General features: G+C 66.8%; 48 protein-coding genes and 2 pseudogenes (2 of these 50 only partly in view). 28 read left to right on the forward strand and 22 right to left on the reverse strand.

What is annotated here, in order from left to right:
* The 3 genes from NATOC_RS17610 to hemE form a co-directional block, all read left to right on the forward strand.
* Positions 1-371, forward strand: the 3' portion of a protein-coding gene (locus NATOC_RS17610) for a YeeE/YedE family protein (protein WP_015322835.1). The gene continues 187 nt to the left of window position 1, outside the view; 371 of the gene's 558 nt are visible here — the last part of the coding sequence; its start codon lies beyond the left edge, outside the window; its stop codon occupies positions 369-371.
* A gap of 26 nt (positions 372-397) precedes the next feature.
* A complete protein-coding gene (locus NATOC_RS17615; RefSeq protein WP_049888967.1) occupies positions 398-832 on the forward strand; it encodes a YeeE/YedE family protein in 435 nt (144 codons plus the stop codon).
* A 125-nt stretch (positions 833-957) separates the two neighbouring features.
* Complete coding sequence (hemE, locus tag NATOC_RS17620; RefSeq protein ID WP_015322837.1) at positions 958-1971, forward strand: uroporphyrinogen decarboxylase; 1014 nt, start codon at positions 958-960, stop codon at positions 1969-1971.
* A gap of 25 nt (positions 1972-1996) precedes the next feature.
* Here hemE and hemH read toward each other — a convergent pair whose 3' ends face one another.
* From hemH to NATOC_RS17635, 3 genes are all read right to left on the reverse strand, one after another.
* A complete protein-coding gene (hemH, locus tag NATOC_RS17625; protein WP_015322838.1) occupies positions 1997-3058 on the reverse strand; it encodes a ferrochelatase in 1062 nt (353 codons plus the stop codon).
* Between the two features lie 89 nt (positions 3059-3147).
* On the reverse strand, positions 3148-4428 hold the full coding sequence (hemG, locus tag NATOC_RS17630; RefSeq protein ID WP_015322839.1) for a protoporphyrinogen oxidase: 1281 nt from the start codon (positions 4426-4428) through the stop codon (positions 3148-3150).
* A complete protein-coding gene (locus NATOC_RS17635) occupies positions 4425-4910 on the reverse strand; it encodes a thioredoxin family protein (RefSeq protein WP_015322840.1) in 486 nt (161 codons plus the stop codon). The genes hemG and NATOC_RS17635 overlap by 4 nt, the downstream gene beginning before the upstream one ends.
* 457 nt (positions 4911-5367) lie before the next feature.
* Between NATOC_RS17635 and NATOC_RS17640 the strand changes: the two genes are divergently transcribed.
* Entirely contained in the window at positions 5368-7383 is a 2016-nt protein-coding gene (locus NATOC_RS17640; RefSeq protein ID WP_015322842.1) for a heavy metal translocating P-type ATPase, read from the forward strand.
* A 129-nt stretch (positions 7384-7512) separates the two neighbouring features.
* Entirely contained in the window at positions 7513-8667 is a 1155-nt protein-coding gene (locus NATOC_RS17645) for an MBL fold metallo-hydrolase (RefSeq protein WP_015322843.1), read from the forward strand.
* A gap of 18 nt (positions 8668-8685) precedes the next feature.
* On the opposite strand, the gene NATOC_RS17650 is transcribed toward NATOC_RS17645, so the two are convergent.
* A complete protein-coding gene (locus NATOC_RS17650) occupies positions 8686-9111 on the reverse strand; it encodes an OsmC family protein (RefSeq protein WP_049888838.1) in 426 nt (141 codons plus the stop codon).
* 370 nt (positions 9112-9481) lie between these two features.
* On the opposite strand from NATOC_RS17650, the gene NATOC_RS17655 reads away from it, so the two are divergent.
* Positions 9482-9895 carry a helix-turn-helix domain-containing protein gene (locus NATOC_RS17655; protein ID WP_049888839.1) on the forward strand — a complete coding sequence of 138 codons (414 nt, stop codon included), beginning with the start codon at positions 9482-9484 and terminating at the stop codon, positions 9893-9895.
* Between the two features lie 3 nt (positions 9896-9898).
* Here NATOC_RS17655 and NATOC_RS17660 read toward each other — a convergent pair whose 3' ends face one another.
* A complete protein-coding gene (locus NATOC_RS17660; RefSeq protein ID WP_015322846.1) occupies positions 9899-10495 on the reverse strand; it encodes a GNAT family N-acetyltransferase in 597 nt (198 codons plus the stop codon).
* A gap of 243 nt (positions 10496-10738) precedes the next feature.
* On the opposite strand from NATOC_RS17660, the gene NATOC_RS17665 reads away from it, so the two are divergent.
* The 3 genes from NATOC_RS17665 (at position 10739) to NATOC_RS17675 (ending at position 12966) form a co-directional block, all read left to right on the forward strand.
* On the forward strand, positions 10739-11620 hold the full coding sequence (locus NATOC_RS17665; protein ID WP_015322847.1) for a ParA family protein: 882 nt from the start codon (positions 10739-10741) through the stop codon (positions 11618-11620).
* Positions 11617-12018, forward strand: coding sequence for a hypothetical protein (locus NATOC_RS17670; protein WP_015322848.1), 402 nt, complete (start codon positions 11617-11619; stop codon positions 12016-12018). Before NATOC_RS17665 ends, NATOC_RS17670 begins: the two co-directional genes overlap by 4 nt.
* Positions 12019-12171: 153 nt before the next feature.
* Positions 12172-12966 (forward strand): YihY/virulence factor BrkB family protein, encoded by a 795-nt coding sequence (locus tag NATOC_RS17675; RefSeq protein ID WP_015322849.1) that lies wholly within the window; start codon positions 12172-12174, stop codon positions 12964-12966.
* A 74-nt stretch (positions 12967-13040) separates the two neighbouring features.
* On the opposite strand, the gene NATOC_RS17680 is transcribed toward NATOC_RS17675, so the two are convergent.
* Entirely contained in the window at positions 13041-14792 is a 1752-nt protein-coding gene (locus NATOC_RS17680) for a C69 family dipeptidase (protein ID WP_049888840.1), read from the reverse strand.
* 277 nt (positions 14793-15069) lie between these two features.
* On the opposite strand from NATOC_RS17680, the gene NATOC_RS17685 reads away from it, so the two are divergent.
* Positions 15070-16497 carry a sodium-dependent transporter gene (locus NATOC_RS17685; protein WP_015322851.1) on the forward strand — a complete coding sequence of 476 codons (1428 nt, stop codon included), beginning with the start codon at positions 15070-15072 and terminating at the stop codon, positions 16495-16497.
* 3 nt (positions 16498-16500) lie between these two features.
* Here NATOC_RS17685 and NATOC_RS17690 read toward each other — a convergent pair whose 3' ends face one another.
* Positions 16501-17835: a metallophosphoesterase gene (locus tag NATOC_RS17690; RefSeq protein ID WP_015322852.1), complete on the reverse strand. Its 1335-nt coding sequence runs from the start codon at positions 17833-17835 to the stop codon at positions 16501-16503.
* 183 nt (positions 17836-18018) lie between these two features.
* Between NATOC_RS17690 and NATOC_RS17695 the strand changes: the two genes are divergently transcribed.
* The 6 genes from NATOC_RS17695 to NATOC_RS17715 all read left to right on the forward strand — a co-directional run bounded on the left by NATOC_RS17695 (position 18019) and on the right by NATOC_RS17715 (position 27975).
* Positions 18019-19563 (forward strand): LVIVD repeat-containing protein, encoded by a 1545-nt coding sequence (locus NATOC_RS17695; protein ID WP_015322853.1) that lies wholly within the window; start codon positions 18019-18021, stop codon positions 19561-19563.
* Between the two features lie 211 nt (positions 19564-19774).
* On the forward strand, positions 19775-19921 hold the full coding sequence (locus tag NATOC_RS22510; protein ID WP_015322854.1) for a hypothetical protein: 147 nt from the start codon (positions 19775-19777) through the stop codon (positions 19919-19921).
* A gap of 207 nt (positions 19922-20128) precedes the next feature.
* Positions 20129-25543, forward strand: a complete 5415-nt coding sequence (locus NATOC_RS17700) for an AMP-binding protein (protein ID WP_015322855.1) — start codon at positions 20129-20131, stop codon at positions 25541-25543.
* A gap of 573 nt (positions 25544-26116) precedes the next feature.
* Positions 26117-26296, forward strand: a complete 180-nt coding sequence (locus tag NATOC_RS17705; protein ID WP_015322856.1) for a hypothetical protein — start codon at positions 26117-26119, stop codon at positions 26294-26296.
* A gap of 284 nt (positions 26297-26580) precedes the next feature.
* Positions 26581-26871: a PadR family transcriptional regulator gene (locus tag NATOC_RS17710; protein ID WP_015322857.1), complete on the forward strand. Its 291-nt coding sequence runs from the start codon at positions 26581-26583 to the stop codon at positions 26869-26871.
* Positions 26872-27033: 162 nt separating this feature from the next.
* On the forward strand, positions 27034-27975 hold the full coding sequence (locus NATOC_RS17715) for a formyltransferase family protein (protein WP_015322858.1): 942 nt from the start codon (positions 27034-27036) through the stop codon (positions 27973-27975).
* Here NATOC_RS17715 and NATOC_RS17720 read toward each other — a convergent pair.
* A complete protein-coding gene (locus tag NATOC_RS17720) occupies positions 27972-28226 on the reverse strand; it encodes a hypothetical protein (protein ID WP_015322859.1) in 255 nt (84 codons plus the stop codon). The genes NATOC_RS17715 and NATOC_RS17720 overlap by 4 nt on opposite strands.
* Positions 28227-28312: 86 nt before the next feature.
* On the opposite strand from NATOC_RS17720, the gene NATOC_RS17725 reads away from it, so the two are divergent.
* The gene (locus NATOC_RS17725) at positions 28313-29413 is read left to right on the forward strand and encodes an alpha/beta fold hydrolase (RefSeq protein WP_245549663.1); all 1101 of its coding nucleotides are present in this window, start codon (positions 28313-28315) and stop codon (positions 29411-29413) included.
* 195 nt (positions 29414-29608) lie between these two features.
* On the opposite strand, the gene NATOC_RS17730 is transcribed toward NATOC_RS17725, so the two are convergent.
* From NATOC_RS17730 to dnaK, 6 genes are all read right to left on the reverse strand, one after another.
* Positions 29609-30118, reverse strand: a complete 510-nt coding sequence (locus NATOC_RS17730) for a YciE/YciF ferroxidase family protein (protein WP_015322861.1) — start codon at positions 30116-30118, stop codon at positions 29609-29611.
* 53 nt (positions 30119-30171) lie between these two features.
* On the reverse strand, positions 30172-30744 hold the full coding sequence (locus NATOC_RS17735) for an NAD(P)/FAD-dependent oxidoreductase (protein ID WP_015322862.1): 573 nt from the start codon (positions 30742-30744) through the stop codon (positions 30172-30174).
* A 60-nt stretch (positions 30745-30804) separates the two neighbouring features.
* Positions 30805-31539, reverse strand: coding sequence for an acyl-CoA synthetase family protein (locus NATOC_RS17740; RefSeq protein ID WP_015322863.1), 735 nt, complete (start codon positions 31537-31539; stop codon positions 30805-30807).
* A gap of 48 nt (positions 31540-31587) precedes the next feature.
* A complete protein-coding gene (locus NATOC_RS17745; RefSeq protein WP_015322864.1) occupies positions 31588-32175 on the reverse strand; it encodes a DJ-1/PfpI family protein in 588 nt (195 codons plus the stop codon).
* A gap of 92 nt (positions 32176-32267) precedes the next feature.
* Positions 32268-33425, reverse strand: a complete 1158-nt coding sequence (gene dnaJ / locus NATOC_RS17750) for a molecular chaperone DnaJ (RefSeq protein WP_015322865.1) — start codon at positions 33423-33425, stop codon at positions 32268-32270.
* A gap of 309 nt (positions 33426-33734) precedes the next feature.
* Positions 33735-35660 carry a molecular chaperone DnaK gene (gene dnaK / locus NATOC_RS17755; protein WP_015322866.1) on the reverse strand — a complete coding sequence of 642 codons (1926 nt, stop codon included), beginning with the start codon at positions 35658-35660 and terminating at the stop codon, positions 33735-33737.
* 478 nt (positions 35661-36138) lie between these two features.
* On the opposite strand from dnaK, the gene NATOC_RS17760 reads away from it, so the two are divergent.
* On the forward strand, positions 36139-36333 hold the full coding sequence (locus tag NATOC_RS17760; protein ID WP_015322867.1) for a hypothetical protein: 195 nt from the start codon (positions 36139-36141) through the stop codon (positions 36331-36333).
* Positions 36334-36425: 92 nt separating this feature from the next.
* On the opposite strand, the gene NATOC_RS17765 is transcribed toward NATOC_RS17760, so the two are convergent.
* Together NATOC_RS17765 and NATOC_RS17770 are read right to left on the reverse strand one after the other, a co-directional pair.
* Complete coding sequence (locus NATOC_RS17765) at positions 36426-38858, reverse strand: MEDS domain-containing protein (RefSeq protein ID WP_015322868.1); 2433 nt, start codon at positions 38856-38858, stop codon at positions 36426-36428.
* A 293-nt stretch (positions 38859-39151) separates the two neighbouring features.
* Positions 39152-39784 (reverse strand): annotated as a pseudogene (locus NATOC_RS17770) (nucleotide exchange factor GrpE); the annotation flags it as partial.
* Between the two features lie 94 nt (positions 39785-39878).
* Here NATOC_RS17770 and NATOC_RS17775 point away from each other — a divergent pair.
* Both NATOC_RS17775 and NATOC_RS17780 read left to right on the forward strand, forming a co-directional pair.
* Positions 39879-41339 (forward strand): DEAD/DEAH box helicase, encoded by a 1461-nt coding sequence (locus tag NATOC_RS17775; protein WP_015322870.1) that lies wholly within the window; start codon positions 39879-39881, stop codon positions 41337-41339.
* Positions 41340-41425: 86 nt separating this feature from the next.
* A complete protein-coding gene (locus NATOC_RS17780) occupies positions 41426-42334 on the forward strand; it encodes an AEC family transporter (RefSeq protein WP_015322871.1) in 909 nt (302 codons plus the stop codon).
* A gap of 61 nt (positions 42335-42395) precedes the next feature.
* On the opposite strand, the gene NATOC_RS17785 is transcribed toward NATOC_RS17780, so the two are convergent.
* The 4 genes from NATOC_RS17785 to NATOC_RS17800 form a co-directional block, all read right to left on the reverse strand.
* The gene (locus NATOC_RS17785) at positions 42396-43886 is read right to left on the reverse strand and encodes an LVIVD repeat-containing protein (RefSeq protein WP_015322872.1); all 1491 of its coding nucleotides are present in this window, start codon (positions 43884-43886) and stop codon (positions 42396-42398) included.
* Between the two features lie 305 nt (positions 43887-44191).
* Positions 44192-44581 (reverse strand): sensory rhodopsin transducer, encoded by a 390-nt coding sequence (locus tag NATOC_RS17790; protein ID WP_015322873.1) that lies wholly within the window; start codon positions 44579-44581, stop codon positions 44192-44194.
* Entirely contained in the window at positions 44578-45882 is a 1305-nt protein-coding gene (locus NATOC_RS17795; RefSeq protein ID WP_015322874.1) for a D-arabinono-1,4-lactone oxidase, read from the reverse strand. The genes NATOC_RS17790 and NATOC_RS17795 overlap by 4 nt, the downstream gene beginning before the upstream one ends.
* Before the next feature lie 2 nt (positions 45883-45884).
* Positions 45885-46253, reverse strand: a complete 369-nt coding sequence (locus NATOC_RS17800; RefSeq protein WP_015322875.1) for a sensory rhodopsin transducer — start codon at positions 46251-46253, stop codon at positions 45885-45887.
* 160 nt (positions 46254-46413) lie between these two features.
* On the opposite strand from NATOC_RS17800, the gene NATOC_RS23110 reads away from it, so the two are divergent.
* The 7 genes from NATOC_RS23110 to NATOC_RS17830 all read left to right on the forward strand — a co-directional run bounded on the left by NATOC_RS23110 (position 46414) and on the right by NATOC_RS17830 (position 55620).
* Entirely contained in the window at positions 46414-46548 is a 135-nt protein-coding gene (locus NATOC_RS23110) for a hypothetical protein (protein ID WP_015322876.1), read from the forward strand.
* A gap of 1 nt (position 46549) precedes the next feature.
* Positions 46550-48025, forward strand: coding sequence for a sodium/proline symporter (locus NATOC_RS17805; RefSeq protein WP_015322877.1), 1476 nt, complete (start codon positions 46550-46552; stop codon positions 48023-48025).
* 136 nt (positions 48026-48161) lie between these two features.
* Positions 48162-49727, forward strand: coding sequence for a DUF790 family protein (locus NATOC_RS17810; protein WP_015322878.1), 1566 nt, complete (start codon positions 48162-48164; stop codon positions 49725-49727).
* Positions 49728-50065: 338 nt separating this feature from the next.
* On the forward strand, positions 50066-51613 hold the full coding sequence (locus tag NATOC_RS17815) for an ABC transporter substrate-binding protein (protein WP_015322879.1): 1548 nt from the start codon (positions 50066-50068) through the stop codon (positions 51611-51613).
* 3 nt (positions 51614-51616) lie between these two features.
* The gene (nikB, locus tag NATOC_RS17820) at positions 51617-52561 is read left to right on the forward strand and encodes a nickel ABC transporter permease (protein WP_015322880.1); all 945 of its coding nucleotides are present in this window, start codon (positions 51617-51619) and stop codon (positions 52559-52561) included.
* Positions 52558-53484, forward strand: coding sequence for a nickel transporter permease (gene nikC / locus NATOC_RS17825; protein ID WP_015322881.1), 927 nt, complete (start codon positions 52558-52560; stop codon positions 53482-53484). Before nikB ends, nikC begins: the two co-directional genes overlap by 4 nt.
* A gap of 6 nt (positions 53485-53490) precedes the next feature.
* Positions 53491-55620 carry an ABC transporter ATP-binding protein gene (locus tag NATOC_RS17830; RefSeq protein ID WP_015322882.1) on the forward strand — a complete coding sequence of 710 codons (2130 nt, stop codon included), beginning with the start codon at positions 53491-53493 and terminating at the stop codon, positions 55618-55620.
* A 245-nt stretch (positions 55621-55865) separates the two neighbouring features.
* On the opposite strand, the gene NATOC_RS17835 is transcribed toward NATOC_RS17830, so the two are convergent.
* Positions 55866-56414 (reverse strand): DUF7122 family protein, encoded by a 549-nt coding sequence (locus NATOC_RS17835; protein WP_015322883.1) that lies wholly within the window; start codon positions 56412-56414, stop codon positions 55866-55868.
* A complete protein-coding gene (locus NATOC_RS17840; RefSeq protein ID WP_015322884.1) occupies positions 56414-57322 on the reverse strand; it encodes an RsmB/NOP family class I SAM-dependent RNA methyltransferase in 909 nt (302 codons plus the stop codon). Before NATOC_RS17840 ends, NATOC_RS17835 begins: the two co-directional genes overlap by 1 nt.
* 84 nt (positions 57323-57406) lie before the next feature.
* Between NATOC_RS17840 and NATOC_RS17845 the strand changes: the two are divergent.
* Positions 57407-57671 (forward strand): annotated as a pseudogene (locus tag NATOC_RS17845) (proteasome assembly chaperone family protein) (it continues 475 nt past the right edge of the window).

Here is a 57671-nt window from a genome sequence, read left to right on the forward strand (position 1 = left end):
TCCAGCGCTACGTCGGCTCGCGGGACTGGCGAGTCGTGTTCACGCTCGGGATCGTCGGCGGTGCGGTGATCTACGCGCTTGCCTTCCAGTCGGGACTCGTCTCGAGCGGCCTCTACGAATCGGGAACGACCGGCCAGCTGTACGACGTCGGCGGGCTGACGCTGTGGCTGACCGGCGTCCAGCCCTGGCGGCTGTTCCTCGGGGGCGTCCTCGTCGGGATCGGCACGCGGATCGGCAAGGGCTGTACCTCGGGCCACGGCGTCTGTGGTGTCGGCTCGGCATCGAAGACCTCGATCGTGGGCGTGATCACGTTCCTCGCGGTCGCGATCGGGACAGCTCAGGTCGTGATGGCATTGGGGGTGAGTCCATAACCATGGCGGACCGACACCCGCTGTTCATGCCGCTGATCTTCGTCGGCGGGCTGCTCTTCGGGTTCGGGCTCGGGTTCAGCCACATGGCCCGTCCGGAGGTCGTCCTGAACTTCCTGCAGTTCGAGGACTTCGGACTGCTCTTTGTCATGGGCGGCGCGGCGGTCGTCACCGGTCTGGCGTTCGCGCTCGTGCCGCGGCTCCGCGAGCGGGCGCCGCTGACCGGCGACACGTACGGTCGACGGCTGAAGTCGTTCGACCGCAACGTTTTGATCGGCGGGGCGATCTTCGGCGTCGGCTGGGGGCTGTCGGGGATCTGTCCCGGCGCGGCCTACGCCAGCCTCGGCGTCGGCAACGTCACGATCCTGTGGGCGCTAGCGGGGATGTTCGTCGGCGCCTACGTCCAGGGGTACTGGCGCAGCCAGCGTACCGCGTCCGAAACCTCGCCCGCTGGCGCCGACTGATCGGTTCGGTCGTTTCGTCCGTGGGTCCCGTACCGATACTATTGTTCGGCGTCGTCTCGGTTCCCGAACGCGTTCGTTCGGAGGGTTTCGCAACTATTAGGCACTCGAGCGACCAACCGAGGGCTATGGAAGATCGATTTCTCCGGGCGGCCCGTGGCGAACGGACCGACCGGCCACCGGTATGGATGATGCGACAGGCGGGCCGGTACCTCCCGGAGTATCGCGAGCTGCGCGAGGACTACTCCTTTCTCGAGGCGATCTCGACCCCGGAGATCGCCACCGAGATCACCCTCCAGCCCTGGGAACGGTTCCGACCCGACGGGGTCGTCATGTACTCCGATATTCTCACCGTCCTCGAGCCGCTCGGCTTTTCCTACCACCTCGAGTCCGGCGTCGGCCCGGTCGTCGAGAACCCCGTCGCGTCCCCTGCGGACACCCATCGGGAGCGTGGCGACGTCGAGGACGAGCTCCAGTACGTCGGCGAGCTGCTCGAGCGACTGACCGACGAGCTCGGCAAGCAGGCGGCCGTCCTCGGCTTTACGGGTGGCCCGTTCACGCTCGCGGCCTACGTCTGCGAGGGAACCCCCTCGCGGACGTTCATGGACGTCCGTCGGCTCCGTGCGGAGCACCCGGAGGCGTTCGAGCGGCTGCTGCGGGCGTTTACCGACGTGATCGTCGACTACGTCCGCTACCAGGTCGAGTCGGGGGCGGACGCGATCCAGCTGTTCGACACCTACGCTGGGCTGCTCTCGCCCGCCGACTACCGGCGCTTCCTCCTGCCCCTCCACCGGGAGATCGTCGACGCCGTCGACGTCCCGACGATCGTCTTCGTCCGCAACGTCAGCGGCAACCTCGATCTGCTCGCCGACACCGGAGCCGAAGTCATCGGCCTGGACTGGACGATCGAGCTCGAGGACGCCCGCGAGGAACTGGGCGACGCGGCGATCCAGGGGAACCTCGATCCCGCCCTGCTGTACGGCGATCCCGAGACCGTCAAGGAGCGAACCCGAGACGTTATCGCGGCAGCGGGCGAGTCGGGCCACATCCTCAACCTGGGCCACGGCGTCGACCGGAACGTTCCCGTCGAGAACGTCGAGGCGTTCTTCGAGGCGGCGAAATCGGTCTCGCGAGGGAAGTGAGAAGAGTCGCGACGCGTCGACCGCCCTACTGGGGCGGCAGTCCCGCGTTGTAACAGTACGTGCCCGGCTCGGACCGACACTCACACTGCCGGAGCTGGTAGTACGACGGCTCGAACCCCGAAAGGAACGGCTCGACGGTGTCGGCAAGTAGCGTCGCGAACCGCGGATCGTCGTGGGGGACCGGGACCCGGTGGAGCTCGAGGCCGGCCTCGGCGGCGTCCTCCTGCAGGTCGACGTCGAGTTCGACCAGCGTCTCGGACTGCTCGTGCATGAAGCTCATCGGCTCGACGACGACCCGTTCCGCCTCGCCCGCGAGGCCCTCGACGACGTCCTCGGTGTCGGGCTCGGTCCACTCGATCCCGCGGTTGGCGTGGTTCTGGTAGCCGATCTCGTAGTCGTCGATCCCGATCATGTCGGCGATCGCCGAGGCGTGTTCCTCGACGTACTGGTCGTACCGGCTCCCTTCCTCGAGATACTTCTTCGGGGTTCCGTGGGCCGAAAAGACGAACGCGGTGTCGGGATCGTCGAGGTCGACGCCCTCCTCGTCGACGAACTCGCGGATCCCCTCGGCTCTGAGCCGGTTGTACGCCGGCACCCGGTGCCAGCCCGTGATCGCCGTGAACTCGGGGTCATACCCCTCACGGTCCTCGATCGCGTCCTCGAGCGAGTCGATCGCGGCGACCGTCGTCGAGGGGCCACACAGCGGGTAGATCGGCACGGCGATCACCGAGTCGATCCCGTCCTCGGCCAGCGTCGCCGGGAGGTCGGTGATCAGCGGCTCCATGAACTGCATTGCGTGGTAGACCGACACCTCGTGGCCCCGCTCGGTCAGGGCGTCCTCGAGGGCGTCGGCCTGGGCCGTCGCCTGCTCCTGGAGCGGCGAGCCGCCGATCTCCTCGTACTCCTCCATCAGGCTCGGCAGCCGTCGCTCGGCGAGCTCGCGGGAGCGCTCCCAGGCCGCGTCCTCGGAGTCGGCCTCCTCCAGATCGGCGTTGTCGAAGAAGATCCGGGTGAGGTAGTCACGGACCGTCTCGCGGTCGGGTTCGGCCGGTTCACCGAAGTTCAACAGCACGACGGCGGTTTCCATGCGCGGCCGTTAGGACGGGGGTGGTATATGTACTTCGGAGCCGGAAGTCGGTCCAGCCGCGTTCGACGCTTGCGCGCCCGAACCACCCACTATTCGGCGGGTGTCGGCTCGCCAGCTAGCTCGTCGGCGAGGCGATTGGCGCTCCGGATCCGCCCCGGAATCCCGGGGCGGTCGACGAAGTTCGTACAGAGGTGGACCCCGTCGGGAAGCGCGAGGTCGTCGGTGGCCCGCCAGGAGCGGTCGTACGCCGGCATCCCCGGCTCCCAGCGGTGGACGTGGATCGGCGTCGCCGGCGCGCCGGTGATGCGCTCGAACTCGGCGGCCCCGACCTTCCCCAGCTCCTCGTCCGTGGCCTCGGTCAGCGCCGGGTAGCCCAGCTGGTCGACGTAGCAGGTGAAGATCCCGTCCCGATCGAGGAAGCTCGCGTTCCAGGTGAGGCCGCTGATCTGTGCGTCCGATCCAGGTGGGATCAGCGTACCGATCCCGGTGCCGTCGAACGAGGACTCGAGGAACACCATCCCGATCGGGTTGTAGTTAAACCGCCGCAGCGTCGCCTCGAGGTCGGCGTCGATCGGCGCGAGCAGGTCCGCACACGTCGGCGCCGGGGTCGTCAGGACGACGTCGTCGACGTACTCGCTCCCGTCGGCCGTCCGCAGCTCGTACCCGTCCTCGCGCTCGCGGATCGCCTCGACGGGCGTCCCGAGGCTGATCGCGTCCGCGTGGGCCTCGTAGAGCCCGTCGGTCAGCTCGCCGAGGCCGTCCTCGAAGGTACACATCGGCGGCGACTCCCGTCCCTCGCGGAGTTTTCGAGCGACCCACAGGAGAACGCTCCCGTCGATTCCGGCCTTCTCGAGGACGCGACCCAGCGAGTACTCGACGAGCATGTCTCGGGGATCGGTTCCGTACAGTCCGCTGTACAGCGGGCCGAGGTAGCGACGGGCCGCCTGCTGGCCGAACTTTCGAACGAGGAAGTCGTCGACGGTCTCGTCCGGTTGCTGCGGGTCGGTGAGCGGCTCGAGGAGGATCCGGAGCTTGCCCAGCGGACCGAGCAGGTCGGTCGTCACCGCCTCCCGGACCGACAGCGGCGCCACCTTCAGCTCGCCGTCGTGGTAGACGTAGATCGGCTGGTCGTCGTCGCCGAACTCGAGTCGGTTGCCGAGCCCGAGATCGTCGACGATCGACTCGAGCCCCGGGGTCAGTCGAAGCCGCTGGGGGCCGAGTTCGAGGACGTGCTCGCCGACCCGTCGGCTCTGTACCACTCCGCCGGGGGTCTCGCGCGCCTCGAACGCCGTCACGTCGACGTCCCGCTTCGCGAGCGCGTGGACGAGCGAGAGCCCCGAAATCCCTGCTCCGACGACACCGACTTTCATCGGTGGTCCTTTCGAGCGGAGCCTTTTCGGTGTATCGTCACGCGATCGGCGGTGGTACTCGGTCGCTCGATCAGCGATTCGAGGGTCGCCCGGTCCTGGGCCCCGAGCAGCCGCTCGACCGGGTCGCCGTCCGCGTACAGCACGAGCGTGGGGACGCTCCGAGCGCCGAGTTGCTGGGCCAGCCGCTGGTGGGCGTCGACGTCGACTTTCGCGACGGCAGCGTCGGTTTCGGCGGCCAGCGCCTCGATCGTCGGCTCGAGCATCTTGCAGGGGCCACACCAGTCGGCGTAACAGTCGACCAGCACGACGTCGTGGCTGTCGACGACGTCCCGGAGGTGTCCCTGCCCCTCGATCGCGATCGGCTCGGCCGACGTCGCGGCTCCGTCCTCGCTCGGGTCGCCGCCGTCCTCGAGGCACCGTTGCAGTTCCCGTTTCTTCCGTTCGCGGATCCGCGCTCGCTCGTCGGCAGCAGTGTCGCGCATCGTCGAACGACGGTACGCGCTCGTCAGGAATAACGGCTGTGTGGGAACCAGACAATACGGAAGGCTCGTAACCGACGTTCGATCGGCGATCGGTTCTCGGCTCGTCGGCAGCAGCCCCCTTCGGGATATTTCCTTCGACGGTTCCGGTTCGGAGGGAGCTCGTGGCCGTGCTTATCGTCTACAACACCGTACGTTCGAGCGTGATCGACCGATGACGACCGCACGCGAGATGACGACCGCACGCGACCGAACGGGGACCGCGAACCGGGCGCTCGAGGAACTCCGCGAACGCTACGCCCGCGGCGACATCGCCACGGAAGAGTTCGAGTGACGACGACGGACGCTCCGGAGGGACGGAGAGTGAGAGCGCTCGAAACCGACGCTGTCCCATCCCGAGGACGTCGCCGTGCGTCGTCCACTGACGAATACTTATTCGATCGACGGTACGAGTAGTAGTATGGAGACGTCCTCGAGCGCGGTTTCGGCCGCGTCAGACCGGTCGGCGGAACCGGCGGAGCGACCGGTCGTCAGACGGCAGGCGGCGTTCGTCGTTCTCACCTTTTTCGGGATGGTGAGCGGGCTGCTCGGCGGGTGGATCGGCGCTCCGGCGTCGTTCGTGTGGGGTAGCTACGCGGTCGCGTACGTCTTCGGCGGCTGGTACGGGCTCAAAGAGAGCGTCACGGCGATCCGGGAGCCCGCAGTGGAGATCGACCTCCTGATGATCCTCGCGGCGCTCGGCGCGCTGTTTATCGGCGCTCCGTTCGAGGGCGCGATGTTGCTGTTTCTGTTCTCGCTGTCGGGCGTCCTGGAGGAGTACGCCATCGGCCGCTCGCGAACCGCGATCAGGTCGCTGATCGAGATGCGTCCGGAGGCGGCCCGCGTCCTCCGTGACGGCACGGAAACGACGACCCCGATCGACGACGTCGAGGTCGGCGACGTGTTCGTCGTTCGTCCCGGCGATCGACTCCCACTCGACGGCGTCGTCGAGTCCGGCGAGAGCACGGTCGATCAGTCCTCGCTCACCGGCGAGTCGGTACCGGTTTCGAAAGCACCCGGCGACGAGGTGTTCAGCGGGACGATCAACGAGACGGGGAGTCTCGAGGTGCGGGTCACCCGCGAGGCCCAGGAGTCGGCGATTGCTCGACTCATCAACATGGTCGAGCAGGCCCAGGAGAAGCGGGCACCGACCCAGCAGCTCATCGATCGCTTCGAGCAGCCCTACGTGATGAGCGTCCTGGCGCTGACCGCACTCGCGATCGTGCTCCCGACCGCACTGCTGGATCACCCGTTCGACTCGACGTTCTACCGCGCGATGACGCTCATGGTCGCGGCTTCGCCCTGTGCTGTCATCATCTCGACGCCGGCGGCGGTGCTCTCGGCGATCTCCGCCGGCGGCCGACAGGGCGTCCTGTTCAAAGGCGGCGAACACATCGAGACGGCGGGTAACGTCGACGCCGTCGCCTTCGACAAGACCGGGACCCTGACGGAGGGCAACACCCGGCTGACCGACGTGGACGCTCGCGAAGGCGCGGCCACCGACGGCGGCTCGGGCGACGTTGTAACGGCCGCGAGCGGGTTCGACGCGGGCTCCGAGGACGGACTGCTGGCGCTTGCGGCCGCCGTCCAGTCGCGGTCCGAACACCACCTGGCCGAGGCGACCGTCGATGCCGCCGAACAGCGGGGTCTCGAGATCCCCGCCGCGACCGGGTTCGAAGCGGTCGTTGGCAAGGGCGTCCGCGCGACCGTCGAGGAGCGCACGCTCCACATCGGGAACCCCCGGTACGTCCGGACCGAGCTGGAGGGACGATCGATCGCGGGTCTCGAGGACGGCCTCGACGCCGTCCGCGAGCTGGAAGCCGACGGGAAGACGAGCGTCCTCGTCGTCGAGGAAGCCGACGAGCAGCTCCGCGTCCTCGGCTGGCTCGGCTTTAGCGATACGATCCGGGCCGACGCGGCCGAGACCATCGAACGGCTCCGCGAGCGCGGCGTCGAGCAGATCGTCATGCTCACGGGCGACAACGAACGGGTCGCCCACTACATCGCCGAGGAGCTCGGGATCGACGAGGTGTACGCGGAGCTGCTCCCCGAGGAGAAAGTCGACCACATCGAGGCGCTCCAGCAGCGCCACGAGGCCGTCGCGATGGTCGGCGACGGCGTCAACGACGCGCCCGCGCTCGCGACGGCGGACATCAGCGTCGGGATGGGTGGCGCGGGAACCGATGTGGCCCTCGAGACGGCCGACATCGTGCTCATGTCGGACAGGCTCGATCGGCTGCCCTACGCGTTCGCGCTCAGCAAGGAGACGCGACGAACGCTGTATATCAACTTCGCCATCGCGTTCGGTGCGATCGCGATCATGGTGACCGCGATCCTCACGGCCGGGATCCCGCTGCCACTCGCCGTGGTCGGCCACGAGGGCTCGACCGTGCTGGTCAGCCTGATCGGGCTCCGGCTGCTCCGGTTCGATGGATGACCGGCGATCCTGACGACCGGTGAGGACGCAAGCGGACCGTCCACGGCGCGAGCCGACCGTCGCCGGAACGGCCGTGCAGGGATGAAAGCTATCCGCCCGCCCGTCGGACGGTAGTGTGAGGCGATTCCAATGGTGACCCAAATGTCCCCGAACGAGCTCGCCGACCTGCTCGACTCCGGCGAGTCGTTCACGCTCATCGACACACGTCCCGAGGACAGTTACGAGGGGTGGCGTATCCACGGCGCCGAGAACGTTCCGTTCGGTCCCGGCGACTCGCTCACGGACGATCAGCTCGAGCGCATCGGCGACGGTGACGGCGACTCGCTCGTCGCGATCTGTGGCAAGGGGCTGACGTCGACGCCGTTCGCGTTCGAGCTGCAACAGGCGGGCTACGACGACGTCTCCGTCGTCAAGGGTGGGATGGAAGACTGGAGCAAGGTATACGAGGTCGTTCCGATGGAGACCGGGAGCGACGACCTCGTCGTGGTCCAGCTACAGCGACGGTCGAAGGGCTGTCTCAGCTACGTCGTCGGCTCGAAATCCTCGGGATCGGCCGCCGTCGTCGACCCGACCCGCCAGACCGACCAGTTCAAGATCGTCGCCGAGGAGGCGAACCTCACCATCGAGCGCGTCCTTGATACGCACGTCCACGCCGATCACATCTCCGGCGGCCGCCAGCTGGCCGACGAGCTCGACGTCCCCTACCACCTCGGCGAACACGCCGCCGATCGCGACGTCGCCGACGAGTTCGAACCGCTCGCGGACGGCGAGACGATCGACGTCGGCGACGTCGAACTCGAGACGCTGTACGCGCCGGGACACACGTCCGATATGGTGAACGTCCTCGTCGAGGACGAGGCGTTGCTGACTGGCGATACACTGTTCGTCGAGTCGGTGGGCCGAACGGAGCTCCAGTTCGGCGACGACGAGACGGAAGGCGCCTCGAGGGGCGCCGAACTGCTCTACGAGACGCTCCACGACACCGTCCTCGAGCTCCCCGACGAGACGCTGATCTGTCCAGGCCACGTCTCGGTCTCGGCGGACAACCGCTACGAGGTCCGTTCGCCCGGCGAGCCGATAGCCGAACGGCTCGGAACGCTGCACGACGAACTCGAACTCCTCGGGCTGAGCAAAGACGAGTTCGTGGAGCGGCTGACCGAGAACGCGCCCGACAAGCCCCCGAACTACGAGCGAGTCATCGAGATCAACACGGGCAGAGACCCCGTCGACGACGAGTCGGAGGCGACGGAGCTCGAACTCGGGCCGAACAACTGCGCGGCCTAGCGGTCGTTCGGAACCGCGTCAGATCGACTCGACGGCGATCTCGAGTGGCGTCTCGTTTTCCACATTGTCGGTGACCGGACAGCGGTCCTCGACGGCTTCGAGCCAGGATTCGAGTGTCTCGTCGTCTGCGTCCGCCTCCACCGCAATCGTGACCGTGAGCTCCTGAAGTCCGGAACGAGCGTCGGTGGGCTCGCCGCGGTAGCTGGCGTAGTCGACGTCGCCCTCGACCCGAAGCTCCATCTCGTCGATAGACAGCCCCATATCCCGGGCGACCATCGTCGCAGTCGAGTTCAGACAGCCCAGGACCGCGCCCAGGAAGTACTCGACGGGGTTGACGTCCTTGCCGACGACGAACTCGGCGTCGCCGGTGTCGATCCGCGTGCGTCCCGGGCTGAGCCGTTCGCCAGTCAGTTCGTACGTCGTCGGTTCGTTCGATGGTGTCATGAGTAAGAGACGGTTCGCCCTGCCGCCCAGTAAGTATTGTCTAGGTTCCACAATCCCGGAGACCGACTGCTCGAGACCGTCCCGGACGGGCTCGGCGCATCGCTGGGCGTCGGCGTGCTGGACGCTTCGCGCTCGGATGGGAACTGTCTCCGGCTTGCCCATCGCGACGACTGCTCTCGATGAACGGGAACGCCAGTCGCGCTCGAGACCCGTTCGGTCCCTCTCGTGGGCCGAAATCAGTCGATAACAATCAAACGTCCCGGCGCCTGCCGCCGAACTCCGACGGCAGACAGCGCGCCGGGCGGCGCATCGTTTTTGTACAATATTCGCACAACCCTTATACCGGCTCGGCTCCTACCCCAAACCAGTAATGGCAAACTCGATGGCAGAGCAACTCCAGCAGGACATGCAGTGCGAGGGCCTGCTCGAGTGTATCCACGGTCTCAAGCAGCTCGACAAGGACTGTTTCCGGGTACTGGTCGAAAGCGAGGACCCGCTGACGATCGACGAGGTCGCCGAGCAGGTCGACCGCGAGCGCTCGACGGCCTACCGGTCGATCCAGCGGCTGCTCCAGAGCGGGTTCATCCAGAAAGAACAGGTCAACTACGACCAGGGCGGCTACTACCACGTCTACTACCCGACCGATCCGTCCCAGATCGCAAACGACATGCAGCGGATGTTAAACGACTGGTACGCGAAGATGGGCCAGCTCATCCAGGAGTTCGAGGACAAGTACGAGGGCGTCGAGGACGGGACGCCGACGGTCGAGAACACGCGAGCCTAACTCTCACCGACCCGTGTTGTACTTGTAGGTCGCCGTCTCCGGATCGATGCCGAAGTCTTCGGCGCTCTCGTCGTCACCGTCGTCCTCGGGCTGTTCGGTCGCTTGCTTGAACGCCTCCCGGAGCCGCTCGGGCATCCGGAACCGATCGATCTCGATCGCCAGCGGCACCGCGTCGGGGTCGGTTCGCTCGCGTTTCTCGGCGTGGCGCTTCTCGAGCGGAGCGGGCAGCTGTTCGGCGTCGGTCCGACGGAAGCCGAACTGTGCGAGGTAGGCGCTCTCCCCGGTGAGCGCATAGACTGTGTCGAACCCCTCGTCGCCGGCGTACTCGAGAAGACGTTCGACGACGTGTGCGCCGACGCCCTGGCCGCGCCACCCCTCGAGGACGCCGATGCTGGTCAGTTCACAGACCGCGTCGGGACCGTCTTCCTCGGCGTCGGTCCGATGGATCCGAATCCGTCCGAACCCCGCCTTCTCGCCGGAGACCTCGTCGACCGCGACCACGTAGTCTCGGGAGCGAAACGCCGTGTCGTCGAGCCCCATCGACTCGATGTGGTCGAGCAGCCAGACTTCCTCCCTGTTTTTGGCGTCTCGGACGTACATGTACGGACCTAGGCCAGCAGTTCCCAAAAGGGTTTGCGAGTCCTCGGATCGACTCCCCGGAGCCGGCTCGAGCTCCGCGATCCGGACACAATAGGTAGCTGAGCTACTACACCTATTGCAGCTATGTGAGCTATTGTATCGAAGTCGGCAGCGTTATGTGGGTCTCGTCGGCTGTCTCCAGTATCCGCTGAGAGTGACGTTCACACAAGAATAGGGACCTACCGTTCAGTGGATGGAGACACTATGACAGACGAGCCACGCGCTGTAAGCGTCGTAATTCTGAAAGGCGGTGTCGGAAAGTCGACGACTTCGATCAACCTCGCGCGCCAGCTGGCCGAGCGCGGATCGACACTCTTCGTCGATCTGGATCCCAACGGTCACGCGACGAACGGCCTCGGGTTCGAGGACGCCTACCACGCCGAGACTGACCTCGGCGACGTCATCCTCGAGGGAACGGCTACGCCCGGGGACATCATCCGCGAGACGGAGTCGGGGTTCGACCTGCTGCCGTCCTCGGACGCCCTCGAGGACGTCGAGACCGAGCTGGCGGGCGCGATGCAGGGATCGGCCCGCGTCAAATCAAAGATCGTCGACCCCCTGCTGGGCGAGGTCTACGACTATGTCATCTTCGACTGTCCGGCCTACCCAGGGATGCTCAACAACAACGCCCTGGTCGCGACGGGCAACGTCGTGACCCCGATCGAGCCCGGCTCGAGCGCCATCGGCGGCTACAAGCGGACGATGGAGCGGCTGATCGAGCCCGCTCGCGAGTACATCGACGTCGACGTCCTCGCGATCGTCCCGAACAAACTCGAGGACCGAATCGACCAGCGCACCGAGGACCGGGAGCTGCTCGAGAGCCTGAACACGGCCGAACACGAGGTCAACCCCGGCCAGCCGCTGCCGGAGGTCGTCCCCGAGTTCGCCCGGATCACCGAGGCGGAGTTCGACCGGATCGACGCCGGCGAGCTCGAGCCCCCGAAGCCGGGCATTCGCCACCGGGCGGCGCTGTCCCGATCGCTGAGCCACGAACAGCCCCTGCAGGACTACGCGCCCGACTCGGATCAGATCGCCCCCTACGAGGAACTCGCCGAGATCGTCGCGAGCGGAGGTGTCCAGCGGTGAGCAACCCGTTCGACGACCTCGAGGCCGAGACTGCCGAGTCGCCGAACACTGAGGACGGCGCGGGCGAAGACGGAGCGGCGTCCGTCGACGAGGAGGCGACCGGATCCGCGGCCCCCGAGGACGCGGGCGCGGGTTCGATCGAGTCGACGGCGTCCTCGCCCGCCGAGAGCGGTCCCGCCTTCGAGTACGACGCGGTTCGCCAGCGGCCGCTGTACGCCCGCGGCGAGAGCTGGGACGCCTTCGAGAAGAAGCTGCGAACGACGATCGCACCCGAGCTGGCCCGCGAGGACGTCGTCGACGAGGAGACCCGTGAGATCCACGACGCGGTGCTTCGACTGGCGACCGAGGAGCCCGAACGGATCGCCGAACTCGTCCTCGAGGCCCGTCGGGAGGAGTAGCGTCGTATCGGGCCGTCCCGACGGCTGCGGATCCCGTCGGTAGTTTTGAGAGAGGGGGAACGCGGATTTCGAGAGCTGGGAGCAGTCCTCTTCGGCGGTCTGGCTTGCAGCGTCCACGTCCAGCGATTTTTCGACCCCTCCTGTATGCCTTCTATGAGCCGTCTTGACAGTATCCGAACGATCGTCGCGCGAGCGAGCGACGAACACATCACGTTCTACGCCTCCAGCATCGCGTACTACGCGTTCTTTTCGATCATCCCGTTGCTACTGCTAACGCTGGCGATCGGATCGTTCGTCGGCGAGGAAGCGTTCGCCGAGCGAATCATCGCGACGGTCGAAGAGCATCTCTCGGCGTCCGGCCGCGAGATCGTGAGCCAGACGCTCGAAGACCAGTCGGGCCAGGTCGGCGCGTCGGTCGTGGGCGTGCTCGGGTTGGCGTGGTCGGCGGTCAAGGTCGTTCGGGCGATCGATATGGCGTTCGATCAGGTCTACGCGGCAGACGTGGAAACGCCGTTCACGCGGCAAGTTCTCGACGGGCTCGTCGTGTTGGGGCTGGTTGGCGTCAGTGTCACGCTCATGATCGGCGCTGGAACGTTCATCAGTCAGCCGACCATCGTCGATCTCCCGTACGTCGATATCGTCGGCTGGACCGTCCTGGTGGTCGGACTCGCGATCGTGTTTCTCCCGGTCTACTACGTCATGCCGCCACAACAGATGAGTCTCGCCGCAGCGCTGCCGGGGACGGTCGTCGTTTCCCTCGGGTGGCTGGTTCTCCAGGCCGGGTTCCAGCTGTACAGGAGATACGCCGCCGGGTTCGAGGCGTACGGATTCATCGGCGGTGTCTTACTGTTTCTCACGTGGTTGTACTTCGCCAGTACCCTCCTTCTTCTCGGAGCGGTCGTCAATGCGGTCCTCGAACAGGACCTCGAGCGAACGGCTTCGGCCTGAGCCCGGGAGATCCCGGCGTGGCGTACAGCCGTTCCGAGTCGGTGTTCGGAGATCATAGCCGCCCGAGCCGCGAGCTACTCGTCCCGGCGCTCGAGTGTTGGCGCCGGGGTCGAGCGAGCCCCCGGAACGCCGTCGGATTCGTCGGTGTAGATCCCGTGTTCTCGCGGATAGTCGGCGTGGAGGTCCGCGCTGTAGACGTGGACCTTCTCGGTGTCGGGCCCCTCGTCCATCGACTGGCTGGTCGGGGGCGTCGTCTCGCCCGGTTCGGGACGGCCCTCGGGCTTCGGGATCTCGATACGCTCGCGGAGGGCGGCCTCGACGTCCATCGCCAGCGTCGTTCCGAGTCGCAGGCTCTCGAGCAGCCGTCGCGAGGTGTCCTCGGTGAGCAACTCGCAGGCCGCGCCGTCCTCGCCGGCCTCGAACAGCGTCCGGGCCCTCGCCTCGACGGCGTCCCGTTCCGCGAGGACTTCCTGCTCGAAGCCCTCGATGGCACCCACCACGTCGGCGTAGAACGCCGCGGGGTCGGCGGAGGTGAAGTACAGCAGGCGTTTGAACTCCCGGGTCGCGTACCGAGTGGCCTCCTGGAGCTTCCACTCCTCGTCGAGGAAGTTCGCGGCCGAGTTCGTGGTGAGATACCGGTGTTGGCGGAACTCCGGGGGGACCTCCTCGACGCCGACGGGAATCGGAACGTACGGCGTCGTCGCGGCGCTCGTGACGGCGGTCCACAGCGTCTGGAGCTCCTCGCGGGTGTCGGGCCGCAGGTGGGCGACCTGGCCGTAGCCCGCGTGGTCGGTCGCCCAGCGGGGATCCCGCACCAGCGCGAGCATGTCCTCGAGGCTGACCGGGGCCAGCTCCCGGAGTTCCTCCTCGCGGGCGGGCGGATACCGTGCGTCCTGGTAGAACTCCGGCGTGTCGTACTCGTCGGCCTCGGCGGGGAACTCCCCCAGGCCGTAGACTTCGAACAGGTCCAGGGTGTCACCCTCGCCGTCCCACCAGCCCCGTTCTTCCGCGAAGTCGACCAGCCGATCCGAACCGATGAAGTCCGGATCGTCCTCGTGGTCGACGGGGAACTCGCGGATATACCCGAAGTACGACACCCGGACCTCGTCGGCGCCAAGCCGTTCGGCCGCCCAGAGGTCGCCGTCGGGGTGGGCGAAGTTGATGAACACCCACCCCTCGTCCTCGTCGGCGAACAGATGGGAGTTCCCGCCGTAGGTCGAGTAGCCGTGTTCGTCCATCAGCCCGCCGACGACCTCGACGGCCTCCCGGGCGCTCGAGGCCCGCTCCATCGCCGCCTTCGCGAGGTCGGAGTACTGCGGACCCGTCTGGGGGGCCTGCTCCTCGGCCAGCTCGACGAGCTCCGGCCGCGAGGGTGACCAGATATCCCTGGCGGCGACGCCGTGCTCGTTGAGCCCGCCGTTGGTCAGCGGCGGCGGAAACCCCGCCCATTCCGAGTACATCGAGGCGACGTACTTGTTCGTCTCCGAGGCCTGCGGAATCTCGGTCAGCTCGCCGGGGATGTCCGCGTCCTCGGTGACGCCGACGGTCACGGTCGCGTCCTCGGCGTGGTCCTGGCGGGAAACGATCTCGAGCCAGTGGCTCGAGGGCTCGTGGCCGAACCCGCCCAGCAGCGTCGATCCGTCCTCGGTGAGGTCGCTGCCGACGTAGAAGCCGATGCTCTTCCCGTCGAGCGAGTGGGGATCGCTCGGATCCGTGAGGCCCGTGTCAGTGCCGAGCCCGTCGGCTCCCCGCCCAGCGCCGGCGAACAGCGCCGCGCTCACGCCCAGTGCTCCGAAGCCGCGTCTCGAAAGTCGGTTCTTAGCCACGTACTGTCACTCCGTCGGGTACGTTCGGCGAAGCGTTCGATAATAGTTAGCACTGATAGATTAGACAGAACATAACGGTTTCGAACCTGTTGGAATTCCCGAACCCCAGCCCGCTGGGTGGAAAACCATAAAATACCACACACTAATACCGAATTCGTCAAAGTCGCGACGAATCGTCTGCTGGGGCAAATATCGCGGTTTTCGATGAACCATTACGATCATTCATCTCGATTTAACGATAATCCTTATGCGCGCCGAGTCGGTTGACTGAGACAGGATGGCACGTGAGAGCTGGGCGAGCCGCGTCGGATTCATTCTGGCCGCGGTCGGGAGCGCGATCGGACTGGGGAACATCTGGCGGTTCCCGTGGATGACCGCGGAAAACGGCGGGAGCGCCTTTCTCCTCCTGTACCTGCTTATCGTTCTCTTCGTCGGGGTTCCGGGACTGCTGGCCGCGTTCGTGATCGGTCGCCGGTCGAATCGAAACCCCATCGGGGCATTTAAATCGCTCGCCGGATCGCGCGCCTGGACCGCACTCGGCGTGCTCTGTGTCGTTACCGCGATCATGCTCATGTCGTTCTACAGCGTCGTCGGCGGCTGGATCCTCCGATACTTCCTCGAGAGCGCGACGGGCGCGTACTTCGCGGATCCGGACGCTCACTTCGCGGCGATCAGCTACGGACCCGAGGCGTTCGGCTACCAGCTGGCGGTGCTGGCGGCCACTGCGGTGATCGTCACCGCAGGGATCAGACGCGGTATCGAGGCGACGACGAAGGTGATGCTGCCCGGGATCGTCGTCCTCCTCGCCGCGCTTGCGGTCTGGGCAGCCCAGCAGCCCGCAGCCACACAGGGGTACGAGTTCTACCTCGGGTTCGACGGCGCCTACCTCGCGGAGAACTTCCTGTCGGTGCTCGGATCGGCAGCCGGCCAGGCGCTGTTTACCCTCTCGATCGGCGGCGGGACGATGATCACCTACGCCTCTTACGTCGACGACGACCGCTCGCTTCCCCTCGACGCCTCGGCCATCGCCGTGCTCAACCTCGGTGTCGGAATTCTGGCCGGGCTCGTGTTGTTCCCGTTGTTGTTCTCGTTCGCTGCGGGTCCGACGGAGGGCGGCCCCGGCGCCCTGTTCGTCGGGATCGCCGGCGCGTTCGCGAGCCTGCCCGGCGGTCGCGTCCTCGGAGCCATCTTCTTCCTGGTCGTCCTGCTGGCCGCCCTCACGAGCCTGATCAGCATGCTCGAGATCCCGGTTTCCTTCCTGGTCGACGAGTTCGACCTCGAGCGCTCGACCGCGACTCGCGGACTGTTCGCCCTGGTCGCGGTTACCGGCGGTGTAAACGCGTTCAGTCCCGCCGTGTTTACCCTGTTCGCTGACCATCTCGTCGATCTGCTCCTGGTGCTCGGACTAACCGGGTTCATGGTCTACACCGCCTGGGTCCTCGGACCGGAAGCGGTCGAGGAGCTCCGTAACGGTGCGGGACCGATCTCGAGCCCGCTCGTGGTTCCATGGCGGTACGCGATCGGGACCGTCTTCCCGGCGTTTCTGCTCTTTACGTTCTACGCCGACGTCTCGGTCCTGGTCGGGCTCTCCGTGGGGACGGAGCTACTGCTGGTCGCGACGCTGGTGACGATAGTTCCGTTCGTCCTCCTGGCCCGCCGTTCCCACTCCGGAAGCCACAGTCGCCCGACCGAGAGCGCGGACTGACGGTTATTCTGTCGTCTCCGCGACCTGTTTCTGCCGTGGCGGTTCGACGACGTATCGGTCGGGCAGATCCGGTTCGGGTTCCCGGCCGACGGTAAAGAACCGCTCGGTGCGAGTCAGCTCCTCGGAGGCCGGGCTCGGTTTCGTCATCCGTTCGTACTCGACGGCGACGCCCCCTTCCTCGGCCGAGATGCGGACGGCCGGAAGCTGGTAAGAGGGATAAAACACCGGTGGGAGGATCCCGATGATCCCGTCCCGTCGGTGGAGTCGCTTGAGCCAGGTCCCGGTGTTGACCAACAGTCCGCCGTCGACCTCGCGGATCCCCGGACGGTGAGTGTGGCCGTAACAGAAGATCGTCGTCTCCGGCTGTTCGGAGAAGATCTCGCGGGCCGCCTCCTCGTAGGGCTGTTGGGGATCGACAGTGAGTTCGGTCTCGAAGACGCCGAACCGGTCGATGGTCTTCCTGAGATCCCGGCGGATGAAGTACAGCGGGATCCCGACGAGCAGGAGGAGGCCGCCGACGGCGACGATCAGCGCGAGGAAGAACCACGCCGCGGTTCCGGCCGTGCCGAACTGCCCGAGAAACGCCTCGGTGCGATCGACGGGCATCGACCAGATTCCCGCGAGATCCAGCCCCGCGAGCACCGCGAGCAGGAGGCTGATGTTGAACAACAACAGGAACGGGACGATCGAGTACCGCAACAGCGGGTTCATCTCCCGGTAGAAGTACTTCGAGAGGAGCCAGATGGGCATCCGTTCGGTCGGTGTCACCGCCTGGACGTCCTTCATCCAGTTGTACCGCCCCCGATCGGAGAGCTGGCCCGCTCGGCTCGTGACGAGGGTGTTGTAGTAGTAGCCAAGCGGCGTCGCGTGGGGGTTCCCCCAGTCCTCGATCCGGTTGTTGGCGTCGTGCTGGTGCCCGTGCTCGAAGTGGATCGCCTGCTCGCCGATCTCTCTGGAGATCCACTTCTCCTGGGTCAGCTCGACGTTGTACTCGGCGAAGCGCTCGACGTACTCGTCGTAGGCCGCGAGCTCGTGGTCGTGGTTGCCCGGCAGCAGCGTAATCCGAACGTTCTCGCCGGTCGCCCGGAGCTGCTCGAACAGCTCCGGATACGTCCGTTCGAGGACGTCGAACTTCTCGATCCCCTCGACCGTGGTAAACTCCCAGAGGCCGAAGGCGTCGCCGTTGATAATCAGTTCGGCGTCCTCGTCGGTCTCCTCGAGACGCTCGAGGAACTCGAGCAGCTCGTCAAGGAACTCGACGTGCTCGAGCTGTTCGTCGCCGCCGATGTGGAGGTCGCTAATAACGTAGTAGACCCGATCATCGGTGTCGGTGGCCATCGTCCCCACAGTTTTGGGCCACCTCAAAAGGTGTTTTCTTTAGCTGCGACAGCGTCCTCGAGCCTGCGCAGAGCACCCCTCGCTGATTTCCGAGAATCACTCGATAATATAACTTTGTACTCCCATCAACGTTTGAAATCCTTGGATACCGATAACACAGTACGGACCGGTACCCCAACTGCCATGTTCGACAGTTCACGGCGGGATGTCCTGAAGTACAGCGGGATCGCAGCTGCGGCGGCTGGCGTGGGAACCGGCACGGTAAGCGGGGGCGAGACGTCGGACGATGAGGACGGGAAAGCAAAGAAAGTGGGCGAGGGAGTCCCCGGATCGATCGAGCGCCTCGGACACGACTTCCTCGAGAACCCGCCGGGGATCTACACGTACGGTGCGGTACGCGACGACGGGAAGTACGCCGTGATGGGGGGCTACTACGGCGAGGGTGGGAGCTTCCTCGTCGATCTCTCGGACCTGGAGAACCCCGAGCAGGCCCACCGGGTTCCCTCGGCGAACACGAACCGACAGAACGACGTGAAGTTCGATCCCCGCGACGGGCTCTACTATCGGACCCTCGAGCCCAACATCGACGACGCCGAGATGGGCTTTCAGGTGATCGACTACGGCTACGACGTCGGTACCGTCGAAGACCCCGAGATCGTCGCGACCGTCGAGACGCCCCGGACGGGCGTCCACAAGCTCGAGGAACACCCCGACGAGCCGATTCTCTACCCGATCGACAAGGACGGCTCGGAGCCGGGAATCCTGATCTACGACGTCAGCGACCCGACCGCTCCGGAGTATCTCTCGGAGTTCGGTCCCGACGGCTACTGTCACGATCTCGAGGTCGACCCCCACCGCGACCTGATCCACGCGGCGTACATCGGGGGCGATTTCGTCGGCTACGTCATCTTCGACGTCAGCGACCCATACGAGCCCGAGGAGCTCTCGCGGATCGACTACGCGGAGCGGCCCGACTACGAGGAGATCGGCGAGCCGGGCTTCGAGAGCTGCCACCAGGCGAGCTTCGATCCCGAGCGGGATCTGGCCGTCGTCGGCGACGAGATCGGGACCGGGATGCCCGGCGGGAAACACGTCTACGACATCGGCTGGGACGAGGGCTCTCCGGAAAATCCGATCCACATCGGCTTCACCCACTCGCCGAACGCCAGAGAGCAAGGCGAGGACGAGCCGTTCTTCTGGACGACACACTTCCACAACGTCGTCCCCTGTGCGGGCGGGGTCACGCTGCTTGTCGACGGCGGCTACCACGAGGGCGTCTGGGTCGCCGACATCACCGATCCGACCGACCCCACGCCGGCCGAAAGCTACCCGACTCACGAGGACGAGGACCTGATCCCCCAGCTCGGGAGCGGGCCCGTCGTCGACATGCTCGACCCGATCCACCCGCCGTTCGTCTGGTCAGTGGAGTACAACGAGGCCCGGAACTTCGTTTTCGCCAGCGACTCGCTGACGGGGGCGTACACCTTCGAGCTCTCCCCCGAGAAGTTCGAGTTCCGGACGATCGTCGAGGAGATCAAGCGGACCTACGAACCCCGCGACGAGGTCGGCGCCGACGGGCTCGAGCTGGCCTACCACTACTACGAGGAGCACGCGACGGTCCCCAACACCGGCGGAAAGGAGATGACTGAGGACGCCCTCGCCGAGATCGAGGCGATCGCGGAGGAAGAGGGCGTCGAGGTCGAGGAGTTCGAGATGGCCCACCACTGAGACGGGCCGCCGTCCGCTAGCGCCGGCGTCCTCGCGCCCCGTCGCCGAGGCCATCGGGAAGCGGAGACGCGAGATCGGCCGATCGCTCGGGCGAGCGGTCCGAGACACGGATGAGGAGTCCTCGAGTCGGTCGTTCGAGACCGCTGCTACCGCGGCCGAGCGGCGAAATAGCAAGCCCAACGCCTACCCGACGGTGAGTGGTGGATCAGGTATGGTCAGAATCTCGACGATCGTCATCGTGCTCGCGATCGTGCTCGGTATCGGCCTCATCCCGATCCCCGTTATTCCCGGCGTGGGGATTCTCGTCGGTCTCACGGGCATAATCTTGGGAATTATTTTGCGGTTGCTCGGGTACTAGCGGCGGTACCGCGTCCGGGGCAGCTTCCGACCGCGGACGCCGGACGACGGCGCCAGCAGCCGCGGCGTCACCGCCGGCGAGGGCGCGACGCTCGCAACCGGGAGCGCCTCGCCTCGGCGGGATACCGGTTTCGGTCGTTCCGACGTCGGAACGACGGTTTGCGCTCCGCAAAACACTCTTGACGAGGTGCGTTCATGATGGTTTATAATGAGTGAACGCGCCGACGAGGGAGCGTCCAGCACCGACGACGTGCGATCGAACCCGATCCGAACCCGGGACGACTGGGAGCAGTACCGCGAGCGGGCCCGCGAGGACCCCGGTTCGTTCCACGGGTCGATCGCCAAGCGAGAGATCCACTGGTACCACGACGACGAGGACGCGTGGCTGTCCTACGACGGGGAGTGGACCGGGTTCGACGCCGAGACGGGCGCTCGAACGAGCCGCGACTACCCTGAGGGCCACGAGCCCTGGGACGTCGCCTTCGACGACTCCGAGGCGCCGCTGTACGAGTGGTTCGCGGGCGGGCTGACCAACGCCTGTTTCAACGAGGTGGATCGGCACGTCCTCGCGGGCCACGGCGACGAGACCGCGTTTCACTTCGAGGGCGACCGCTGGGATCAGTCGAAAAACGACGGCCGCGGGGGACCGGTCGTCTCCGAGGACGTCTCGCGCCGGGAGCTGCTGGTTCGGGTCGCCGAGGCCGCCCAGGTGCTGCAGAACCTCGGCCTCGAGCGGGGCGATCGCATCGCCCTGAACATGCCAAACATCATGGAGCAGCTCTACTACACCGAGGCCGCCAAGCGGCTTGGGATCGTCTACACGCCGGTGTTCGGCGGCTTTAGCGACAAGACCCTCTCCGATCGGATCGCCCGGCTCGGTGCCGACGTGCTGATCACCAGCGACGGCGGCTACCGCAACGCCGAGATCGTCCCCTACAAGGAGCGGTACGCCGACCCCGCGCTCGAGGACTACCTGCCCGTCGAGACCGTCCTCGAGATCGTCGACGAGACGCTCGCGGAGCTGGAGCTGGACGAGCGCCACGCCGAGACGATCCGCGAGCGGGTCGAGCGGGCGATCGAGGGCGAGGCCACCGTCGATCGGGGCCAGGCGATGCGGGGGGTCGGGAACGCCCTCGAGACGTTCGCCGACCGCTCGGGCGAGGAGCTCGCCGAGATCCGAACCGAGATCGCCCGGGCGCTGGTCGACTCGGAGGACCGGCTCGAACGGGTGGTCGTCGTCGAGCACACGGGCCAGGAGATCCAGACCCACGACCGCGACGACTGGTCGGCCGACCTGATCGCCGACGCCCGGGAGGATATCCTGGCTCAGGCCCGCGACGCGGGGTTCGCCCTCGAGAGCTACGACGACCTGCTCGCGCTCGAGGACCGGGAGCTGGTCCGGGCGATCTGGGCCAGCTCGCGTCCCGTCCCGGTCGACGCGGAGTATCCCCTCTTCGTCATCTTTACGAGCGGGTCGACGGGGAAGCCGAAGGGCGTCGTCCACGTCCACGGCGGCTACACCGCCGGCATCGCGAACACGATGAAGGTTTCCTTCGACGTCGTCCCCGGCGAGGACACGATCTTCGTCATCGCCGATCCGGGCTGGATCACGGGCCAGTCGTATCTCATCAGCGCCTCGCTGACGACCCGGACGACGAGCGTTTTACTCGAGGGTGCGCCCGTCTACCCCGACGCGGGCCGGTTCAGTTCGGTGATCGAGCGCTACGGCGCGACCGTCTTCAAGGCCGGCGTCACCTTCCTGAAGGGGATCATGGAGGACGACGAGAGCGTCGCGGACATGCGCGAGTGGGAGACCGACTCCCTGCGGGTCGCGACGTTCTGTGCCGAGCCCGTGAGCCCGGCCGTCCAGGAGTTCGGGATGGAGGAGATCTGCGAGCGCTACATCAACTCCTACTGGGCGACCGAGCACGGCGGGATCGTCTGGACCCACTTCTTCGGCAACGAGGACTTCGAACTCCGGGCGGACGCCCACACCTACCCGCTGCCGTGGGTGTTCGGCAACGTCTGGGTCGAGGAGGAGGAACACCCTGACGGCACCAGCGAGTGGCGCGAGGCCGACCCCGAGGAGCGCGGCGAGATCATCGTCGAGGAGCCCTACCCGTACCTGATGCGGTACGTCTGGGGCGACCTCGAGGGGTGGGACGGCGCCGACTGGGCGGGCGAGTGGACGGGCAACGCCGAACGTTTCGAGGACGTCTACTGGATCGAGAAGGATGGCGAGTACGCCTACCTCCAGGGCGACGTCGCCAAGCAGTACGACGACGACTCCTTCAGCCTCCACGGTCGCTCGGACGAGGTGATCAACGTCTCAGGTCACCGGATGGGCACCGAGGAGATCGAGGGCGCGATCTTACAGGACAAGCGGATCAACCCCGACTCGCCGGTGGCAAACGCCGTCGTCGTCGGCGCCGACCACCACGAGAAGGGACTGACGCCCGTGGCCTTCGTCCAGACAAAACCCGACGACCGACTCACCAACGAGGTCGAGGCCCGCCTCTCGGGGCTGGTCCGCGATGAGAAAGGCGTCACCGCGGTCCCGGAGACGTTCATCGAGGTCGAGGCGTTCCCCGAGACCCGTTCGGGGAAGTACATGCGCCGGATGCTGACCGCGATGCTCGACCGGGAGCCGATCGGCGACACGAGCACGCTGAAGAATCCCGGCGTCGTCGAGTCGATCCGCCCGAAGTGCGAGCGCTGGCGCCGCCGCCAGGAGCTGGCGGCCGAGCAGGAGCTCCTCGAGCAATACCGCAACGTCACGGTTCAGTACAACGACGTTCGCGGCGCGGACGAACGGATCGCGACGGTCACGATCGACAGCCCGCCCGTCAACGCGCTCACCGAACGCGCCCTCGACGAGCTCAACACCGTCCTCGAACACCTCGATCGCCGCGAGGACGTCGGCGCGGTCGTGCTCACGGGCGCGGGCCCGTCGAACTTCGTCGCCGGCGCGGACGTCGAGCAGTTCTTAGAGGAGGTCCACGAGTACGAGGACGCCGTCGCCTTCCCGAACACGGCCCACGAGGCGTTCCGACGGATCGAGGAGCTTTCGGTCCCCGTGGTTGCCGCGGTCAACGGCACGGCGCTCGGCGGCGGGAACGAGCTCCAGCTCGCGGCCCACTACTCCGTCGCCGAGCAGGCGGCCGAGTTCGGCCAGCCGGAGCTCAACCTCAACCTCATCCCGGGGTACGGCGGCACCCAGCGGCTCCCTCGCGTTCTCGGCGAACGTCGGGGGACCGACGGCGTCCGCGACGCCGTGACGCTGATCACGAACGGTCGAACCGTCGACGCCGAGGACGCCCTCGAGATGGGGCTGGTCGACGAGCTCGAGACCGAGCGGACGGCCCGCATCCGGGCCGCGGCGCTCGCCCGCGAACACGTCACCGACGCGGGCGACACCCTGGCGGACGCGCGCGAACGGCGCCTCGAGAACCGCTCGGCGTGGGCCGACCCCGGCGAGTTCCCCGCGGACGTCCTCGAGGACCCGATCGTCGAGCGCAACCGTCGCCAGTGCGACCACGCCGGCACGGGGCGGGCGAAGGCGTTCGAGCGGGCCGTCGAGGCCATCCGTGTCGGGTTCGAGGAGGGGATCGACGCGGGCCTCGAGCGCGAGGCGACACACTTCGCCGAGGCCGTCGTCGACCCTGAAGGCGGGAAAGCGGGGATCGAGGCGTTCCTCGACCGGGCCAGCGAGCCGTTGCCGACCCGCGAGCGGTTCTCGCCCTCGCCCGAGGAGGAGCAGGCGCTGCTCGAGGACGGCCGACTGCTCCCGCCCGGCGAGCCGTTCTACCCGGGCGTCGACGAGATCCCCGACTACCAGTACGCCCAGCTGGTCCGCAAGGACGACGAGACCGGCGAAGCCGCCCACGGCGACCCCGAGGAGGCGGAGCTCGAGGAGGTCGTCCCCGTCGAGGAGCCCGGCCCGAACGAGGTGCTGGTCTACGTCCTCGCAAGCGAGGTCAACTTCAACGACATCTGGGCGATCACGGGCGTTCCGGTCAGCCAGTTCGAGAACCACGACCAGGACTACCACGTCACCGGCAGCGGCGGGGTCGCGCTGGTGGTCGACGCCGGCGAGGCGGTCGTCCGCGAGGGACGGGTCTCGGTCGGCGATCTGGTGACGATCTACTCCGGCCAGAGCGACCTGCTCTCGCCGCGGATGGGGCTGGACCCGATGTACGCCGACTTCTCGATCCAGGGGTACGAGGGGCCGAACGGCAGCCACCAGCAGTTCATGCTCGCCCAGGGGCCCCAGGTGCTGCCGATCCCCGAGGAGGCGACGATCGAACAGGCCGGGGCCTACGTCCTCGCGACGGGCACCGTCTGGCGGGCGCTGTTTACGACGCTTGACATCGAGCCCGAGACGTCGATGTTCGTCGAGGGCGCCTCGACGGGCACGGGCTGGGAGACGACGAAGCTCGCGACGCGCAACGACGTCGACGTGACGGGGCTCTGCTCGAGCGAGGAACGCGCCGAACGGATCGAGCGCCTCGGCGCGGACGCCCTCGACCGCACCGCCGATCCCTACGACGACATCTGGGGGCGGATCCCCCGCGAGGAAAACGCGTGGGACGACTGGAAGGAGGCGGGACGAGAGTTCGTCGAGGCCTACGAGGCCAACCACGACGGCGAGCGGGCCGACTACGCCGTCAGCCACGCCGGGGAGCTCTCTTTCCCCCGGAGCTTCCAGCTGCTCGAGGAGGGCGGGAAGCTGACCTTCTACGGCGCCTCGACGGGTTACTACCTGACTTTCCTCGGCAAGCCCGGAGCCTCGACCCCCGACGCGATGTTCGAACGGGCCGACGTCCGGGCCGGCGACGGCGTCCTGATCTACTACGGGACCGACACCGGCCCCGACGGGGTCGTCGACGAGACCGGGCTCAGGGCAATCGAGGACGCCCGCGAGGCCGGCACCCGAATCGCGGTCGTCGCCTCCACCGACGAGCAGGCGGAGTTCGTCGAGTCGCTTGGCTTCGGCGACGCCGTCGAGGGTACCGTCAGCATCGAGGGCCTGCAACGGCGCGAGGACGACTTTCGCTGGCCCGAGACGCTGCCGGACCTCCCCGACGCCCAGGCCGATCCAGAGGCGTTCAGGGGGGTCGTCCAGTCGATCACCGACGAGGTGTTCAAGCCCCTCGGGAAGGCGGTCGGCGAACTCCTCGGCACGCCGAAGAACCCGCGGGGGTACCCCGACGTGGTCTTCGAACGGGCCGACCACGACGCCCTCTATGTGAGCACGATGCTGGCGAAACCCCACACCGGACGGGTCGTCTACAGCGAGGACCTCGAGGACCGACGATACTCGATGTACGCCCCGCAGGTGTGGATGCGCCAGCGCGAGGTGTTGATGCCGACTGCGGAGATCCTCGGCACCCATCTGAGCAACGCCTACGAGGTCGAACAGTTGAACGAGGCCGTCGACGCCGGCGAGATCGACCTCACCGATCCGGAAGTCGTCGGCTGGGACGAGCTCCCCGAGGCCCACCAGGCAATGTGGGACAACGAACACGAGGCGAGCAGCTACGTCGCAGCACACGCGCTGCCTGAGGACGGACTGGACTCCAAGGAGGAGCTGTTCCTCGCCTGGGCCGATAGAGAGCGCTGAGCGGATCCGTTCGGAACCGCCGACGTCGATCCGCCGTCATCGGATCACAGAAAGTATTTATTTCGTGAAGGTGGGGTTAGAATAGGCCGCGGACTCCGCCTCTGACACGCATCGCTCGCGAGTTCCCCGGTCTCCTCCCCCCATCGCTGCTCTTTCCACCGAGATACCACCGGAACCCGTCGAGCGGCTCGGCCAACTATGTTTATACATTCGGAATAGCTTCTTATTATAGCTAATCGATAAAAAGATTATTATGACCCGCTTAGGTAGAATTAGGTGGTCGGTGGGGGAGTTATTCGAACTGCCCTAACGGTCAGAGGTCATGCCCTCACTACCGCTCCCACCGACCTCGCACCACGAACTACTACACGAACCACGCGGAGCGAGCTGGAGCGGGACTCCGACTCGCTCGCCTTTTTGGGATGTCGCCGATCGATCGCGGCCCGACACCGCGGCTCGTCGGTCGCGCCGATCGATCGAACGGTGGTCGTTGTTGTCACTTGCGTAGTGACGACCGTGGTACTTCGGTCGCACTCACGGACCGCTTATCCTGCTCGACGGTGACCGAAACGTATGGCGACCGACCCCAAAAGGCGGGCTGCCGGAACGTGCACCCAGTGTGGAAGCGTCTTCGCAGTCCGTCGGTCGGACGACGCAGTCGAGCCGATCGGCGTCCGTCGCTGTTCCTGCGGGAACTCCTCGTTCGACGTCCTCGAGAGCGAGCCGATCGATCCGTACGCGACCGACGGCTGAATCGATTTTCGACGACTCGCCGCAGAGACGACTCCGTCCGTCGACGTCTCGGTTCGTCCTCGGCCGCGAGCACAGCTCCGTCTCGCTCGACGGTTCTGTCGATTCGGACGACTGACCGGTCGCGCAACGAGGACGGACCGATCGACACAGCTGTCCGTGGAGTGACAGAATGTTCTCGACGGGGCGGATCGGTCGACCGCGGCGGCTCGTAGCTGAACGTCGATCGATTCCGTCGTCGCTTCGATTCCGATATCGTATTATATCAATAGCTCAATCGAGGAAACATGTATGATTTAACCGGCTTCCAGCGGGACCTGTTGTACGTCATCCAGGGACGAGACGAGCCACACGGGCTGGCGATCCAGGAGGAACTCGAGGAGTACTACGAGAAAGACATCCACCACGGGCGGCTGTATCCGAACCTCGATACGCTCGTCGACAAGGGGCTCGTCGAGAAGGGGCAGGTCGACCGACGGACGAACTTCTACACCGTCACGCGGCGTGGCAAACGCGAACTCGAGGCGCGCAGGGAGTGGGAACAGCAGTACGTCGACGAGCTGCTCTCGGAGTCGTAGCTGCACTCCTCTCGCGGCCGAGCGACCGCTGTCTCCCACCGCGAGCCCACGCGAGTCGCGGATCGAAACGGCGACTCCTCGGTGCACGGATGGGGGTGTTCGGAGTGCGTAACGCGACACACGGAGACCGTAACTAAGGGGCATACGGCGGACGGACGTACCATGGCAGGCTTCGGACCGAAGCGGATCGGGGTGTTGGCCGATCCCTACCTCAACGGGTGGCAGGTGCGTGCGCTCGAACGGCTGCAGGCCGATCACGACGTAACGATCCCGCTGATCGTCACCAACGAAGAGAAAGCCGACGGCGATCCCGAGGCGTGGAACACACGAACCCGGATCGGGCTCGCGGACGTCCGGCAGTTCTTCGAACTGCTCGACCGGGAACGAGCATGGGCGCTCGTGCTCGCCGAGCGCAACCTCGCCAAGCTGATCGGCGAGGAGCGCCCGCTCTGGCGGCGCCACGCGGTCGAGAACGTCGCTCCCCTCGCCGAGACTGACCACGTTCCGTGCGATCCCGTGCGGGACGGCGCCTGGTACGAGTTCCCCGACGAGGTCGTCGACCGCGTCGCCCGGGACTGTGACGCGCTGGTACTCTTCGGCTTCGGGCTCATCCGAGGTCCGATCCTCGAGGCCCCGGAGTTCGGGGTGTTGAGCTTCCATCCCGCCGACATCCGTTCCTACCGTGGGATGGGGCCGCCGGCGGTGTTTCGCGATGGGCAGGATCGGTGTGGAACGACCCTCCAGCGACTCGACGAGTCGATCGACGGCGGCGAGATCGTCGCATACGACGACGTCCCCATCGGCGACTGCCCCACGCTGTGGGACGTCTTCGACCGCGCCGCGACCCGCCAGATCGCGCTGCTGAGCGAGGGGGTCGCCAACCTGCAAGCGCCCGACTTCGAGCCGGCGACGGTCCCCGAGGACGAGCTCGGCGAGGTGTACTACCGGAAGCGACGCCGCGAGCTCTCCTTTTCCGGCGGGATCCTGCTGCAGAACCTCGTCGGTCGCGCCGAACGGCGCCTGCGCCACGGCAGGCCCGGGGGGTCGACGACCGAACCGTCTGCGCCCGTCTCGGGTCCCGGTCGCCCGCGATCGGGGGATTAGTTCTCCTCATCTTCGTCGTCCTCGAGCCCGCCGTTCGCGTTCTCGTCGTCGACCGTCTCCTCCTCGGTCGGGTCGTCCTCGGGATCGTCGCCCTCGGGCGCGACCGCGTCCTCGTTGTCGGGCTCCTGGTCCTCGTCCTCACCACAGCCCGCCAGCGCGGCGAGCGAGCCGACGGCAGCGAGCCCCAAGAGCTTCATTGTGCGCCGTCGCGTGCGGTTCGTGACGTCGGATTCGTGTTCGCCTATCGACATATATACGTCGACGGTTGGGCGCTCCCGCAGATAGCGGCTGTGCTTGCGACGGACGGACGCAGTATGCAAGGCGGGAGGCAAAGGGCGTGGATCGCCCGAATGCGACCGACTACCGGATGGACCCCCACGAGTTCTCGCGACAGCTCGCCGACCGCGCGGCGAGGACGCCGTCGAAGCTCGGCCAGGCACCGTCCCGAACGCTCCAGCTCGCCGCCGCCAAACCGGGCGAGACGCCCTACGAGATCGTCCACGAGGAACCGCCGGTTCGGCTCCGTCGGTACGAGCCCGAGCGTCCGGCGACCGACGCGACGCCGGTAGTGATCGCCTACGCGTTCATCAACGATCCCTCGATACTCGATTTCGCGCCGAAACGAAGCGTTGTCCGAACGCTCCTCGACCGAGGACTCCCCGTCTACGTCGTCGACTGGGGCGATCCGTCGCCGCTGGATCGTTCGCTCGGCCTCGACGACTACGTTCGGCGCTTTCTGGCCAACTGCGTCGACGCCGTTCGCGAGCGTCACGGGGCCGACGCGGTCCACCTGCTCGGCTACTCGACGTCGGTCCCGCTGGCGGTCGCCTACGCCGCGCTGTTTCCCGACCGCGTCCGAACGCTCGCGTTACAGGGGCCGCCGATCGACTTCCACGCCGGGGACGATATGGAGCTGTTTCGCTCCCTTGCCGCCGAACAGGACCACGAACGGATCGTAGCTACGTTCGACGCCGTTCCGACGCCGCTGCTGGAGCTCGGGCTCGCCTGTCGGAAACCCGTCGAGTACACCGTCACGACGCCGCTTCGGCTCTGGGATCAGCTCGACGACGCGGCGTTCGTCGAGGAACAGGGACGGAAACTCGAGTGGATCACGGGCGGGCCGCACGTGCCCGGGCGGCTCTACCGCGAGTTCGTCGAGGGCCTGCTCCTCGAGAACCGGCTGATCGAGAACGAGCTCGAGCTCGGCGGGCGCCGTGTCGATCTCGCGTCGATCGAGGCGCCGACGCTGCTCGTCCTCGGCACCGAGGACGCCTACGTCCCGCGAGCGGCGAGCGTCCCGCTGCTCGAGGCGATCGAGAGCGACGACACCGACGTCCTCGAGCTCCCGACGGGCCACGTTGGGCTGTCGGTCTCGGCGGTCGCCCACGAACGTGGCTGGCCGCAGGTCGCGGACTGGTTCGTGGAACGGAACGCCTGACCGCGGGTGGCCGGGTCAGCGCCCGAGAAGCGTTCGCACGCGGGAATCAAGAAACCGCTTACACCCGTCAGTCCCCGTGGTATCAGCCTCGTACCGGCCGTGAAAGGCAGTACCACGAGCGCGCGATCCGCTCTCGATCCTGCCGGAGGGATGGCTACCGGGGACCCGTCGATTCCGTCAGCCAGGACGAGCGGTTCAGGACGGAGTCAGGCGCTCCCAGAGCGATTTCATCTCGGAGGCGGCCGCCAGCGTGTCGATCTCGCCGTGGGCCGACTGCTCCTCGTCGTAGTTCGCCTCGAGGGGCTGGTGAACCTCCTCGCCGAGTTCGAGCTCGGTCGCCAGCAGTGACAACCCCTCGTAGGTCGACATCTCGACTCGTTCGATCATCAGTCCGGTCGTGAGATAGACCAGATCGAGCAGATCCTCGTCGTCGATCTGCGCTTCGAAACCGCGCCGCTGGGCGTCGATCGCGTCGAGGATCGGCGCCTCCCGGGTCTCGGCGTCGATCCCGAGGGTCGCAAAGACGTCCTCGAGTCGCTCGATCTGGGCCCGGGTCTCGTCGCGGTGGTCAGCGAAGCTCCGGTGCAGCCGCCCGTTGGTCGCGCTGGTCGCCAGCTCGTCGAGCGTCTCGACTAACTGCCGTTCTGCGTAGTACTGCTGGCGGAGCTTGTAGACGAACAGTCCCTCGAGCGTATCGATGCTCATACTATCTCAAAGCGCCCGCCTCGAATAGTCGCCGCCCACGAACACGCAGGGGGCTACTCCGATCGGAGCGACGGAACGTCGGCCGGCGTGTCGAAGTCGTGGTAGTGTTCGCCCTTCTCGGTGCTGAGGATGTCCAGTGCCGCCGCGCCGCCGTCGCCGGCGGCGATGACTGCCTGCCACTCCTCGGCCCGGACCATCGCACCCGTCGCGTAGCAGCCCTCGACGCTCGTCTCCATGCTGAGGTTCACGTCGACAGTATCATCGTCGGCGATCTCACAGCCCAGCTCCTCGGCGATCGATCGATCGGCGCCGGTCGCGAGGACGACGTAGTCCGCCTCGTACTCGTCGTCGTCGGTCTCGATCCGGAACCCGCCGTCTGTCTCCTCGACGGCGGTCACCTCCTCGTCGCCGTGGAGGTCGGCACCTCGGTCCTCGACCTGACCACGGGTAACTGACATGAACTCGCTGCCGCTGATGCTGCGGATCCCCGGATAGTTGAACAGGTGGGCCTTGTGCATCCAGGTCTCGTCGGTGTCGAAGACGACCGTATCCAGGCCGTTCTTCGCGGTGAAAAGTGCCGCACTCAGTCCGGCCGTCCCGCCGCCGACGATGGCTACGTCTGTCATGGCCTGGCCTACGACGAGCCGCCAGTAAACGGTTGTGTAAGGGGCGGTCAGTTCCGACACTCAGTCCTCGAGGACGTCGACGCCGATCCGGGCGGGTTCAGGCACGGGGTCGCTTCCGACGGCGACCGCACCGCGGGCCTCCGTCGCGTCCTCGCCGTCGGTCAGGACGATCGGGGCCTCGATTAGCAGCGGCGCGAGGACGCCCGCGATCACGGTTCCGAGCTCCGAAAGCGGCGCGCGGACGACGACCCGATCGTCGGGATCGAGTCCGTGGTCGTCGACGACCCCGCGGGCCGCCTCGAGGGCCTCGCCGTGGGTCAGCGTCCGCTCGCTGTCGGTCACCAGTGCCGTCTCCGGGTCGACCGAAAGCGGCGGGAAGGAGGGGTTTTCGCTCCAGAGGCCGGCCTCGAAGTGATGGATCCCCGGCTGGTCGGGCTGGTCGCCGTAGTAAACCCGCTGGGCTCCCGGCGGCAGCTCGTAGGCGTCGCCGTCCTCGGTCGGCACGACGAGCGCGCGGAACGCGTCCGTCTCAGCGAGGTCGGTCGGCGGATCGAACCGCGTGGTCCCCTCGAGCAGGGTCGTCCCGAAAAAGGCGAGCAGGGCGAGGGGCCCCTCGCCGGCGACGCCGACGGTGACGTCCTCGCGGACGCCCGAGTGACGAAGGAAGTTGCCGGCCTTCCACGAGGAGGTACAGAGCCAGTGGCGGTCGTACTCGCGCCCGGTCGCGTCGACCAGCGCCGTCCGATCGCCGCGTCGCTCGCGAGCGAGCAGATCGTCGACTGTCGCGGCGTTCATACGAACCACTGGGAACCGATCCCAAAAAAGCGCGCCGACTCGCGAACGTCAGTCCTCGGCCGCCTCTGCTGGCTGCTCGAGGTCGGTTCCCAGTAGGTCGAGAAACGCGGCGAGCCACTCGGGGTGATCGGGCCAGGCCTGGGCGGTGACGAGGTTGCCATCCCGGACGACGTCGTCCGCCCACTCCGCGCCGGCCTGGCGCATATCGACCTCGAGCGCGGGATAGGCCGTGCAGGTCCGGCCCTCGAGGACGTCCGCGGCCGCGAGGATCTGCAGGCCGTGACACAGCGAGGCGACGGGTTTCTCGTCCTCGAAGAAGTGCCGGACCGTCTCGAGGACCTCGTCGTAGGTCCGCAGGTACTCGGGCGCGCGGCCGCCGGGGACGACGAGCGCATCGTAGTCGCTCGGCTCGACCGCGTCGAAGTCGTGGGTTAGTTCGAAGTTGTGGCCCGGCTTCTCGGTGTAGGTCTGGTCGCCCTCGAAGTCGTGGATTGCCGTCGGACACTGGTCGCCGGCCTCCTTCTCGGGACAGACGGCGTGGACGTCGTGGCCCACGGCCTGGAGCGCCTGATACGGCACCATTACCTCGTAGTCCTCGACGAAGTCGCCCGCAAGCAGGAGTATCTGTTCGGACATGGCGTGGTCACGTACACCACAGTTCGTGAAAACTCGCGTTGTGAGTCGCTGTGACTGTCAGCAGGGCAGACGGGTCGGTCGCGGGCAGTCGCTCAGAACGCCCGCTTGATCTTCTCGAAGAAGCCTTCGTTGACCTCGATCTCGTCGCCGCCGGCCTCGGCGAACGCCTCGAGGGCGTCGCGTTGCTCCTCGTTGAGCGAGTCCGGCGTGACGACCTGGACCTTGACGTAGAGGTCGCCGTGGCCGCGGCCGCGCAGGCGGGGCATCCCTTTCCCCTGCAGACGGAACGTTTCGCCGCTCTGGGTCCCCTCGGGAACGTCGAACTCGACGCTGCCGTCCAGCGTCGGCACCTGCACCGTATCGCCGAACGTCGCCTGGGGGAACGAGATCGGCAGCCGGTGGCGCAGGTCGTCGCCCTCGCGCTCGAACTCGTCGTGTTCGGCGACGGCGACGTCGATCAGCAGGTCGCCGCGGGGACCGCCCTCGGGACTCGGCGATCCCTCCCGCTCCATCCGCAGGGTCTGGCCGCTCTGGATCCCGGCGGGCACCTCGACGGTCAGGCTCGCCTCGCCGCGGACGTACCCCTCGCCGCGACAGTCGCCACAGGTCTCGGAGTAGAGCGTGCCCTCGCCCTCACAGCGCGGACAGGCGCTGGTCTGCTGGACCCGGCCCAGCGGGGTCTGCTGAACCTGGGTGACCTGGCCACGTCCCTGACACTCGGGGCAGGTCCGGGACTCGGCGCTCGGCGGGTGACCCTCGCCGTCACAGCTGTCACACTCTTCGGGTCGCTCGACGGTAAACTGCTTCTCGACGCCCTCGTAGGCCTCCTCGAGGGTAATTTCGAGATCGGTTCGAAGGTCCCGGCCCTTGCGCGGGCGCTGTCGACCGCGACCGCCACCGCCGCCGAAGACCTGCTCGAAGATATCGCCGAGACCGCCGCCACCGCCCATCCCGCCGCCCATTCCGCCGAACGGGTCGCCGCCCATCCCGCCGGCACCGCCGCCGGCGTCGTAGCCGTGCTTTTCGGCCTGCTCGTAGCGGTCGTGGCCCATCCGATCGTAGGCCTCGCGTTTCTCCTCGTCGGTCAGGACCTGTTTTGCCTTCTGGATCTTCTTGAACTTCTCCTCGGCGTCTGGGTCGTCGCTGACGTCCGGGTGGTACTCCGTGGCCTTCTCCCGGTAGGCCTGCTTGATCTCGTCGGCGGATGCGTCGCGGCTCACGCCGAGAACGTCGTAGAAGTCCTCGCTCATTCGTTGTGGGCGTTACTCGGTTGAGACACTTGAAACGACCGTTCCGAACTTTTTCCGTGTCCGGGTTCGTCGCGGGCGAATCACTCCCACAAAAACTTCGACGAAAAATACCGGAACACGCAGCGTTTGCGGCCCGACTACAGCGGTTAGTTGACGGCTCGTCCTGTTAGTTCTCGTCGTCCTCGTCACCACATTCGAAAACTCACTACGTTCGTCTTCGAAACTACGGAAGAGAACGACTCGTCCAGTTAGTCCTCGTCGTCCTCTTCGACGTCGTCAGACTACGTCTGACGGGCTGACGAAAACGACTCAGTCTTCGTCGTTTTCGTCAACGTCCTCGAAGTCGGCGTCGACGTACTCCTCTTCGTCGTCACCGCCGGCAGCGCCGCCGGGACCGGCAGCGCCACCCATGTCGCCCATCCCGCCGGGGCCGGCACCTGCCGCACCGCCAGCGGCGCCGCCAGCCGCACCGCCGGCGCCCGCCGCACCGGCCTGCTGCTGGTACATCTGCTTGCCGATCTCCTGGAGCTCGGTGCTGAGCTCCTGGGTCGCGTCCTCGAGGTCCTCGGCGTCGGCCTCGTCGTCGTCGACCGTCTCCTCGAGGTCCTCGATCGCCGCCTCGATGTCGGCGCGGACGTCGTCGTCGATCTGGTCGTCGTTCTCCTCCAAGAGCTTCTCGGCGCGCTGGATCGTCGCCTCGGCCTCGTTGCGGGCCTCGATACGCTGGCGCTTCTTTTCGTCTTCCTCCGCGTGTTGCTCGGCCTCCTCCTGCATCTCCTCGATCTCGTCGTCGGAGAGGCCGACGCCGCCCTCGATGGTGATCTCCTCGCTCTCGCCCGAGCCCTGGTCCTCGGCGGAGACGTTGACGATCCCGTTCTCGTCGAGCGAGAAGGTGACCTCGATCTGTGGCGTCCCCGCGGGCGCCGGCGGGATCCCGGTGAGGTGGAACTCGCCGAGCAGTTCGTTCTCCTCGGCGATCTCGCGTTCACCCTGGAAGACCCGAACCTGCACGGAGGTCTGGTTGTCCGCCGCGGTGGTGAACACCTTCGACTCCTCGGTCGGAATGGTCGTGTTCTTCTCGATCAGGCGCTCGAAGAGCCCGCCTTTGACCTCGATCCCCAGCGACAGCGGGGTGACGTCCAGCAGGACGATGTCGTCGACGTCGCCCGAGAGGACGCCGCCCTGGATCGCCGCGCCCAGCGCGACGGCCTCGTCGGGGTTGACGTTCTTCTGGGGCTCCTGCCCGGTGAGGTCCTCGACCTTCTCGCTGACCTGGGGCATCCGGGTCGAGCCGCCGACGAGCAGCACCTCGTCGATGTCGCCCTTGTCGTAGCCGGCGTCTTCCAGTGCCTGCTCGGTCGGCTCGACGGTGCGCTCGATGAGGTCCTCGGTGAGGCTCTCGAACTTCGCGCGGGTCAGGGAGTCCTCGAGGTGGACAGGACCGTCGTCGGTCGCGGTAATAAACGGCAGGTTGATCTCGGTCTCCTTGCGCGAGGAGAGCTCGATCTTGGCCTCCTCGGCGGCGTCTTTCAGCCGCTGGAGGGCCTGGCGGTCCTCGCGGAGGTCGATCCCGTGTTCGGCCTCGAACTCCTCGGCGAGGTGGTCGATGATCGCCTCGTCCCAGTCGTCGCCACCGAGGTCGTTGTCCCCGTTGGTCGCGACGACCTCGTAGACGCCGCCGCCGAGATCGAGGATGGAGACGTCGAACGTGCCGCCGCCGAGGTCGTAGACGAGGACGGTCTGGTCGGATTCGTCGTCGAGCCCGTAGGCCATCGACGCCGCAGTGGGCTCGTTGACGATGCGCTCGACGTCGAAGCCGGCGATCTCGCCGGCGTCTTTCGTCGCCTGGCGCTGCTTGTCGTTGAAGTAGGCCGGCACCGTGATGACGGCCTTCTCGACGTCGTCGCCGAGATACTCCTCGGCGTCGCGTTTGATCTTCTGGAGGATCATCGCCGAGATCTCCTCGGGCGTGTACTCCTCGTCGTCTACCTCGACGGTGTACTCCTCCTCGCCCATGTGGCGCTTGATCGACTGGATCGTCCGGTCGGGGTTCTGGACGGCCTGGTTCTTGGCCGGCTTGCCGACGAGGCGCTCCTCGTCGTTGAACGCGACGACCGACGGCGTCGTCCGCTCGCCCTCCGCGTTGGCGATGATCTCAGGATCGCCCCCTTCCATGACCGCGAACGCGCTGTTCGTGGTACCGAGGTCGATACCGAGAATCTTGTTGCTCGTCATTACGAGACGGCTAATGCTCACTTTGGTTTAAAGCTTATCACAGCGAGCGAGCGCACTTTGGATTATAGCAATCCAGGTGAACGAGCGCTGCTCGGACCGGATATCGACCGCCACCCGGGTACCGTTCGATCTCCGAAGCGAGTACTGGCACTTCCGCCGTGCTCGCGCAGCTCGCCTCGAGTGCCGCGGCTCGCCGTCCGCGCTTTAAGTACTTCTGGATACAAGGTGGTGCTATGACGGGAAGCCGTCTTGCTGTATTCTCGCGTCGCCCATCGTGCTGTCAGCTGTGCTGACCCGTGGAGACGTCGTTGGCAGCACTCTCCCGATCGGTTCCGTTTGGTCGAGGATCCGTCTCCGAACTGCTTGCCCCACTGTACAGAGTAGCAGGCTCGCTCACCGAGGAGAGCAGCGTATTCGATACGGGTTCGTACTCCGAATTCGTGAAAATATACGAGTATTTGTGGGCGCGAGAGAGATCATGGACGAGGCGCTGCTCGATGCCCACCTCCGTGCAATCCGTGCTGCGATAATCGCCGTAGCGCTCGCTCTGTTGGCTATTTCAGTCAATCTCGGAAGTCTCGGACTCGGTGGAACGTTGCTCGCAGCCACGGCCATCGGTTTCATCATGTACTCTGTAGCGCCCTCCTCGTTCGCCTCGAAAACCGATGCGTGAGCGGATCTACAGGCGGGGCAGGCCGAGTGTCTCGGGACTTGATCCCGAGGAGGTCAAGGACGGTACATCTAGCGTCGGCTCTTGGAACCGGTCTATCGGTCGTGACCGTCTGCCGGGGGAAGCGTGAACGAAAACGTCGATCCGTCCTCCGGTTCCGAATCGACCCACATCTCGCCACCGTGGCGCTCGACGATCCGCTGGCAGAGCGCGAGCCCGAGACCCGTTCCCTCGTACGCCTCACGACTGTGTAACCGATCGAAAATATCGAAGATGCGGTCCTGATCATCCGGTTCGATACCGATTCCGTCGTCGTGAACCGAGATCACCCAGTCCTGCTTCCGACGTTTCGCATCGATGTGAATACGGGGCGAGGAATCGCCGCTATAGACGATGGCGTTTTCGAGCAGGTTTTGCAGTGTTTGGCGGAGTTGGTTACTGTCACCCGTCACTCGAGGGAGTTTCTCGGCCGTGATCTCGGCGTTGGCGTCCGTGATCTGTCGGTGGAGATCCTCGAGGACGTCGTCGAGGACGGCCTCCAGTTCGACCGGTTCGAACGAACCGCCCTGCGTTTCGACCCGCGAGTACGCGAGCAATCCGTCGATCATCTCCCGCATCCGGTCGGCGCCGTCGACGGCGAACTCGAGGAACGCTTCGCCGTCCTCGTCGAACGCATCGCCGTACTGGTTCTCGATCAGCCGGAGGTAGCTCGAGACCATCCGGAGCGGCTCCTGCAAGTCGTGCGAAGCGGCATAGGCGAACTGTTCGAGCCGCTCGTTCGACTCCTCGAGCGCTCGTTCGCGGTACCGCCGTTCGATCTCGTAGCTGACCCACTGGCCCATCAGCTCGAGGAACGTCCGCTCGGTGTCCGTGAACTCGCGGTCGCGCGGCGTCGTACTCCCGACCCATAGCGTTCCGTACGGCGTCGAACCGTTCATCACCTTCGTGCCGAGATAGCACGACAGCCCGTGTTCGCGGTGGATCTCGTCGTCCTCCCAGTCGGTGCCGCGAACGTCTGCCTTCCCGATCGGTTCGTCGCTCTCGAGGGCCTGCCGACAGTAACAACCCTCACCGGGATCGGTCCATATCGTCTCGGCTTCGTCGTCCGCGGCATCCCCGTAGCCGACAGTGAACTCCTGTTGGAATCGGTCCTCCCAAGCGGGCAGATGGGCCAATCCGGCTGCCTCGAGCCCCATCCACTCGCGGCCAAAATCGAGTAACTGCTCGAGTTTCGCTTCGAACTCGAGGGCAGGGTTGGCAGTAATTCGGTAGCTTTCCTGCAGGAACGTCTCGCGTTGCCGGCGCTCGAGTTCGGAGCCGAGCCACTGTCCCATCAGATCGAGATACGTTCGCTCGGTATCGGTGTAGGGCTCCTTCCGAGGCTGTTCGGACGCAAAACACAGGGTTCCGTACTCCGCACCGCTGACGCGGACGGTTGTCGCGAAGTAGGCGTCCAGCCCGAACCGTTCGTACGCGCGGTCGGTGGCCCACCCGGCTTCGGCTGCGTCAGTCACGGCGATTCGACCGGGAGCTGCGAGGAGCTTCTCGCAATAAGTGCCCCGCAGCGTGTCGGTAACACCCGCGGCGATCCGGTCGTGATCGCCGACCGCTTCGACGATCTCGAACGTCTCGCCGTTCTCCGTCCGGGCGAAGTACCCGATCTCGAGACCGAACCGATCGCTACCCAACTCGAGCAGACGGCGGATCTTCTCCTCGAACGACTGGCCGGAGTCGGCCGTTACGTCATAGAGCTGTTTCAGGAACCGTTCTCGCTCTTGCAGTTCTGCCTTCGCCGTCGTCCGCTCGCGGAGCGTCTGGAGCATACGGTCGTTCTCGCGAACGGGCGCGTCGTCGCCGAAGAGCTCTTCGGGTGGCGTGTAGTAGAAGTTGTGACAGGCCGTGCCGTCGTAGATGAGATGTGGGTGGGTCCGGATGACGTTCTGGATCAGCTCCGGATCGAACAGGTCGCGGTCGTACTGGCAGATCGCGAGGACGTCCTCCCGGTCGAAGAGATCGTTGATTTTCGACTCGTACTCCATCAGCTGTTCGATCGTCGTCTCGTCCGCCCGGATCCACGACATCTCGGCGACGAGGCGGAGCGCCTCGAACTCCTCGGTGGCCGCCGCAGTAGCGTCGGCGTAGAACTGGATCATCTCGGCGGAGTCGAACGACCCGTCCCGAAGATAGGTCTCGTCGACGGTGTAGAACTTCAGCGCGCCCGACTCGAGCGCGGCGTCGACGTCGATGCCGGCAGTCTGCAGCCTCGTCCGAACCTCGGCCTCGGTACTCTGATCGACGACGTACGCGATGCGCTCGCCCCGGTCGAGGCCGTGACGGACGAACGGAACGGCGGCCTCGAATTTCCCCTCACGAGTCTCGTAGATGTGTGCAAAGTGGTCGTTGCAGTCGTGCCCGTCGAGGGCTTCGACCGGGCCGCTGAACTCCGAGCTCGACTGAAACGCCTCGAGTCCGGTCTCGAGGGTCACCGGCTCGCTCGCTCCCTCGTTCGACGTCGCGTTCTTGCTCATGTGTCACCGCTGATCGACCGAAAACAGACTCGTATATTAGGTACAGCGGGAGAGAAGCGCCGCCGACGGGAGCGAGAGGAGAAGAGCGCCCTCCCACGTCGTTCGCTCGGCTCGGCAGACAGCGATGATGCACCACTCATATAGCAAGTTCATCAGGGCAACAGGGAAAAGCTCGTCGGGGTCTCTGTCGAGGGACTCGTGGCGACTGCGACGAGATTTCGGCTCCCCTGGGATCCCGTTTCCCTCACGAGAAGCCTGTTGAATACAACTTCCCTGCCCCGCGCCTCGAAGCGCTACTCCGTCGCGTCGTCGGACTCGCCGTCCTCGAGCTCGCCGTTCGAGACCGTTACCTGGGCGTTCTGGATGACCTTCTCGCCCATCTCGTAGCCCGGCGTGTAGACGTCGGCGATCGTTCCCTCGGGCTCGTCGCTGTCGACCTGCATCATGACCTCGTGGCGCTGGGGATCGGTCTCGGTGCCCGGTTCGGGATCGATCTCGGAGACGTCCTCGTCCTCGAGGACGCGGTCGAACTCCCGAAGGGTCATCTCGACGCCTTCCCGCAGACTCTCGACGTCGTCGCTGTCCTCCTCGAGGGCGCGTTTCAGGTTGTCCCGAACCCCGACGAGTCGCTCGACCAGATCCTCGGTCGCGCGATCTTTGATCTGTTGCTGGCGCTTTTTCGCGCGTTTCTTGTAGTTCTGGAAGTCGGCCTGCTTGCGCTTGAGCCGGCTCTCGAGGTCCTCGATCTCGGCCTCGGCGTCCTCGAGTTCGGCGCGGAGCCGCTCGAGTTCGTCCTCGTCGGTCTCGGCCTCGGAATCCGCGTCCGTCTCCGACTCCGCGCTCGGTTCGTCCGTCTCCTCGGCGCCGACGTCGGCCGCGTCGGCGTCCTCGGAGTGCTCCTCGGACGAGATACCCCGGGCTGACGCGTTCGTGCCCTCGTCTTCGCTCATGGTCGGGTCAACGACCAGCGGCGGTAAAAGGATTGAGATCCGGACTCGACGGGGAACGATCCGACGATATATGTGCCCGCCGACCGCAGTGTCCGGCGTGACACCGACGGTCGACGAGGACGCCCCCCTCGAGCTCCGATACGAGGACGGCACCGTCCGCCTCGAGGGCGTGACGTCGGAGCTGGCGTCGACGCTGCGGGAACGGCTCCCCGAGCTCGAGGCCGACCCCCGGACCAGGGGGCAACGCGTCCCCGCCGCGGCGTACGCTCCGCTTCGCGCGGCGCTTTCCCGAGCGGACGTCGCGTTTCGGGATCGGGTCCTCGAACTGGACTCCCTCCCGGAGCTGCGCTCGGCCTACGAGCTCCGGGCGTACCAGCGGGAGGCGCTGTCGGCCTGGCTCGAGACCGATCGCTGGGCGGGTCTCGAGGACGGCGAACTACCCGTCGGTCGCGCTCCCGGGGGCGTCCTCGAGCTCCCGACGGGAAGCGGAAAGACCGTCATCGCGCTGAAGGCGATCGAGCGCCTCGCGACGCCGACGCTCGTGGTCGTCCCGACGATCGACCTGCTCGAGCAGTGGCAACGGGAGCTCGAACGCGAGTTCGACTGCGAGATCGGCCGCTTCGGCGGAGGCGAGCAGCGACTCGGACCGATCACCGTCTCGACGTACGACTCGGCCTACCTCAAGGCCGACTCGGTGGGCGATCGGTTCGGGCTGGTCGTCTTCGACGAGGTCCACCACCTCGGCGGCGAGGGGTACCGCGAGATCGCCCGCCTGCTCGCCGCGCCCGCGCGACTGGGACTGACCGCAACGTTCGAGCGACCCGACGGCGCCCACGAGGTCATCGAGGACGTCGTCGGCCACCTCACGTTCCGGATCTCGCCGGACGAACTGGCGGGCGACCACCTGGCGCCGTACGACGTGAAACGGCTCGAGGTGTCGCTCACCCCCGAGGAGCGCGAGGCGTACGACCGCAACCAGGAGGTCTTCTCGAACTACCTCGCGAGGTCGAACATCGAGTTTTCCAGCGGCTCGGACTACCAGGAGCTCGTCAAGCGCTCGGGCTCGGATCCCGAGGCCCGCGAGGCGCTGCTTGCTCGCCAGCGCGCCCGCGAGATCACGTACGGCAGTCAGGCGAAGGTCGACGCCCTCGCGGACGTCCTCGCGGCCCACCGTGGCGAGCGAATCATCGTCTTCACGGCGTTCAACGACCTCGCGTACGACGTCAGCGAGCGGTTCCTGATCCCGACGATCACCCACCAGACAGGCGCCGCCGAGCGCCGGGAGATCTTAGAGCGGTTCCGCGAGGGGACCTACTCGCGGATCGCGACCTCGAACGTGCTGGACGAGGGCGTCGACGTCCCCGACGCGAACGTCGCGGTCGTGCTCTCGGGCAGCGGCAGCGAGCGGGAGTTCACACAGCGGCTGGGCCGGATCCTGCGCCCGAAGGAAGACGGCGGCCGCGCGCTGTTGTACGAGGTCGTCGCCAGCGAGACCGCCGAGGAGCGGACCGCGCGGCGCCGACGGGAGTAGTCGTCGCCCACCCGAGTCGCGGGACGACCCCCACGCCGTCATACCAAGCCCCGCGACAGAAAAGCCCGAGTCGACTCGGGTCGCACATGGAGGTCCTCGTTCGGCTGCTCGCGTTGCTCGTCGTTCTCCTCGTCGGAACGGGACTTCGGGCGTCCGGCGTCCTCGACGCCGGACGAACGGACACGCTGAACGCCGTCGCCTACTACGTCGCGCTGCCGGCGCTCATCTTCATCTCCACCTACGACCAGGCGATCGGCGAGCTGCTGTCGTTCGCGCTGGTCGGCGGCCTGCTTGTCGTGTTGTTCACGACGGCGGGGCTCGCGTGGCTCGTCCACCGGCGTCGGGATACGGCCGGCCGCCGGAGCGTCGCGATCGTCCAGTCGTATCACTCGAATCTGGGCTACCTGGGGCTCCCGCTCGTCGCGGCGACGTTCGCCGACCCGGTGACCGCCATCGCGAGCGTGATCCTCGGCGTCGTGACGCTGGTGCAGGTGCCGCTGACGATCCTCGTCCTCTCGACGAGCAACGGTGCCGGCGCGGAGCTCGCCGAGGAGCTGCGCGGGCTGGCGACCAACCCCGTGCTCGTGTCGCTTCTCGCCGGCCTCGCGGTCGGCTCGCTCGGCGTCGCGTTTCCGGGGCCCGTCGTGGGCGGGCTGGACGTCCTCGGGTCGCTCGCGCTCCCGCTGGCGTTGCTCTGCGTCGGCGCCTCGCTTGAGGTCGACCTCCCCTCGGTCGACTACGGCGCGACGGGGTCGGTCGTCGCGCTGAAGATCGTGGCCATGCCGGTGCTGGCGTGGGCCGTCTTCTCGGCGCTGCCCGTCGACACCGAGACCTTCGTCGCGGCGGTCGTCATGCTCGGGACGCCGACGGCCGTCTCGACGTACGTCTTCGCCGCCGAGCTCGAGGGTGACCCGGAGTTCGCGTCGCTGAACGTGTTTACCACGACGCTGGTCTCGATCGCAACGCTGTTCGTCCTGATCACGCTGATCACCTGACGCCGCGGCCCGTACTGGAGACGTTCGGTGGTGAATCGGGCCGAGCCGGGCTGACCCCGGCTTACTGATCACCCTCGTCGGATTCCTGGTCCTCAGGGACGAGCTCCTCGGGATCGACACCCTCCGGCGCCGGATCCGCCAACACCTCGAAGGGGTCGAAGTGTCCCGCGGGTCCGCCGCGGTCGTCGCCGCGTGCGGGCTCGGCGTCGATCGAGAACGTGTAGGCGCCGGTCATCGTATCGCTGACGAAGACGAAGTCCCGTTCCTCGTTGTACGCCGCGCCCCAGGCGAACGGCGGAGTGAACGGGAAGGCGACCTCGTCGGCGCCGTGTGCCGGTGTCCGGTCTCGTTCCGCGGTCGTCGCGTACCGTTCGAGAGGTTCGGGTGCCCGCGGATCCGTCACGTTTGCGACCCAGGCGCCGTTTCGGTAGCCGCCGTCGACGAGGAGAACCTCGTCGCCGTCGTGGATCACGTCGTGGAAGTGCGTGGTCCACCAGAACGGCTGCGAATCGGTCATCGGACGGGCGTCCGGCGAGTTCGTGAACCCGATCGGCCGGGGGTCCTCGAGGCTGCCCTCGTCCCAGCCGACGTCGATGACGTGTTTTCCGCCCGGGAGCTCGTGGCCCAGGGGCGGCGGCGGGACCTCGTCGCCAACGATCACGAGGTCCCGATCCGGGTCGGGGTGGGCCTGGTGGCAGAACTCCCAGCCTGGTTCGCCGACAGCCGTGTAATCGGAGTAGTCGTCGTAGTCGATCACGCCGATCGGGTCAGTCGGGGGTTCGAGCGGATCGCTGACGTCGAAGACGGCGTATCCAACGAACGGACCGAAGATGTACGCCGCGTGGATGACCTCGCGTTCGGGGTCGACCTTGACGTCGTGACAGTAGCCGTCGATCCCGAACGCGCTGTGGAGCGCGGGGTCGGCCGGGTCGCTGAAGTCGACGGCGATGATCCCGGGCTCCTCGAACTGTTTGTCGATCACGTAAAGCACTGGCTCCTCGGGGTGTTCGGTGATCTTGTGGACGCCGGTGTTCGGCGTCTCGACGCTGGCGATCACCGCCGGGTCCTCGGGGGTTCCCTCCTCCCAGCCGAAGTCGACGACCTCGAACCCCTCCTCGCCCTGGGGATCGGGTTCCGGATCCGTTAGCTCGCCTTCGTCCTCGGCCTCCTGGGAACGGACGTAAATCCCCTCGCGGAGGGGGTCGAACTTCACGTCGTTCGTCCGGGTGAGTTCGTTCGCCGTCGGAAGTTCGTGGGCGACGCTGGGGTTCTCGAGCTCCGAGAGGTCGATTAGCGTACTCGCCACGTCGCTGTCGCTCCGCGGGAAACTGCCCATCACGCCCCACTCGCCGTCCGGGGAGACGTGCCCGAACGTGTACGCGGGCGCGTCCTCGGGAAGGACGTGACCGATCGGATCGATCCGACCGCGGGCTCGTCGCTCGTCGCCGTCGATCTCGGAACTGGGCTCGGCCGCTACGGGACCGGAACCGATCGTCGCGGTCGCCGCGCCAGCGACAGCGGCTCGCCGTAGCAGGGTGCGTCTCGTCGGCATTATCGGTACGAGGACTGTTCGGCCGCGTTCGGTTCCGTTCGGGTTGGTACGGCGTCGAATCGAACGATATGCATGGTTCTGGGACCTCCGTGAGACGCCCGTCTGCCGTCCGGCTGCCGGGCAGTCGACGTACGTCATCGTCTCCCAAATAGTTGTCAATAGGAAAACACTACTGAGTGTCAACTGCGACGGCGCGTTCGGCTGTCGATCGGGGTCGGCTCGCGGCGATCGCGTTTCGACAGCTCGACAGGACCCGTACGAGCGACTCGCGTGGCGGATCGATAGCGGCAGGCTCGAGGACGGACTCACTCGCCGTAGGCGAGCGTCGAGAGGCCCGCGTTCTCCGATTGGCGGGTATCCTGGCGGCTCCACTGGACGACGACCGGCACGTTCGACTCGACGACGATTCCGTACTCCTCGCCCAGCGGCGGCGCGTACGGGTCGATCAGGTCGTTAATCCGGACGTGGCGGACGCGGCGAGCAGCGACGCTCAGCGGGTATGGGCCCGCCTCGTTGCCGTCCGCGTACTGGAGGGTCACCTCGAGGGTCGCCATCTCGTCGCCGGCGTTGAGCAGACACAGTCGCTCGTGGCTGACCATCTCCGGTTCGGGGCCGGTGCTGTCGACTGGCACGTGCCCGCCGGGGAGCTCCCAGCGCGTCGCTCCGATCGGATCGGTCGCGTCCTCGTCGGTCATGGTTCACCCTCGACTGGCTCGGCCGTCGGTGCATCGTCGGTCTGCTCACCGTCGCCAGCCGTCGCTCCCAGCAGCTCCTCCAGGTAGTCCGTCATGAACACGCCCCCGGGATCCAGCTCACGGCGCAGCGCCTGAAATCGCTCCCACTCGGGGTACAGTTCGCTGAGTTCGGGCGCCCGGAGCGTGTGTTTCTTCCCCCAGTGGGGGCGGCCGTCGTACTCGTGGAAGATCGGTTCGACGTCCTCGAAGTACGGCCAGTGGTCGAGCTCGGCGTTCTGGATGCACGAGATCGTCATCACGTCGCGGTCGTACTCCGTCGAGAGCATCGCGTCGTCGGCCGCGACGGTGCGGACGAGCAGCCGCCAGCCGACGTCGGCCCGCCAGTTCTCGCGGACTCGTTCGCGGACCTCCTCGAGACAGTCGAACCCGTCCTCGATCGGAACGGCGTACTCCATCTCGTCGAACTCGCGGCCGATGTCGTCGTGCTCGGGGATCGTCTCCTGCCACCAGCCGGTCTGGTCCTCGACGAGCGTTGCGTAGGACAGGTCCTCGTGGTCGGTCCCCCCGCCGGGCGCGTTGAGCAGGCGCAGCTTCACCTCGTCGGAGCGGGGGTACCAGTAGCAGTCGAAGTTGCGGTTTTCCTCGATCAGGTCAGGGAGATGGTCCCGACACTCGCGCCAGCTCGTACAGTACTCGCGGCGCTGGAGCTTGTAGGTCGTCTGCAGGTCGAGCGTCACTTCGGTAAAGATCCCGAGCGTTCCGAGCGATACCCGCGCCGCCCGCAGCAGGTCGGGATCGGAGTCGGCGTCGAACTCGCGGATCTCGCCGGTCCCGGTGACCATCCGCCCGCCGACGAACGAGCCCGCGAGGTTCTCGAATTCGGGACCCGTTCCGTGCGTACCGGTACCGAACGCTCCAGCGACGGTCTGCATCGTGACGTCGCCGAGGTTCGGCAGCGCGAGGTTTCGATCGTGCAGTTCGGTCCCTGCCTCCTCGAGCGTCGTCCCGGCGTACAGCGTCGCCGTCTTCGCCTCGGAGTCATGGGAGACGACTCCGGTCAGGTTCGTCAGCGAGACGACGACGTCGTCGGTCCTCACGACGGGCGTCCAGGAGTGGCCCGCGCCGGCGACGCGGACGGTTCTGTCCTCCTCGGCGCACCGACGAACGATCTCCTGCAGTTCGGACTCGCTCTCGGGCTCGAGGATCTGTGCCGGCTGAAACGAGACGCTTCCCGACCAGTTCGTCCACTCCTCGGCGTCGGCGTCTTCGTCCGTGATTTCCTCGTCCGACTCCGGGCCCATCGTCACTCACCCGGATGCGCCATCGTCGTGAGCAAGGCGTTCTCTGCCTGGCGCGAGTCCAGCCGGGTGTGCTGGCAGACCACCGGCACGTCGGACTCGATCACGCTCGCGAAGTCCTCGCCTTTCGGGATCGGTTCGGGGTCCTCGAGTTCGTTAAACCGGAAGTGTCGGGTTCGCTCGGCGGGGACGGTCAGCTCGTATGGGCCGACGGGTTCGCGATCGGTGAAGTAGCAGGTGAGTTCGATCGTCGCGTCCTCGTCGGTCGTGTTCAGGACACAGACGGTCTCATGACTCTCCATCTCCGGCTCGGGGCCGGTGCTCTCTTCGGGGATATACCCTTCCGGAATCGCCCAGGTGTGTTTTCCGGTCATCGTCCTGTAGTGACGGCGGGCACGTGGATAACGAACCGGCCTGTACCCTCAGGCGAGGACCCGCGCCTCGCGAGTCCGACGCGGTCGCGGCCCGAGACAAAACCGCCCGACTCCGGGCGAGTCGATAGCTATATACCGTCGCTGTGTGCCAGCTTCACCCATGGTGCTGGGAGTACCCACGGGAACCGCCGTCGCGCTGTTCGTGATGGTGGCACTCCCGATCGCGACGCTCGTCCTGTACTGGATCGATCGAACGACCAACGACGGCTACGTCTCGGTCCTGGGGAGGCGGTAAAATGGTGTCGACGATACAGCTCACCTTCGGCGCGTATCTGCTCGTCCTGCTGGCGATCGGGGCGTACTTCTTCGTGACGACGGAGACGAACCGGCTTTCCGAGTACCTTCTCGCGGATCGGGACGTCGGGGCCTGGCCGGTCGCGATCTCCGAAGTGTCCTCCGTCGCCAGCGGCTGGACCTTTTTCGCCTGGGTCGGGATGGGCTTTCTGACCGGGATCCACGGCCTGTGGTTCTCGATCACGATGATCTTCATCATCGTCTTCATGTACCGCTACGTCGGCTCGCGGTTTCGCCGCCAGTCCGAGCAGCTGGGAAGCATCACGATCGCCGACCACCTCTCGCTCGCGGTCGAGGACGCCAGGCTCAGCACGTACGTTCGGGTGGTCGCGACGGTTTCGATCCTGCTGTTTATGGGCGCCTACGTCGGCGCCCAGATCATCGCCGTCGGCGAGGCGATGGACACCGGGATCGGTATCGACTACGCGGTCGCGATCGCCGTCGGCGGCGTCATCGTCGGCCTGTACACGATGCTCGGGGGGTTTAACGCCTCCATCTGGACCGACGTCTTCCAGGGGGTCCTCATCTTCGTCGCCGCGGTGACGCTGCCGGTGTTGATGATCGCCGAGATCGGCGGCTGGTCGGCGTTCGTCACCGAGGCGGCAGCCGTCGAGGACGCGGCGCTGCTCGAGATGTCCGCCGGACTGGCCGGACAGGCGTTCCTGCTGTCGGCGCTCGGGCTGGTGACGTTCGCGTTCGGGACCATCGGGCAGCCCCACTCGCTGATGCGGCTCCAGGCGATCCGCTCGGAGCGGCTGCTCAGCCCCGCGTCGGTCATCTCGGTCTCCTTCCAGTCGCTCAGACTGACGGTGCCGCTGCTGATCGGCGCTGCCGGCCGCGTCCTCTACGGCTCCGTCGACAACCCCGAGAACGTCGCGATGATGGCTATCGTCGACTTCTTCCCGGAGCTGATCGCGGGCGTCCTGCTCGCGGCGATCGTCTCCGCGATCCTCTCGACGTCGGACTCGATGCTGCTGGTCGCGTCCTCCGACTTCACCCGGTTCTACGAGGAGAAGATCGATCCGAACGCGAGCTCGGCCCGGCTCATCCTGCTCGGGCGGGGGACCGTCGGCGTCCTGGCGCTGGGTGGCGTTGCACTCGCGTTCGTCCAGCCCGGAACGATCTTCGAGATCATCGAGTTCGCGTACGTCGGTCTCGGCGCCACGTTCGGACTCCCGCTGCTGTTTATGCTGTTCTGGGAGCGAACGACCGGCGAAGCCGTCCTGACCGGGATCGTCACCGGTCTGGTGGCGACGTTCGGTGCGGGGTGGATCACGCCCGAGCACTACTCGCTGTTCGTCTGGCCGATCTGTATCGCCGCGATCGTCGGCGTCACGTTCGCCACCTCGGGCACCGGTTCCGACGTCGCCGACGTTCCCGAGCCGGGTGCGGGCGACGCGTCGCCCGCGGACGACTGATACGGACTGCTGTGACGGTTTGCCGGTATGACTGTACTGATCGCGGTCGCACCGGAGACGACCTCCAGCAAAACGTGTAAGCGCACGATCCCGCGGTCGGTCAACTTTTGCGTTCGCCGCGCCGAGACTCCCTCGAATGCTGACGAAGGACCTGCTTCGCGTCTCACGGGCTGGCGGAGGATACCACCCGCAGTTCGCAGGCCGCGAGCACCGTCCCCTCGCCGCCCGCGTCATCGGGACCTACCAGGGACACGTCGGTCACACCCGCGAGGAGCTCGAGGACGCCCTGACCGATCTCGAACGCGACGCGGACCACTTCAAGCTCGTTCGGGGCTTTTCGGCCCTGCTCGAGCGCGACGCGACCTTCGAGACCGACGCCGAGATCGATCCCGAACGCGCCCGGCGGGCGACCTTCGAGGCGGCCGAGGACGTCGGCGTCGTCACCGACGAGCAACGGGAGGCGGCGCTGGTCCGCGCGGCCGACGGGCTCGGGCTGTCGGCCGACGTCCTCGAGCGGGCGCTGTACGCCGACCTCGAGGAACGGCAGGTCCTCGCCGCGGTCGACCCCCGGTGGGAGCCCGACGACCTCGTCGCGCAGTACAACCTCTCGCTGGCCCAGACGGCGCTGTTCGACGCGACCGAGCTCCGAGTCAGGTCGAGCGATCCGAAGGCGCTGGTGTCGGCGATCAAGCGCCTGCGACTGATGTACGAGATCAGGAAGACCGACGCGGAGGGCCCGAGCGACCGCGAGGTCGTCGTCACCGGGCCCACCCACCTCTTTCGCGCCACGCGCCGCTACGGCACCCGGTTCGCCCGCCTCCTGCGGACGATCGCGAAGGCCGGCGAGTGGCGCCTCGCGGCGACGATCGACGATCGGGGCACCGAGCGCGTCCTCGAGCTCTCCGAGGACGATCCCGTACGGGTGCCGGACGCCGAGCCGGTCGCGGACGTCTCCTTCGACAGCAGCGTCGAGGCCGACTTCGCCGGGCGCTTCTCGAGCCTGGATCTCGACTGGGAGCTCGTCCGCGAGCCCGAACCGCTCGAAACCGGGACCCGGGTGATGATCCCCGACTTCGCGTTCGACTACCGTCCCGCGGGCTCCGCCCGCAGCGGCTCGTCGGACTCGTCCGACGGTAGCCGCTCCGATTTCCGGGTCTTCTTCGAGATTATGGGCTTCTGGACGCCCGAGTACGTCGAGAAGAAACTCGCCCAGCTCGCCGATCTCGAGGACGTCGAGCTGATCGTCGCCGTCGACGAGTCGCTTGGCGTCGGCGAGGAGATCGCAGCGCGGGAGTTTCGGGCGATCCCCTACTCCGGGTCGGTTCGCGTCAAGGACGTCGCCGACGCCCTCCGGGAGTACGAACGCCAGCTCGTCGCCGAGAGCGCGGCCGCCTTACCCGACGAGCTGCGGCCCGACGCGGACGTCGTCTCGCTCGCCGAGCTGGCCGCAGATCGGGGGGTCGGCGAGGACGCCCTGGCCGACGTCGCCGTCCCCGAGCACGAACGGGTCGGGCGGACGCTGGTTCGTCCGTCCGTCCTCGAAGAGCTAGGCGAGGAGATCGAGGCCGGCTCCTCGCTGTCCGAGGCCGAGACCGTCCTCGAGTCCTACGGGATCGCCGACGCCAGTGCCATCCTCTCGGAGCTGGGCTACCGCGTCGAGTGGGAGGGGCTGGCGGGCGGGACGATCGTCGAGCGAGAGTGAGGACCCGCTGGCTCCGGAGCGGTGACGGTCGTCATGCCGTGGCCAGCTTCGGGATCCGTCGGCTCCAGCTGCGGTCGTCGCAACCCATCGGTCGAATCTCGCTAGTTTTCGGAACCGATGGCGTCCGAGCCGACTCGGGGCCGATACTGTCGTGAGTAGTGTCCGACGACTCGTTTCTATATTAAGAAGACGTATTCAAATAGCAATAGTTATTAAATAGAGTTTCTACCTTAACATCAAATGGGGCAGGGCGAAGCCTACACAACTGTGGATGAATTAGTGCAAGTCAGTTTGAGTAGTTTTATGAAGAGGAACCGAGTACCGAACGCTCGCCGCGAATGACAGGACGCATCTCGAGACGGGAGACGCTCGGAGGTATCGCCGCGGGAACCGTCGCCGGGCTGGCCGGCTGCGCCGAGGGAGCGGCCGACGACGAGGAACAGACGTTTACCATCGTTCCCCACCTGGATCCGACCGGTTCGGGCGACGACTGGGAGCGGTGGGGCGGGATGACGCCGTACTGGACCCGCGTCGTCGAACCGCTCGTGTGGGGGACCGAGGAGATGCAGCCAGAACCCTGGCTCGCGACCGGCTGGGAGGCAACGAGCGAGACGACGTGGGTGTTCGAGCTCCGCGAGGACGTGGTCTTCCACAACGGCGAGGAGCTGACCGCCGACGACGTCGTCCACTCCTTCGAGGACGACATCCTGACGGAGTACGGCGACTTCGTCTACGGCTGGCTCCACCTCGAGCCCGGCAGCGTCGAGAAGGTCGACGACTACACCGTCGCGTTCGAGAACACGGAGCCGTTCTCGGGCTTTCCGGGGACGATCGCCCACAACATGATCGACATCCACCCGCCGTCGGCCGACCCGTGGAACGGCGACGTGGTCGGGAGCGGCCCCTTCACCCTCGAGTCGGTCGACGGCGGCCAGTCCCTCGAGCTCGGCGTCCACGAGGAGTACTGGGGCGGCGAGCCGAACCCGGACGGGCTGACGTTCCGCGCGGCCGAGGACGCGACGACGCGGACGAACCTCCTCGAGTCGGGCGACGCCGACGTCGTCTTCGACCCCGCGAAGAGCCGGGTCTCGTCGCTTCGGGACGACGAGGACGTCGAGGTCCACACCCAGCAGTCCCCGGGGTCGTACTTCCTCGCGATCAACCTCTACCGGGAGCCGACCGACGACCCGACGCTGCGCCGGGCGCTCAACTACGCGGTCTCCCAGGCGGAGATCGTCGACTCGGTCCTCGAGGGGATCGGGGTGCCGGCCGACGGCCCGATCTCGACGGTGATCGACTGGGCGGGCGACGCCGACGACCTGCCGAGCTACGAGCGGGATCTCGACGCCGCGGCCGAGCTCGTCTCGGAGTCGACCTACGACGGCGAGGCGCTGACCTGCCTGGTCTCCAACGAGATGGACGACGGCGAGCTGATCGCCCAGGTCCTCGAAGCGAACGTCGAGGAGATCGGCGTCGAGCTCGACATCGAGGTCCTCGAGTCGGCCTCCTACCAGGACCGGACCGGTCGCGGCGAGTTCCACCTCGACCTCGCGAGTACCCAGTCGAACAGCCCGGCCGCCGACTACATCATGTGGGAGAACTTCCACTCCGAGGGCATCGACAATACCGACCGCTACGAGGCCGAGGGCACCGGCGTCCACAACCTCGGCGGCGAAGTCGACGAGCTGATCGAAACCGCGTTTCAGTCGACCGATCCCGACGAGAAGCGGGAGGCCTACATCGAGGCCCAGGTCCGGCTCCTCGAGGAGAGCGTCGTCGTTCCGCTTTGTTACCTCGAGGACGTCGTCGCCGCCGACGCCGACCTTGAGGGGATCGATCTCCACCCGATCGACCGGTTCGCCGACTGGCGCGAGCTCGAGCGATAACCGATGCGCAACTACCTCGCCTACCGGCTGGGGACCTCGCTGCTCGTCATGTTCGGCGTCTCCGTTGTCACCTACGGGTTGATCTACCTGACGCCGGGCAACCCCGCCGAGATCATCCTGCGCGAGCGCCTCGAGCGCCAGCCCTCCGCCGCGGAGATCGCCGCCTTCGAGGCCGAACAGGGCCTCGACTCGCCGTTCCCGGTTCAGTACGCCGACTGGCTGACGGACGTCCTCCGGGGCGATCTTGGCACCTCGTACTACAGCGACACCGCGGTCTCGTCGCTGATCGTCGAGGCGCTACCGGCGACCCTCGAGCTGGCCGCCGCGGCGATGGTCGTCGCGCTTGTCCTTGCGGTTCCCGCGGGCATCGCGAGCGCGGTCCACCCGGGCTCCGGCGTCGACGTCGCGAGCCAGCTCGGCGCGCTGATCGGCGTGTCGATGCCGAACTTCTGGCTGGGCTACCTGCTCATTCTCGTGTTCGCCCTCGTGCTCGGGGTGCTCCCGGTGGCCGGCGCCGGCAGCCCCGCACAGCTCGTGTTGCCGGCGATCACGCTCGGCACTGGGATGGCGGCCGTCCTCACTCGGTTGATCAGAACCTCGATGCTCGAGGTCCTCGACGAGGCCTACGTCGACACGGCCCGCTCGAAGGGACTTTGCGAGCGAATCGTCGTCTACAAACACGCGCTCCGGAACGCCCTGCTCCCGGTCGTGACGATCGTCGGCCTCCAGTTCGGCTCGCTGCTGAACGGTGCCGTCGTCGTCGAGATCGTCTTCCAGCGACCGGGGCTGGGGATGGTCCTCGTCGACGCCGTCTTCGATCGGGACTACCCCGTCGTCCAGGGGATCGCGCTCGTCACGGCCGTCGTCTTCGTGGGATCGAACCTGCTTGTCGACCTCGCCTACCGCTACCTCGATCCCCGCGTCACACTCGGGGGTGAGACCGCGTGAGCGGCGACGCCGCGACCCGCGACGCCGACTCGGCGATTCCAGCGAGCGTTCGTCGCCGCTACCGCTCGCTCCGTGACTCCCGCGAGCTCCGGGCCTTCCTCGCGAACCCGCTTACCGTCGTCGGGCTCGCACTCGTCGCGGCCGTGGCGACCGCGGCCGTGATCGGCCCCATTGTCGCCCCCTACGATCCGACCGCCCAGGACCTCGCCAAGCGGCTGCAACCCCCTTCGCGGACCCACCCGTTCGGGACGGACCAGCTCGGCCGGGACCTGCTCTCGCGGCTGCTGTACGGCGCCCGGATCTCGCTCGGCATCGCCGTCGCGGTCACCGGGATCAGGCTCGTCCTTGGAACGGCGATCGGGCTGATCGCGGGCTACGCCGGCGGCTGGATCGACGAGCTGTTGATGCGACTGGTCGACGTCCAGCTCGCCTTCCCCGGGCTGGTGCTCGCGCTGGTGATCGCGGGGATCCTCGACCCCAGCCTCCGCAACGTCATGATCGCGCTCGCGGTCGTCGGCTGGGCCTCCTACGCCCGGGTCGTTCGCGGCAGCGTCCTCTCGACGAAGGAGCGACCGTTCGTCGACGCGGCCCGGCTGATGGGCGTCTCCCGGACCCGGATCGCCGTTTGCCACCTCCTGCCGAACGTCGCCAGTCCGGTGATCGTCCTCGCGACGCTGAACATGGGGACGGTCGTGCTCGCGACGACCGGACTCTCCTTTATCGGACTCGGCGCCCAGCCGCCGACCCCCGAGTGGGGGACGATGCTGTCGGCCGGCCGCCACCACCTCCGGGAGGCCTGGTGGCTGGCGAACGTCCCCGGACTCGCGATCGTATGTACCGTCCTCGGGTTCAACCTTCTCGGCGACGGGCTGCGGGACCTGCTCGATCCGAAACACGAAGCCAACGTGGAGAAACCGACGTGATCATCCGTGAGTGAACTCCTCTCAGTCGAGAACCTGCACACCCAGTTCGATAGCTACGACGGCGCCGTCCGCGCCGTCGACGGCGCCACCTTCACCGTCGACGAGGGCGAGATCGTCGGTATCGTCGGCGAGAGCGGCTGCGGCAAGTCCGTCACCGCCAGATCGATCGTCGGCCTCGAGGACCCGGGCGAGGTCGTCGCGGGCTCGATCGAGCTGGCCGGCACCGAAGTGACGACCGCGAGCGAGCGCCAGCTCCGCCGGCTCCGCGGGGAGACGGTCTCGATGGCGTTCCAGGACCCGACCGAGACGCTGAACCCCGTCTTCGACGTCGGCGAGCAGATCGCCGAGGCGCTGAAGGTCCACGACGACGACCGCCAGCGTCTGCGCGAGTACCTCCACGCGCCACTGTTCGGCAACCGTTCGGACTGGGCGGCAAAGCGCGAGCGCGCGGTCGAACTGATGGAGCAGGTCGGAATCGCGAGTCCCGAGGACCGGGTCGACGCCTACCCCCACGAGCTCTCGGGCGGGATGCGCCAGCGGGCCGGCCTCGCGATCGCGCTGGCCTCGGAACCCGAACTATTGATCGCCGACGAACCGACGACGGCCCTGGATACGACGACGCAGGCGGGGATCCTCGACCTGCTCCGTCGGCTCAACCGCGAGCGCGGGCTCGCGGTGCTGTTGATCACCCACGACCTCGGCGTCGTCGCGGAGCTCTGTGATCGCGTCGTCGTGATGTACGCCGGCGAGGTGATGGAGACGGGGCCGACCGATCGCGTCCTCGCGGACCCGCGCCACCCCTACACCCGCGCGCTACTGTCGTGTCTGACCCAGACCGCCGAGCCCAAAACCCGCCTGCCGACGATCGAAGGGACGGTCCCCGAACGCCACGGCGAGACGAGCGGCTGTCCGTTCGCGCCCCGCTGCGAACACGCCACGGACCGCTGTCGACGCGGCGACGTTCCCGTCGTCGACCTCGGTGAGGGGCGAGCCGCCTGTGGCGAACCGATCGCGCTCGAGTCCGGTTCAACGATCGAACAGGAGCCGACGGAGATCGGCGCCGAGAGCGACCGACGCGATCGATCGACGGACGACGCCACCGCCCAACGCCCGCGGGTCGAACTCGAGACCGTCTCGAAGCGCTACGCACTCGACGACGGGCTCCTCGATCGCGTCCTCGGCGACACCCGAACCCTCGGCGCCGTCGAGGACGTCTCCCTCGAGATCGGCGCGGGCGAAGTCCTCGGGCTCGTCGGCGAGAGCGGCAGCGGCAAATCCACCCTTGCCGGCCTCGTTACCGGGCTCGAGGCGCCGACGGCGGGGACGGTCCGGTTCGACGGCGAGGCGGTCGGCCCCGCCGCCGATCGCGACCCGGAGACGCTCGCCGACGTCGGCGTCGTCTTCCAGAACCCCAGATCGAGCCTCAATCCGCGGCTCACGGCCGCCGAGGCGGTCGCCGAGCCGCTCCGGACCCACGGCTGGCCCGAGCGCGACCGGGCCGATCGCGTCGCGTCGCTGCTCGAGCGCGTCGGGCTGTCCGAGGACCACACAGAGAAGTATCCCCACGAACTCTCCGGCGGGCAGGTCCAGCGCGTCGCGATCGCCCGGGCGCTCGCGCTCGATCCCGACCTGCTCGTCCTCGACGAGCCCGTCTCGGCGCTCGACGCCTCCGTGCAGGCCAGGATCCTCAACCTCCTGCTGGAGCTTCGGGCCGACCTCGAGCTGACGTACCTGCTGATCTCCCACGATCTGGACGTGATCGAGCACGTCGCCGACCGCATCGCGGTGATGTACCTGGGAGAACTCGTCGAGGTCGGCTCCGCGGCGCAGCTGTTCGATCGTCCGAGCCACCCCTACACACGGGCGCTGCTTGACGCGATTCCGTCGCTCGACCCCACCGACGAGCCGTGCCCGACGCTCGGGGGGGAGATTCCGAGCCCGGCCGACCCGCCCGGGGGCTGTTCGTTCCACACCCGGTGTCCGGCGGCGGAACCCGAGTGTGAGCGCGACGAGCCGTCGGTCAGGGCGGTCGGCGACGCCCGTTCAAAATGTCACTTTGCAGAAGCGATCGCGGAGCAAAACGCGAACGCCGACGGCGACGCGGACGACGTCCCGGAAACGCCGAACCCGCGATGACCTAACAGTCGCTGGGACTCCGGTTTCGTCGGTCAGTCTCGAACTGAATCTCAGTCGCACAAACCGTTACGTAGAGAGAGGGCGAACCGAACGCAGGTTCTTCTTTGATCTCCTCCACGACTAAAGTCGTGGGCTTCCGGCCACCATCATATCAACCATCAGTGGTTTTAGCAGCGTCGTGGTGGAGACAGAGCACATCTCGGTCACGACCAACAGCCAACAAAAAGCCGTACTACGAGTCGTCGCTAGAGCTCCCGCTGGCGCCCCTTCGGCACCATCGAGCGCAACTCGCCGTGAACGTAGAGCCCGATCCCGATCGGCGCGAGCGCTCCCCCGATCTCGTGGGCGGCGATCAGGTACCCCCAGTCGCCGTCCCAGCGCTCGAGCTCCTGGTCCTCGCCCGCGGCGAACGCCCGTGCTTCGTCTCGCTCGAGTTCGATCACGCAGTCTTCGGCGTGACGGCCGAACCGCTGGACGAAGTCCGTCGTCGGCTTCCAGTGCTCCTGACGGGTACGCAGGCAGGTCATCCCGATCGCCTCGATCGTGATCGGACTCGGGGCCGTGCCGCCGTAGATCCAGATCTTGCCCGCACCCTTCTCCCAGAACGTGTAGTCGTCGAACGTCTCGGGCGCGATTCCGAACCGATCCGCGAAGTACTCGAGGACGTCCTCGCGACTGACTCGGCCCTCGACGGTTCGCTCGGCCGCGGTCGCGGGAAGGCGGCCGAAGCGCTGGCCGTCGTTGTCGGCGAGCTCCGCGTCGCTCGTCCGGTCGTCCGTAGCGTCGTCACCCATCAGGCGGTCACCTCCAGCTTCGCGACGAAAAAGCCGCCCGTATCGTTCTGGTGGGGGTAGATCCGGGCCGCTTTCTCGAGACGCTCGTCGTACTCCTCGCCGTCCCACTCGGTGAGTCCGGGCGAGTGCTCGAGGCCGAGGTCGAAGTCGACGACCCGACAGTCCTCCTCTTCGAGGACGTGCTGGATGACCGCCTCGTTCTCCTCGGGGGCGAACGTACACGTCGAGTAAACGACGGTGCCGTCCTCGCGAGTGGCCTGGACCGCCCGCCGAAGAATACCTTTCTGGATCCCCGAGACTTCGTCGAGATAGCCCTCCGACCAGCCGTCGAGCGCGTCGGGGTTCTTCCGGATCGTCCCCTCGCAAGAACAGGGGGCGTCGACGAGGCTGCGATCGAACTCCTCGAAGTCGAACCGCTCGAGCGAGTAGTTGCGGGCGTCGTCGTTCGTGACCGCGAGGCTCGTCGCGCCAAGCCGCTCGGCGTTAAAGCGCAGCGCCGAGATCCGACCGAGGTTGCTGTCGTTGGCGACGACGGTGCCCCGGTCGTCCATCAGCGCAGCGAGCTGGGTCGCCTTCCCGCCGGGAGCCGCACAGCAGTCCCAGACCCGCTCGCCGGGCTCGGGGTCGAGGACGGTCGCCGGAACTGCCGACACCTCCTCCTGACCGTGGGTATAGCCGTGAAACGACGCCCAGGTCGAGCCCGGCGAGTCGGTCTCCAGGCGCAACACGCGTGGGTTCCAGTCGGCTCCCTCGTAGCCGACGTCCTCGGCTTCGAGGACGGCCCTCGCCCGATCGACGGTGGCCTTGATCGTGTTCACCCGGACGGCGTTGCCGAGCGGGCGCTCGCAGGCGGCGAGAAACGCCTCGAAGTCGTCGACGATCGGTCGATACCGCTCGAGTGGCTCCATTGCCCGCGGGTTCGAGACCCCGTCGCTTGTGGGTTTCGAAGCGCTGGCCGCGGCTTTATGTCGGTTACCGCCGACAGATAACACATGGCAGGGATTCAGCGACAGGGATCGGAGGTATCGCTCGAGAACCCGACGCTCGTCGAAGGGTTTCCCGGCGTCGGGCTCGTCGGCAAGATCGCGACGGACCACCTGATCAAAGAGCTCGAGATGGAGTACTACGCGAGTCTGGACTGCGAGGGGCTCCCTCGCGTCGTGACCTACCGGGGCGGGAGGGGCGGGCGCGCCCTCCGGTTCGGATCTACGCCAGCGAGGACCACGAGCTGCTGGCGCTCCAGAGCGACGCGCCGAT

The organism is Natronococcus occultus SP4 (assembly GCF_000328685.1).
Classification (GTDB): Archaea; Halobacteriota; Halobacteria; order Halobacteriales; family Natrialbaceae; genus Natronococcus; species Natronococcus occultus.

Bases quoted from the DNA above. Each gene is read 5' to 3' on its own strand.
- NATOC_RS17690 (WP_015322852.1), bottom strand. From the start codon at position 17,835: ATGGCCACCGACACCGATGATCGGGTCTACTACGTTATTAGCGACCTC.
- NATOC_RS17640 (WP_015322842.1), top strand. From the start codon at position 5,368: ATGGAGACGTCCTCGAGCGCGGTTTCGGCCGCGTCAGACCGGTCGGCG.
- NATOC_RS17800 (WP_015322875.1), bottom strand. From the start codon at position 46,253: ATGACCGGAAAACACACCTGGGCGATTCCGGAAGGGTATATCCCCGAA.
- NATOC_RS17720 (WP_015322859.1), bottom strand. From the start codon at position 28,226: ATGTCGATAGGCGAACACGAATCCGACGTCACGAACCGCACGCGACGG.
- hemH (WP_015322838.1), bottom strand. From the start codon at position 3,058: ATGGAAACCGCCGTCGTGCTGTTGAACTTCGGTGAACCGGCCGAACCC.
- NATOC_RS17715 (WP_015322858.1), top strand. From the start codon at position 27,034: ATGGCAGGCTTCGGACCGAAGCGGATCGGGGTGTTGGCCGATCCCTAC.
- NATOC_RS17650 (WP_049888838.1), bottom strand. From the start codon at position 9,111: ATGACACCATCGAACGAACCGACGACGTACGAACTGACTGGCGAACGG.
- NATOC_RS17675 (WP_015322849.1), top strand. From the start codon at position 12,172: ATGAGCCGTCTTGACAGTATCCGAACGATCGTCGCGCGAGCGAGCGAC.
- NATOC_RS17705 (WP_015322856.1), top strand. From the start codon at position 26,117: ATGGCGACCGACCCCAAAAGGCGGGCTGCCGGAACGTGCACCCAGTGT.
- NATOC_RS17735 (WP_015322862.1), bottom strand. From the start codon at position 30,744: ATGACAGACGTAGCCATCGTCGGCGGCGGGACGGCCGGACTGAGTGCG.
- NATOC_RS17795 (WP_015322874.1), bottom strand. From the start codon at position 45,882: ATGGGCCCGGAGTCGGACGAGGAAATCACGGACGAAGACGCCGACGCC.
- NATOC_RS17840 (WP_015322884.1), bottom strand. From the start codon at position 57,322: ATGGAGCCACTCGAGCGGTATCGACCGATCGTCGACGACTTCGAGGCG.
- NATOC_RS17740 (WP_015322863.1), bottom strand. From the start codon at position 31,539: ATGAACGCCGCGACAGTCGACGATCTGCTCGCTCGCGAGCGACGCGGC.
- NATOC_RS17710 (WP_015322857.1), top strand. From the start codon at position 26,581: ATGTATGATTTAACCGGCTTCCAGCGGGACCTGTTGTACGTCATCCAG.
- NATOC_RS17695 (WP_015322853.1), top strand. From the start codon at position 18,019: ATGTTCGACAGTTCACGGCGGGATGTCCTGAAGTACAGCGGGATCGCA.
- NATOC_RS17745 (WP_015322864.1), bottom strand. From the start codon at position 32,175: ATGTCCGAACAGATACTCCTGCTTGCGGGCGACTTCGTCGAGGACTAC.
- NATOC_RS17790 (WP_015322873.1), bottom strand. From the start codon at position 44,581: ATGACCGACGAGGACGCGACCGATCCGATCGGAGCGACGCGCTGGGAG.
- NATOC_RS17835 (WP_015322883.1), bottom strand. From the start codon at position 56,414: ATGGGTGACGACGCTACGGACGACCGGACGAGCGACGCGGAGCTCGCC.
- NATOC_RS17665 (WP_015322847.1), top strand. From the start codon at position 10,739: ATGACAGACGAGCCACGCGCTGTAAGCGTCGTAATTCTGAAAGGCGGT.
- NATOC_RS23110 (WP_015322876.1), top strand. From the start codon at position 46,414: ATGGTGCTGGGAGTACCCACGGGAACCGCCGTCGCGCTGTTCGTGATG.
- NATOC_RS17785 (WP_015322872.1), bottom strand. From the start codon at position 43,886: ATGCCGACGAGACGCACCCTGCTACGGCGAGCCGCTGTCGCTGGCGCG.
- NATOC_RS17765 (WP_015322868.1), bottom strand. From the start codon at position 38,858: ATGAGCAAGAACGCGACGTCGAACGAGGGAGCGAGCGAGCCGGTGACC.
- NATOC_RS17780 (WP_015322871.1), top strand. From the start codon at position 41,426: ATGGAGGTCCTCGTTCGGCTGCTCGCGTTGCTCGTCGTTCTCCTCGTC.
- hemE (WP_015322837.1), top strand. From the start codon at position 958: ATGGAAGATCGATTTCTCCGGGCGGCCCGTGGCGAACGGACCGACCGG.
- NATOC_RS17615 (WP_049888967.1), top strand. From the start codon at position 398: ATGCCGCTGATCTTCGTCGGCGGGCTGCTCTTCGGGTTCGGGCTCGGG.
- NATOC_RS22510 (WP_015322854.1), top strand. From the start codon at position 19,775: ATGGTCAGAATCTCGACGATCGTCATCGTGCTCGCGATCGTGCTCGGT.
- NATOC_RS17760 (WP_015322867.1), top strand. From the start codon at position 36,139: ATGGACGAGGCGCTGCTCGATGCCCACCTCCGTGCAATCCGTGCTGCG.
- NATOC_RS17635 (WP_015322840.1), bottom strand. From the start codon at position 4,910: ATGCGCGACACTGCTGCCGACGAGCGAGCGCGGATCCGCGAACGGAAG.
- NATOC_RS17805 (WP_015322877.1), top strand. From the start codon at position 46,550: ATGGTGTCGACGATACAGCTCACCTTCGGCGCGTATCTGCTCGTCCTG.
- NATOC_RS17815 (WP_015322879.1), top strand. From the start codon at position 50,066: ATGACAGGACGCATCTCGAGACGGGAGACGCTCGGAGGTATCGCCGCG.
- hemG (WP_015322839.1), bottom strand. From the start codon at position 4,428: ATGAAAGTCGGTGTCGTCGGAGCAGGGATTTCGGGGCTCTCGCTCGTC.
- NATOC_RS17655 (WP_049888839.1), top strand. From the start codon at position 9,482: ATGGCAAACTCGATGGCAGAGCAACTCCAGCAGGACATGCAGTGCGAG.
- NATOC_RS17700 (WP_015322855.1), top strand. From the start codon at position 20,129: ATGAGTGAACGCGCCGACGAGGGAGCGTCCAGCACCGACGACGTGCGA.
- NATOC_RS17810 (WP_015322878.1), top strand. From the start codon at position 48,162: ATGCTGACGAAGGACCTGCTTCGCGTCTCACGGGCTGGCGGAGGATAC.
- dnaK (WP_015322866.1), bottom strand. From the start codon at position 35,660: ATGACGAGCAACAAGATTCTCGGTATCGACCTCGGTACCACGAACAGC.
- NATOC_RS17685 (WP_015322851.1), top strand. From the start codon at position 15,070: ATGGCACGTGAGAGCTGGGCGAGCCGCGTCGGATTCATTCTGGCCGCG.
- NATOC_RS17730 (WP_015322861.1), bottom strand. From the start codon at position 30,118: ATGAGCATCGATACGCTCGAGGGACTGTTCGTCTACAAGCTCCGCCAG.
- dnaJ (WP_015322865.1), bottom strand. From the start codon at position 33,425: ATGAGCGAGGACTTCTACGACGTTCTCGGCGTGAGCCGCGACGCATCC.
- NATOC_RS17775 (WP_015322870.1), top strand. From the start codon at position 39,879: ATGTGCCCGCCGACCGCAGTGTCCGGCGTGACACCGACGGTCGACGAG.
- NATOC_RS17645 (WP_015322843.1), top strand. From the start codon at position 7,513: ATGGTGACCCAAATGTCCCCGAACGAGCTCGCCGACCTGCTCGACTCC.
- nikB (WP_015322880.1), top strand. From the start codon at position 51,617: ATGCGCAACTACCTCGCCTACCGGCTGGGGACCTCGCTGCTCGTCATG.
- NATOC_RS17660 (WP_015322846.1), bottom strand. From the start codon at position 10,495: ATGTACGTCCGAGACGCCAAAAACAGGGAGGAAGTCTGGCTGCTCGAC.